50 protein-coding genes (2 of these 50 only partly in view) are annotated in these 57,671 nt (G+C 30.3%); 43 read left to right on the plus strand and 7 right to left on the minus strand.

What is annotated here, in order from left to right; genetic code table 11:
- From BN1865_RS10060 to BN1865_RS10105, 10 genes are all read left to right on the plus strand, one after another.
- Nucleotides 1-335 carry the 3' portion of a YkvA family protein gene (locus BN1865_RS10060; protein ID WP_050637125.1) on the plus strand. The gene continues 34 nt to the left of window position 1, outside the view, so the window shows 335 of its 369 coding nt (coding positions 35-369); the start codon falls outside the window, past its left edge; the stop codon is at nucleotides 333-335.
- A 15-nt stretch (nucleotides 336-350) separates the two neighbouring features.
- Complete coding sequence (locus BN1865_RS10065) at nucleotides 351-1,181, plus strand: histidinol-phosphatase HisJ family protein (protein ID WP_050637126.1); 831 nt, start codon at nucleotides 351-353, stop codon at nucleotides 1,179-1,181.
- Between the two features lie 110 nt (nucleotides 1,182-1,291).
- Complete coding sequence (locus BN1865_RS10070; RefSeq protein ID WP_050637570.1) at nucleotides 1,292-1,780, plus strand: flavodoxin family protein; 489 nt, start codon at nucleotides 1,292-1,294, stop codon at nucleotides 1,778-1,780.
- Nucleotides 1,777-2,412, plus strand: a complete 636-nt coding sequence (locus BN1865_RS10075; protein WP_050637127.1) for an NADPH-dependent FMN reductase family protein — start codon at nucleotides 1,777-1,779, stop codon at nucleotides 2,410-2,412. The genes BN1865_RS10070 and BN1865_RS10075 overlap by 4 nt, the downstream gene beginning before the upstream one ends.
- Nucleotides 2,413-2,430: 18 nt before the next feature.
- Nucleotides 2,431-2,892, plus strand: a complete 462-nt coding sequence (locus BN1865_RS10080; RefSeq protein ID WP_050637128.1) for a hypothetical protein — start codon at nucleotides 2,431-2,433, stop codon at nucleotides 2,890-2,892.
- Nucleotides 2,893-2,989: 97 nt separating this feature from the next.
- On the plus strand, nucleotides 2,990-3,829 hold the full coding sequence (locus BN1865_RS10085; protein ID WP_050637129.1) for a MerR family transcriptional regulator: 840 nt from the start codon (nucleotides 2,990-2,992) through the stop codon (nucleotides 3,827-3,829).
- The gene (locus BN1865_RS10090; protein ID WP_050637130.1) at nucleotides 3,816-4,799 is read left to right on the plus strand and encodes a serine hydrolase domain-containing protein; all 984 of its coding nucleotides are present in this window, start codon (nucleotides 3,816-3,818) and stop codon (nucleotides 4,797-4,799) included. Before BN1865_RS10085 ends, BN1865_RS10090 begins: the two co-directional genes overlap by 14 nt.
- A gap of 280 nt (nucleotides 4,800-5,079) precedes the next feature.
- Nucleotides 5,080-10,842 carry a leucine-rich repeat domain-containing protein gene (locus tag BN1865_RS10095; protein ID WP_050637131.1) on the plus strand — a complete coding sequence of 1,921 codons (5,763 nt, stop codon included), beginning with the start codon at nucleotides 5,080-5,082 and terminating at the stop codon, nucleotides 10,840-10,842.
- A 268-nt stretch (nucleotides 10,843-11,110) separates the two neighbouring features.
- A complete protein-coding gene (locus BN1865_RS10100) occupies nucleotides 11,111-12,961 on the plus strand; it encodes a BspA family leucine-rich repeat surface protein (protein WP_050637132.1) in 1,851 nt (616 codons plus the stop codon).
- A 152-nt stretch (nucleotides 12,962-13,113) separates the two neighbouring features.
- Nucleotides 13,114-13,830, plus strand: coding sequence for a DUF554 domain-containing protein (locus tag BN1865_RS10105; RefSeq protein ID WP_050637133.1), 717 nt, complete (start codon nucleotides 13,114-13,116; stop codon nucleotides 13,828-13,830).
- A 19-nt stretch (nucleotides 13,831-13,849) separates the two neighbouring features.
- Here BN1865_RS10105 and BN1865_RS10110 read toward each other — a convergent pair whose 3' ends face one another.
- A complete protein-coding gene (locus BN1865_RS10110) occupies nucleotides 13,850-14,422 on the minus strand; it encodes a DUF6434 domain-containing protein (protein WP_050637134.1) in 573 nt (190 codons plus the stop codon).
- Nucleotides 14,415-15,383: a Gfo/Idh/MocA family protein gene (locus BN1865_RS18740; RefSeq protein WP_082189965.1), complete on the minus strand. Its 969-nt coding sequence runs from the start codon at nucleotides 15,381-15,383 to the stop codon at nucleotides 14,415-14,417. The genes BN1865_RS10110 and BN1865_RS18740 overlap by 8 nt, the downstream gene beginning before the upstream one ends.
- A 107-nt stretch (nucleotides 15,384-15,490) precedes the next feature.
- Here BN1865_RS18740 and BN1865_RS10120 point away from each other — a divergent pair, with 107 nt between their 5' ends.
- From BN1865_RS10120 to BN1865_RS10210, 19 genes are all read left to right on the plus strand, one after another.
- The gene (locus BN1865_RS10120) at nucleotides 15,491-16,048 is read left to right on the plus strand and encodes a TetR/AcrR family transcriptional regulator (protein WP_050637135.1); all 558 of its coding nucleotides are present in this window, start codon (nucleotides 15,491-15,493) and stop codon (nucleotides 16,046-16,048) included.
- A gap of 60 nt (nucleotides 16,049-16,108) precedes the next feature.
- Entirely contained in the window at nucleotides 16,109-16,537 is a 429-nt protein-coding gene (locus tag BN1865_RS10125) for a hypothetical protein (RefSeq protein ID WP_050637136.1), read from the plus strand.
- Nucleotide 16,538: 1 nt separating this feature from the next.
- The gene (locus tag BN1865_RS10130) at nucleotides 16,539-17,207 is read left to right on the plus strand and encodes a hypothetical protein (RefSeq protein ID WP_050637137.1); all 669 of its coding nucleotides are present in this window, start codon (nucleotides 16,539-16,541) and stop codon (nucleotides 17,205-17,207) included.
- Between the two features lie 102 nt (nucleotides 17,208-17,309).
- Entirely contained in the window at nucleotides 17,310-18,110 is an 801-nt protein-coding gene (locus BN1865_RS10135; RefSeq protein WP_050637138.1) for a Cof-type HAD-IIB family hydrolase, read from the plus strand.
- Nucleotides 18,111-18,176: 66 nt separating this feature from the next.
- Entirely contained in the window at nucleotides 18,177-19,802 is a 1,626-nt protein-coding gene (locus tag BN1865_RS10140; RefSeq protein ID WP_050637139.1) for a bifunctional diguanylate cyclase/phosphodiesterase, read from the plus strand.
- Nucleotides 19,803-19,812: 10 nt separating this feature from the next.
- Nucleotides 19,813-20,640 carry an alpha/beta hydrolase gene (locus BN1865_RS10145; RefSeq protein WP_050637140.1) on the plus strand — a complete coding sequence of 276 codons (828 nt, stop codon included), beginning with the start codon at nucleotides 19,813-19,815 and terminating at the stop codon, nucleotides 20,638-20,640.
- A gap of 135 nt (nucleotides 20,641-20,775) precedes the next feature.
- On the plus strand, nucleotides 20,776-22,032 hold the full coding sequence (locus tag BN1865_RS10150) for an ABC transporter substrate-binding protein (RefSeq protein ID WP_050637141.1): 1,257 nt from the start codon (nucleotides 20,776-20,778) through the stop codon (nucleotides 22,030-22,032).
- 15 nt (nucleotides 22,033-22,047) lie between these two features.
- Complete coding sequence (locus BN1865_RS10155; protein ID WP_050637142.1) at nucleotides 22,048-24,264, plus strand: bifunctional diguanylate cyclase/phosphodiesterase; 2,217 nt, start codon at nucleotides 22,048-22,050, stop codon at nucleotides 24,262-24,264.
- 99 nt (nucleotides 24,265-24,363) lie between these two features.
- On the plus strand, nucleotides 24,364-24,672 hold the full coding sequence (locus BN1865_RS10160) for a PTS lactose/cellobiose transporter subunit IIA (RefSeq protein WP_050637143.1): 309 nt from the start codon (nucleotides 24,364-24,366) through the stop codon (nucleotides 24,670-24,672).
- A 67-nt stretch (nucleotides 24,673-24,739) separates the two neighbouring features.
- Nucleotides 24,740-26,023 carry a PTS sugar transporter subunit IIC gene (locus BN1865_RS10165; RefSeq protein WP_050637144.1) on the plus strand — a complete coding sequence of 428 codons (1,284 nt, stop codon included), beginning with the start codon at nucleotides 24,740-24,742 and terminating at the stop codon, nucleotides 26,021-26,023.
- Between the two features lie 74 nt (nucleotides 26,024-26,097).
- Complete coding sequence (locus tag BN1865_RS10170; protein ID WP_050637145.1) at nucleotides 26,098-27,933, plus strand: BglG family transcription antiterminator; 1,836 nt, start codon at nucleotides 26,098-26,100, stop codon at nucleotides 27,931-27,933.
- 2 nt (nucleotides 27,934-27,935) lie between these two features.
- Nucleotides 27,936-28,577, plus strand: coding sequence for a PTS sugar transporter subunit IIB (locus BN1865_RS10175; protein ID WP_157844116.1), 642 nt, complete (start codon nucleotides 27,936-27,938; stop codon nucleotides 28,575-28,577).
- Nucleotides 28,574-29,329, plus strand: a complete 756-nt coding sequence (locus tag BN1865_RS10180) for a ChbG/HpnK family deacetylase (RefSeq protein WP_050637146.1) — start codon at nucleotides 28,574-28,576, stop codon at nucleotides 29,327-29,329. The genes BN1865_RS10175 and BN1865_RS10180 overlap by 4 nt, the downstream gene beginning before the upstream one ends.
- Before the next feature lie 124 nt (nucleotides 29,330-29,453).
- Nucleotides 29,454-30,320: a GGDEF domain-containing protein gene (locus BN1865_RS10185; protein WP_050637147.1), complete on the plus strand. Its 867-nt coding sequence runs from the start codon at nucleotides 29,454-29,456 to the stop codon at nucleotides 30,318-30,320.
- Between the two features lie 39 nt (nucleotides 30,321-30,359).
- Nucleotides 30,360-31,640: an ABC transporter substrate-binding protein gene (locus BN1865_RS10190; protein ID WP_050637148.1), complete on the plus strand. Its 1,281-nt coding sequence runs from the start codon at nucleotides 30,360-30,362 to the stop codon at nucleotides 31,638-31,640.
- A gap of 19 nt (nucleotides 31,641-31,659) precedes the next feature.
- Nucleotides 31,660-34,122, plus strand: coding sequence for a hybrid sensor histidine kinase/response regulator (locus tag BN1865_RS10195; RefSeq protein WP_050637149.1), 2,463 nt, complete (start codon nucleotides 31,660-31,662; stop codon nucleotides 34,120-34,122).
- Nucleotides 34,123-34,253: 131 nt separating this feature from the next.
- Complete coding sequence (locus BN1865_RS10200) at nucleotides 34,254-34,964, plus strand: gamma-glutamyl-gamma-aminobutyrate hydrolase family protein (protein ID WP_050637150.1); 711 nt, start codon at nucleotides 34,254-34,256, stop codon at nucleotides 34,962-34,964.
- 38 nt (nucleotides 34,965-35,002) lie between these two features.
- Nucleotides 35,003-36,157: a C39 family peptidase gene (locus BN1865_RS10205; protein ID WP_050637151.1), complete on the plus strand. Its 1,155-nt coding sequence runs from the start codon at nucleotides 35,003-35,005 to the stop codon at nucleotides 36,155-36,157.
- A gap of 2 nt (nucleotides 36,158-36,159) precedes the next feature.
- Complete coding sequence (locus tag BN1865_RS10210) at nucleotides 36,160-37,032, plus strand: AraC family transcriptional regulator (RefSeq protein ID WP_050637152.1); 873 nt, start codon at nucleotides 36,160-36,162, stop codon at nucleotides 37,030-37,032.
- 9 nt (nucleotides 37,033-37,041) lie between these two features.
- Here the strand turns inward: BN1865_RS10210 and BN1865_RS10215 are convergent, their stop codons facing one another.
- Nucleotides 37,042-37,941: an ROK family protein gene (locus BN1865_RS10215; protein ID WP_050637153.1), complete on the minus strand. Its 900-nt coding sequence runs from the start codon at nucleotides 37,939-37,941 to the stop codon at nucleotides 37,042-37,044.
- A gap of 76 nt (nucleotides 37,942-38,017) precedes the next feature.
- Nucleotides 38,018-38,746: a copper homeostasis protein CutC gene (locus BN1865_RS10220; protein ID WP_050637154.1), complete on the minus strand. Its 729-nt coding sequence runs from the start codon at nucleotides 38,744-38,746 to the stop codon at nucleotides 38,018-38,020.
- Nucleotides 38,747-38,844: 98 nt separating this feature from the next.
- Here BN1865_RS10220 and BN1865_RS18960 point away from each other — a divergent pair, with 98 nt between their 5' ends.
- Entirely contained in the window at nucleotides 38,845-38,976 is a 132-nt protein-coding gene (locus BN1865_RS18960) for a hypothetical protein (protein WP_255351759.1), read from the plus strand.
- A gap of 47 nt (nucleotides 38,977-39,023) precedes the next feature.
- On the opposite strand, the gene BN1865_RS10225 is transcribed toward BN1865_RS18960, so the two are convergent.
- On the minus strand, nucleotides 39,024-39,767 hold the full coding sequence (locus tag BN1865_RS10225) for a carboxymuconolactone decarboxylase family protein (RefSeq protein WP_050637155.1): 744 nt from the start codon (nucleotides 39,765-39,767) through the stop codon (nucleotides 39,024-39,026).
- Nucleotides 39,768-40,077: 310 nt separating this feature from the next.
- Between BN1865_RS10225 and BN1865_RS10230 the strand changes: the two genes are divergently transcribed.
- The 3 genes from BN1865_RS10230 to BN1865_RS10240 are packed head-to-tail and all read left to right on the plus strand — an operon-like array spanning nucleotide 40,078 to nucleotide 44,196.
- Nucleotides 40,078-40,548 (plus strand): PTS sugar transporter subunit IIA, encoded by a 471-nt coding sequence (locus BN1865_RS10230; RefSeq protein ID WP_050637156.1) that lies wholly within the window; start codon nucleotides 40,078-40,080, stop codon nucleotides 40,546-40,548.
- Between the two features lie 2 nt (nucleotides 40,549-40,550).
- Nucleotides 40,551-42,002 (plus strand): melibiose:sodium transporter MelB, encoded by a 1,452-nt coding sequence (gene melB, locus BN1865_RS10235; RefSeq protein WP_232780369.1) that lies wholly within the window; start codon nucleotides 40,551-40,553, stop codon nucleotides 42,000-42,002.
- Nucleotides 41,983-44,196, plus strand: coding sequence for an alpha-galactosidase (locus BN1865_RS10240; protein ID WP_050637158.1), 2,214 nt, complete (start codon nucleotides 41,983-41,985; stop codon nucleotides 44,194-44,196). The genes melB and BN1865_RS10240 overlap by 20 nt, the downstream gene beginning before the upstream one ends.
- A 29-nt stretch (nucleotides 44,197-44,225) precedes the next feature.
- Here BN1865_RS10240 and BN1865_RS10245 read toward each other — a convergent pair whose 3' ends face one another.
- A complete protein-coding gene (locus BN1865_RS10245; protein ID WP_050637159.1) occupies nucleotides 44,226-44,759 on the minus strand; it encodes a hypothetical protein in 534 nt (177 codons plus the stop codon).
- 145 nt (nucleotides 44,760-44,904) lie between these two features.
- Between BN1865_RS10245 and BN1865_RS10250 the strand changes: the two genes are divergently transcribed.
- The 10 genes from BN1865_RS10250 (at nucleotide 44,905) to treC (ending at nucleotide 57,405) form a co-directional block, all read left to right on the plus strand.
- On the plus strand, nucleotides 44,905-45,336 hold the full coding sequence (locus BN1865_RS10250; RefSeq protein WP_050637160.1) for a MarR family winged helix-turn-helix transcriptional regulator: 432 nt from the start codon (nucleotides 44,905-44,907) through the stop codon (nucleotides 45,334-45,336).
- Nucleotides 45,329-46,669: an MATE family efflux transporter gene (locus BN1865_RS10255; protein WP_050637161.1), complete on the plus strand. Its 1,341-nt coding sequence runs from the start codon at nucleotides 45,329-45,331 to the stop codon at nucleotides 46,667-46,669. The genes BN1865_RS10250 and BN1865_RS10255 overlap by 8 nt, the downstream gene beginning before the upstream one ends.
- A 74-nt stretch (nucleotides 46,670-46,743) precedes the next feature.
- On the plus strand, nucleotides 46,744-47,397 hold the full coding sequence (locus BN1865_RS10260; RefSeq protein WP_050637162.1) for an HAD family hydrolase: 654 nt from the start codon (nucleotides 46,744-46,746) through the stop codon (nucleotides 47,395-47,397).
- A gap of 126 nt (nucleotides 47,398-47,523) precedes the next feature.
- On the plus strand, nucleotides 47,524-48,849 hold the full coding sequence (locus BN1865_RS10265; RefSeq protein WP_050637163.1) for a glycoside hydrolase family 32 protein: 1,326 nt from the start codon (nucleotides 47,524-47,526) through the stop codon (nucleotides 48,847-48,849).
- 42 nt (nucleotides 48,850-48,891) lie between these two features.
- A complete protein-coding gene (locus tag BN1865_RS10270; protein ID WP_082189969.1) occupies nucleotides 48,892-50,400 on the plus strand; it encodes an HD domain-containing phosphohydrolase in 1,509 nt (502 codons plus the stop codon).
- Between the two features lie 85 nt (nucleotides 50,401-50,485).
- Nucleotides 50,486-51,178: an ABC transporter ATP-binding protein gene (locus BN1865_RS10275; RefSeq protein ID WP_050637165.1), complete on the plus strand. Its 693-nt coding sequence runs from the start codon at nucleotides 50,486-50,488 to the stop codon at nucleotides 51,176-51,178.
- Entirely contained in the window at nucleotides 51,179-52,735 is a 1,557-nt protein-coding gene (locus BN1865_RS10280) for a putative ABC exporter domain-containing protein (RefSeq protein WP_050637166.1), read from the plus strand.
- Between the two features lie 77 nt (nucleotides 52,736-52,812).
- Nucleotides 52,813-53,523 (plus strand): trehalose operon repressor, encoded by a 711-nt coding sequence (gene treR / locus BN1865_RS10285; protein ID WP_198527271.1) that lies wholly within the window; start codon nucleotides 52,813-52,815, stop codon nucleotides 53,521-53,523.
- 331 nt (nucleotides 53,524-53,854) lie between these two features.
- Entirely contained in the window at nucleotides 53,855-55,756 is a 1,902-nt protein-coding gene (gene treP, locus BN1865_RS10290) for a PTS system trehalose-specific EIIBC component (RefSeq protein WP_050637168.1), read from the plus strand.
- An 11-nt stretch (nucleotides 55,757-55,767) separates the two neighbouring features.
- Nucleotides 55,768-57,405, plus strand: coding sequence for an alpha,alpha-phosphotrehalase (treC, locus tag BN1865_RS10295; RefSeq protein WP_050637169.1), 1,638 nt, complete (start codon nucleotides 55,768-55,770; stop codon nucleotides 57,403-57,405).
- A gap of 78 nt (nucleotides 57,406-57,483) precedes the next feature.
- Here the strand turns inward: treC and BN1865_RS10300 are convergent, their stop codons facing one another.
- Nucleotides 57,484-57,671, minus strand: partial view of an ABC transporter permease gene (locus BN1865_RS10300; protein WP_050637170.1) — the 3' end only. It continues 574 nt past the right edge of the window; only the last 188 of its 762 coding nucleotides appear in the window; its start codon lies off the right edge, out of view; it ends in the stop codon at nucleotides 57,484-57,486.

Here is a 57,671-nt window from a genome sequence, read left to right on the forward strand (position 1 = left end):
CTGATATTCCGGTTGTCTATCTAGTGCTTAAAGATAAAGAGACGCCATTTTTTGCAAAGTTATTAGCAGGTATAACAGTTGTTTATGCTCTTTCACCTATTGATCTTATTCCTGATTTTATACCTGTTCTTGGATATTTAGATGATGTTATTATCTTACCTTTTTTTATTATTTGTACTATAAAACTGATTCCTAAAGAAATATGGCAAAGAAATCAATTATTAGCTATTGATATGTGGAAAGATGGTAAACCTAAGAAATGGTATTATGCTATTCCAATTATTGTGATATGGTTATTTGTAATAGGATTGATTGTAAAAATAATATGGTTGTAGGAAAAGGAGAATAATATGTATATTGATTATCATGTTCATACTCGTTATAGTGATGATTCTAGCTATATGATGGAGGATGTTATAAAGGATGCTATTGAAAAAGGAATAGAAGAAATTTGTATAACTGATCATGTTGATTATGGAATAAAGTATGATTGGGATGAAGTAGAAACAATGGTTTATCGTGATGGTATGCCCCTTGCGAATGTTGATTATGTTAACTGGGAAAAGGAGTTAAAGTCTCTTCAAGAAAAATATAAGGGACAAATCAATATAAAGATGGGAATGGAGTTTGGTATGCAGGTACATACCATTGATAGATATCAACAATTGTTTCATCGTTATCCATTTGATTTTATTATTTTATCGGTTCATCAGGTTGAAGATCAAGAATTTTGGACTCAAGATTTTCAAAAGGGAAGGACTCAACAAGAATATATAGAAAGATATTATCAGGAATTAGAAAATCTAGTGACTCTATATAAGGATTATAGTGTTTTAGGGCATATGGATTTAATTGTACGCTATGATGAAAATGGTCTTTATCCATTTGATCAAATAAAACCAATGATTCAAAAGATATTAAACATTGTGATTAAAGATGAAAAAGGGATTGAAGTGAATACTTCATATCATCGTTATGGTTTAAATGATATGACACCTAGTCGTGATATTTTAAAATTATATAGAGATCTTGGAGGAAAAATCATAACAATAGGTAGTGATTCTCATAAAAAAGAACATTTAGGGGCATATATTCAAAGTGCAAAAGATGAATTAAAAAAATTAGGATTTGAATATTATTGTACATATGAACAAATGAAACCTATATTTCATCGATTATAGAGACTTTATTTTGATTTGTTTGGCTTTTGACCTATTATTTTATGCATTTGACCTTGTTTTCATAGATAATAAATAGGGGATTGCTTATAATGGTCAAAAGAGGTGTAAAAATGAAATTAATTATTACAGATATCAACGATTTTCATATTCCTATAAAAGGTGAATATGAGATTATAAAACCAAAAGATCATATTCAAAATTGTATTGGTTGTTTTGGATGTTGGGTTAAAACACCAGGAAAATGTGTTATTCATGATGGCTTTGAAAAGACAGGGATTTTCATGAGTCAGTGTACAGAACTGATTTTGATTAGTCAATGTAGTTATGGTTGTGTCAGTCCTTTTGTAAAAATGGTACAAGATAGAGCTATTTCATATATTCATCCAGATTTTGTTATTCGTCAGGGAGAAATGCATCATAAACGTCGATATTCTAATATTATTTCGCTTTCAGCTTATTTTTATGGAGAAAATATGACAGATAGTGAAAAAGAAACTGCTACTCATTATATCAAGGCAAATGCTGTTAATTATGATGGAGTTGTTAAAAATGTATCTTTTTATCAATCAATAAAAGATTTAAAGGAGATTGTTTTATGAAAATAGCACTGATAAATGGAAGCCCTAAGATTAAGGAAAGTACAAGTGGATTGTTGCTTAAAGATGTTAAATCTTATATTGGAGAAAGGGCAGAAGTGTTAGAAATAGCTTTGCATAAACCTATCATATCTGATCAAACTATAGAAGAACTAAAAACGGTAGATGTCTTTATCTTTTCGTGTCCTTTATATGTAGATGGAATTCCAGGACATTTGTTATCATGTCTTTGTCAGTTAGAAAAAGAAGATTGGCAGGATTGTCAAATATCCATTTATGGTATCGTGAATTGCGGTTTCTATGAAGGTGAACAAGCCAAAATTGCATTACAGATTTTAAAGAATTGGACACATAAATTAAATTTTGATTGGGGAGACGGTCTTGGTATTGGAGGCGGTGGTGCACTTATGCAGATGCCAGCGACTCAAAAGAATCATGGACCAAAAGCTCCTGTTGATAAAGCTCTACAAACTTTAGCTGAAACAATCTTTCAAGGGAATAGTCAGGAGAATCAATATGTATCAATTGCTTTTCCAAGATTCTTATATAGAATAGCTGCTCAAACAGGATGGCGACAATTAATCAGAAGTAATGGAGGAAAAATTAAGGATTTAGCTAAACAATGGAATGAATGAGTTATAGGGAGGATGAATATGTTAACAAAACCACTTCATGGTTGGACTGATTTTAGTCTTGAAGGTACAGCATCATATGGATTAAGTTATTTGGATGATATTGCATTTGAATGGGTAGAACAGGCAATACATGGATTAGAAACATTACTGCCGTTTTGTGTAAAAGGTTTTCTTGAACCAGGACGACTTATATGTAATGTAAGTTATTGGAATTGTTATATTATTATTGAAAGTGATGAGAGATATCCTTTACAAAAAGAAAATATTGCTTATATATATTCACATACAAGTATGTTAGAATTTTGTAAGTATCTCTATATGGATATTTCTAATTATATTGATGAGTGGGTATCATTTGTAGATTATTGTGATGATAATCTAGAGGAAAAAAGACAAAAATTAATAAGTCAAATAGAAAAATTAAAAAGATTAATTGATGAAAAAGAAGAATATTTTGATCAAAATCATGGTTTTCTTTAAATGACAACAAGGGTATAAGATATGCATCTTATACTTTTTTGTTGACTTTATCCTAAGGGAAAGGTGTAAGATGTTTATGAAGAAAGGGAGGAACAATATGTTATCAATTGGAGAGTTTTCAAATATATGTAAAGTATCTACAAAAACATTACGTTATTATGCAGATATAGGATTGATATTACCAGTAGAAATTAATCCAGAAAATGGATATCGATATTATTCTATTGATCAGTTAGAGACAATGTTATTCATTAATCGTTTAAAATCATATCATTTTTCATTAACTGAAATTAAAAATATTTTAGAATTAAATGAATCAAAAGAAACAGTTCTTTATATGACTTTAAATCAAAAGAAAAAAGAAATAGAAAAACAATTACAAAAATATGAAACAAACTTAAAACAAATAGAAGAAGATATGTATAATCTAAAAGAAGGAAAAAGTATTATGTCTTTTTTAGAAAAGATAGATGTTCAATGTATAAATGTATCTCCTATATCTATTTTAAGTATCCGTAAAATGGTATCTGAAAATCAATTCCCTCAAGAATATCAACATTGTTTCAATGAACTCTTACAAAGAATGAAAGAAGATAATCTAACAATGGTTGATGCTCCACTTGTTCTTTTTCATAGTGATGAATTTACACCATTAGGATTAGATACTGAATTTGCTATTCCAATTAAAGAAAATGGATCAGGAAGCAGAGTCTTTGAGCCAGGATTATGTTTAAAAACAATTCTCTATGGTTCTTATTTAGGACTGCCAGCAGTTTACACAAGACAAAGAGAATGGGCACAACAACATGGATATGAAAGTAGTAATGCTGTTTTTGAAGTTTATATTAATGATCCTCATGATGTTCAAAATGAAAATGATTTAATTACAGAAATCTATTATCCAATAAGAAAGAGAGAATCCTATGAATCAAGATAAAATAAAAGAATTAGAAGAGAAAATAAATGAAGAATACAATAATACTGTAGGTATTGTTGTACTTAAAGATCATCAATTACAATATGAACATTACTTTCATGAATATGATCAAAATAATTATGTCCATGTTTATTCAGTTACAAAAAGTATTTTATCTATACTTATAGGAATTGCAATTGACAAAGGATATATCCAAAATGTTCATCAAAAAGTTCTAGATTTCTTTCCCAAATATCAAGTCAAAAAGAAAGAATTAACAATTCAAAATATCACAATAGAACATTTATTAACAATGAGTGCTCCATATAAATATAAAGATTCACCTATATCTTATATAAAATACTTTAAAAGCAAAGACTATTTAAAATCAACTTTAGATTTATTAGGCGGTAAAGATGCGATTGGAAAATTCCGTTATACCCCTATAATTGGACCAGATATTTTATCAGGTATTCTTGTAAAAGCAACTGGTCAATCAGTTTTTGATTTTGCAACTGAAAACTTATTGAAACCTTTAGATATAACAGTTGAAAAAAATATTGTTTTAAAGAGTGCTAAAGAACAAATGGCATTCAATGAATCTACAACAATAAGTGGTTGGGTTACTGATTCACAAGGACTTAATACTGGAGCATGGGGATTAACACTTTCACCAATAGATATGGCAAAGATTGGTCAATTGTATTTAAATGATGGACAATGGGAAGGACAACAAATTGTATCGTCAAAATGGTTGACTGAGAGTACTCAAGAACATAGTGAGTGGGAAGAAAACCATTTAAAATATGGATATCTTTGGTGGATTATTAATGAGGATGAAAGAGCTTGTGCAGCTATGGGAGATGGTGGAAATGTTATTTATTTTAATAAACAAAAGAATTTGGTTGTTTCAATAGCTTCTCTATTTATTCCTGAGGCTAAAGATCGTATAACACTTATTCAAGAATATATTGAACCCCTTTTTGAATGATTAATAAAAGATAACAAAAACAAACAAAGAGATGATAGTAGCAATGTCTATGTATCATCTCTTTTTGTCCGTTGAATATCCTATTTATCAGTGTGCTCCCAAAACTCAATTAAAATGCTTTATAATTGAGTTAGTACAATAATGTACACATTAATTAACGGACTTTTATTTAGCATTAATAGAAGGAGCTATCTAAAATATTTAGGTATTTCCTTTTTTTATGCTCAATTCTTTATATTTTCTAATGTGTACTTTAACAAACTTTGAAGGGAGTGAAAGAATGAAGAATTTAGTAAGTAAGATAATCAGGTTTGAAAAGAAGAATCCTCAATATAAGAAAACAATAACTATTATGTATTGTTTATTATATGTCTTACAGAGAGTCACAGATTTTATGGACTCATTTATCAGACAAGTACAAAGGATAATTCTTAAAAAACAAATTGTATCTTTAGTTTTGACACTTATCTTGGTTATCTCAATGATAACTCAACCTATAAGTGTTTATGCAACTGATACAACAACAAGAAATACATCACCAAGCAATGAAACAAATGGTGATATTCCTATTGATGCAGAGCATTTTCCAGATGATGTATTTAGAGAGTATATATTGAATGACGTTTCTATTAATACAAACGGAGATAAAATCCTATCATCAGCAGAAATTAATTCTGCTACTGATATTGAAATTTTGTTTAAAAAAGATATAAAATCGCTGAAAGGATTGGAATATTTTACAGCGCTTAAAACACTTTACTGTGATGGAACAGGGATTACAGAGCTGGATATCAGCAAGAATGTAGCTTTAGAAGAATTAAGTTGTGGCAGCGTAGGAATTAGAGAAGTGGATATCAGTAAAAATACGGCTTTAAAAGTGATAAGCTTTAGTGGTACCCAAATTGAGGAATTAGATATTAGTCAAAATACCAAATTAAAAAAATTGTGGTGCTACAATACAGGCATTTCTCAACTAGATGTTAGTAAAAATTTCGATTTAGAAGCATTATATTGTGATAGGACGAATCTAGAAAGTCTGAACGTCAATAAAAATCAGAATTTAAAAGTATTGACCTGTTATCAAACAGGAATAGAGACACTTGATGTAACACAAAATACAAATTTAAAGCAATTAGATTGTCATAATACAAAAATCAAAAGTTTAGATGTCAGTAAAAACACTGAATTACAAGAGTTATCTTGTTATAGTACAAAAATCGAAAGTTTAGATGTTAGCAAAAATACAGATTTAACGAAATTGAACTGCAGTATGACCGAAATTGAAAATCTAGATATAAGTAAGAACTCAAAGTTAAAAGAACTGGAGTGCTATTCTATAGCAATAGAGAAATTAGATGTAACACAAAATATAAATTTAGAAGATTTGTCTTGCTATAGTACAAAAATCCAAAGTTTGAATGTTACCCATAACTTAAGTTTAAGAGTACTGGACTGCAGTGATACAGCAATAGAGAAATTAGATGTAACAAAAAATACAAATTTAGAGCAATTATGGTGTTCTTCTACAAAAATCCAAAGTTTGAATGTTATCCAGAACTTAATGTTAAAAGTACTGGACTTCAGTGGTACAGCAATAGAGCAATTAGATGTAACACAAAATATAAATTTAGAAAATTTATATTGCTATAATACAAAAATTGAAAGTCTAGATGTTAGCAAGAATTCGAAACTAAGAGAATTATTATGCTATAATACTTCTCTTGTATACTTGGATATAGGAAATATTTCTTCTTTAAAAAAGATACAAATGCCAACACTATCTTCGATAGAGTTAAAAGAGAAAAACAGTACCTTTAATATTGCAGATAAATTTCCAGGAATTGATCCTCAAAAAATAAATGTAACAAAAGGAGCAAAATATGATTCTAATACTGGCATTGTAAGTGAATATCTTGATAGAACACCCATTGAATATTCTTATGATTGTGGAACTGCTGATGGTAAAGCGATAACATTGAATGTCAAATTGACAATTCTCCAAAAAGAGGAGAGTACCATTAAAATCACTACCAATGATTTGAATAAGACATATGATGGAAAGCCAGTAATTACTCCTAATGTTGAAAAGACAGGGAGTAGTAAAGCCATTACTTATATTTGGAAAAAATGGAATGATCAAACATTCGAATGGGATGAAATTCCAAGTGCTCCGACAGAGGCAGGAGAATACGAATTTCACGCCCATGTAGACGCAGATGACAATTATATCGCAGCAGAAGATTACGTATACTTTGATATTGATAAAGCGGATGGTAGCATTGCCATTGAAACGATTGATGGCAAGACATATGACGGAAATGATTTTAATCATGCACCAGCAATCAAAGAGAAGACAGGAACTGGAAATGTTACTTATACATGGGAAATGAAGAAAGGCAATGACTGGGAAGAAATTGAATCTATTCCTAAGAACGCTGGAGAATATCGTGTAACTGCTATATTGGAAGCTGATGATAATTACAAATCTGCAAAGTCTGAACCTGTAGAATTTGAGATTTCACAGGCATCTAATAGTTGGAAAAAGGCTCTTTCAATAGATAATTGGACTTATAAGGAAGAAGCAAAAGAGCCTAGTTCAGAAGCAAAGTTTGGGGAAGTCACATATACCTACAGCAAGAAAGGCTTAAATCAATATTCAACAACAGTTCCAACAACAGCAGGAGATTGGACAGTCAGGGCAACTGTTGTAGGAACTGATAACTACAAGGGAATGGAAGCAACTAAAGACTTTACCATTTACAAAGCTATAGCGCTTGCCATTACTGAACCTCAAAATCTGAGTGGTGTACAGGATGATAAGCTTTCCACAGTGACATTGCCAGAATATTGGTCATGGGTTGATAAGGATACGGTTTTGAAAGCAACCAATAATGGGTATAAAGCTAGATTGACAGTTGATGATGCAAATTATGACTATACAGGTGTTGCAGGCTACAGTGAAGGTAATCATTATGTTGAAAGAACTTTAAAGGTCGTTGTACCAAAGGTTGAGAATGAATGGACAGTCGATCCTTCAATAGAGAACTGGACATACAATGAAACTGCAAGTACACCTGTAGGTACTGCAAAGCATGGAACTGTTATCTTTACCTATAGTTCAAGCAAGGATGTCGAATTCACTAAGAATAAGCCAACAACTGCTGGAACATGGTATATGAAGGCTTATGTGTCAGCAGATGATGAGTATAAGGAACTCATTAAAGTCATAGAATTCAAGATTTTAAAGGCAGAAAACAGCGGTCTTAAAATCATATCAACAAGTGAAGAATTAACAACTGACTATACTGGCAAGACATATGATAAAACTCCTAAGATCAGTAAACCTGATAATTATACAGGAACAGTGACCTTTAAATGGGAGAAGAAGAAAGCTGATGGCAGTTGGGAAGAGTTACTATCTAAACCTACAGATACTGGTACATATCAAGTTAGTGCTATAGCCAGTGAGGATAACAATTATCAAAAAACAGAATCTGAACCAGTGCAGCTTGAAATCAGAAAAGCTGAGAGTACGATTACAGTTAAGGGAACTTTAGATAAAGCCTATGACAGCAATTCAGTCAGCAATCCAACAATTGACAGGACAGGCAGCAGCAAAACACCAGTCTATACATGGGAAAAGAAGAATGGAAATGACTGGGAAAAACTTGAATCTGCACCTAAGGATGTCGGAGAATATCGTGTCAAAATTGATGTGGCTGAGGATGATAACCACAAGTCAGCAACAGCAACAAAGGAATTTACAATATCACAGGCAACTAATAGCTGGAAAGATGAACTTCAGATAGAGAACTGGATATATGGTGAAGAAGCAAAAAAACCAAGTTCAAAAGCAAAATTTGGTGAAGTCACATATACCTACAGCAAGAAAGGATTAAATCAGTATACTACAACAGTTCCAACAACAGCAGGAGATTGGACAGTTAAGGCAACTGTTGAAGAAACTGATAATTATAAAGAAATAGAAGCGACAGTAGATTTCAAAATTAATAAAGTTAATGGAAAGATCAGCATAACTTCTTCACAGCAGGATCTAAAGAGCATCTATAATGGACAGCCATTCAACAAGACAGTGAATGTAGAAAAGCCTGTTAGTTATACAGGAACAGTCACATTTAAATGGGAAAAACAGATGAATAATAGTTGGGAAGTCTTAACAGACAAGCCAAAAGATGCAGGAACATATCGTGTAACTGCAATAGCTAGTGCTGATAACAATTATAAAGAAGCACTGTCAGAACCTGTACAATTCGAAATTGAAAAGGCAGAGGCACCTATTATTACTGAACCAAAAAATCTAAGTGGTGGAGAAGGTCAGAAACTTTCTACAGTTGCCTTATCAAATGGATGGAAATGGCTAAAGGATGATACAGTCTTAACAGCTGATCAGACAAAGTACCAGGCATATTTGGAAGTTGATGACAGCAATTACGATTATGCAAATACAGATGGCTATAATGAGAGTAAGCATTATGTTGTCAGAGCATTAACAATCATAATCAAGGCTCAAAACGAATGGAAAGTCAGTCCATCAATAGAGAACTGGACATATGGTAAAGAAGCAAACAAACCAAATGCAGAAGCAAAATTTGGAGAAGTTAAATATACTTATAGTGACAAAAAAGATGGTGTCTTTACAGATAAAATTCCTACAGATGCAGGAACATGGTATGTCAAGGCACAAATCAATGAAACAAGTAACTATACAGGATTGGAAGAAGTCAGGGGATTCAATATTGATAAGGCAGAACCAGTGTATACATTGCCAGTCAATCTTAATGCAGTCTATGGACAGACACTAGGAGAGATAGCACTTAATGATGGCTTCGAATGGGTAGAGCCACTTAAAAAGGTAGGAGATGCTGGTGATGTCACAGCAATGCTCAGATATACACCAGATGATTCCAATTATAAGACAGTAACAATTCCAGTTGTTATTAAGGTAAATAGGGCAGAGAATGAATGGATTCATCATCCATCAATAGAGAACTGGATATATGGAGAAGAAGCAAAAGAACCAACTTCAGAAGCAAAGTTTGGAGAAGTCGAATATACATATAGTGACAAAAAAGATGGTGTCTTTACAGATAAAGTTCCTACAGATACTGGAACATGGTATGTCAAGGCACAAGTCAATGAAACAGGTAACTATACAGGATTGGAAGAAGTGAAGGAATTCAATATTAATAAAGCAATCCCAACTGTTGAATTGCCTACGAATCTAAAAGGTGTAGAAGAACAGTTGCTTTCAACAGTTGTCCTGCCAAAAGGTTGGACATGGACTGATGGAGATATTATGCTTAGTGTTCAAAACAGTGGATATAAAGCAAGACTTATTGTTGATGATATAAATTATGACTATACTGGTGTAGAAGGATACAATAAAGAGAATCATTATGTGGAAAGAACATTGAATGTTTCCGTTGCAAGTAAAGAAGCAGGAAGCATACAAAAGGAAGTTAAGAAAGGGAATAATGCACCAGATGTAAAGATACCTATGACTGAAAGTCAACTTGCCAATATTGTTTTAACAGATGATGAAAAGAAGGCAGTAGAAAAAGGCAGTGATATAAAGATTGTTCTGACAGTTGATGATGCTTCAGGACAGATCAGTATCAAGGATAAGACAGTTGTAGAATCAGTGCTGGGAGAAATGAAGATAGGACAGTATCTGGATGTCAGTCTGTTAAAGATCATTGATCATGAAGAAAGCAGGATAAGCCAAACAAGAGGCATTATCAGAATCACAATAGAGATACCAGAAAGCCTAAGGAAGGCAAACAGGGAATTTGTGATGATACGCGTCCATGATGGAGTGGCAACAATTCTAAAGGATTTAGATACTGATGCGAATACAATAACGATTGAGACAGATCAATTCTCTACATATGCTATTGCATATCAGGATAAACAAAGCAATATAGCAGAAACGGAAGATAGAACAGTCATAGGAGGATATATAATTCTTGCTGGGCTATCAGGAATGTTATTGTTCATTAACAGAAAACAAAAAAGGATATAAACATTAATAAAGATAATGTTAAAGAAGAGGTTTATACAGATTAAATCTCTTCTTTTATCCGTTGAATATCCTATTTGTTAAAGCACTCCCAAAACTTAATTAAAATGCTTTATAATTGAGTTAGTACAATAATGTACACATTAGAAAATATGAAGAATTAAGCATAAAAAAAGGAAATACCTAAATATTTTAGATAAATCCTTATATTAATGCTAAATAAAAGTCTGTTAATTAATGTGTACCTTTACGAACAAAAGGAGGGAAACAAATGAAGTATCATTTAAAAGGGAAGTACAGATTAAAAGTGAATGCATTTTTAGTTAAACAGTTTAAGGTATGGTGTAGTCTATTTTTAATTATTGGTAGTTCATCATACATTTTAAAAAATGCTTATGCACAAGAAACTACAACTACACATTGGGACATATCAGATGCATCAAATCCAGGAGCGGTTTCAGCTGATTATGCTGATGGAACACTAACGATTAGTGGTAATGGAACAATGAAAGTTATTTTACCTGATGCTATTTTAAATGATATACCGTGGTATGGTTATAAAGATAATATAACGAAAGTGATTATTGAAGGGAATATTACTGCAACTAATTTACATGGAATGTTTCGAGATTTAACAAACCTCAAAACAATTAAAAATTTAGACAAAATCAATACAAGTCATGTGACGAATATGTCTACTATGTTTTATAATTGCAATTCATTAACTAAATTAGATGTATCCAACTTTGATACAAGCAAAGTAAAAGATATGTCTTCTATGTTTTTTAATTGTAAGGCTTTAACTGAATTGGATGTATCCAACTTTAATACAAGCAAAGTAAAAGACATGTCTTCTATGTTTTATAATTGCCAGTCTTTAAATGAATTAGATGTATCTAACTTTAAAACAAGCAACGTAACCGATATGTATTCTATGTTTTCTAATTGTAAGGCTTTAACTGAATTAGATGTATCCAACTTTAATACAGGCAAAGTGACTAGTATGTTTTATATGTTTTGTAATTGTGAGGCTTTAACTGAATTAAATGTATCTAACTTTGATACAAGCCAAGTGACTGATATGGCTGGTATGTTTTATAATTGTCAGGTAATAAAAAAATTAGATATATCCAACTTTGATACAAGTCAAGTGACTAATGCATTCTTTATGTTTTCTAGTTGTCAATCACTTGTTAATGTTCAAGGGTTAGACATCACTAAAGATAACTGCGATGTTGATTTTATTTTTAGCAACACTCCTCATTTATCTCAAGTTCATGTGAAGACAAAAAAACAGTTAGAAATTCCTTATACTGATAGTAATCATAGATGGTATGATGAAGATGATAAAATCTTAAATGATAATGATAGTGGTACTGCAGCGATTATTCCTATATCTGATGACTATGTGACTTATACATTATCACCAGCTATTACTCATGATATTATGTATGAATTAGATGGTGGAACTTTAGAAAGTAAACAAGATAAATTTGAAATTCTAGAAGGATATGAATTACCTATACCTACAAAGAGTGAATATTTCTTTGATGGATGGTATGACAGTGCAGACTTTGATAGGAAGATTACGAAGATAGAGAAATATACATTAGAAGATAAGACAGTCTATGCTAAATGGACTAAGAAAGCAGAACTACAAGCAAATAACTTTAGTGTGAAGTTATCAAATGAAACCTATACAGGAGTTGAAATAACATATACCATAACATCTTCACTTGAAGGCGTTGGTATACCTCAAGTTAAAAAACTTGAAAAAGATGGTATTGAAATAAATGAAGTTAGAGAAGCAGGTACATATAAAATCACATTTGATGTTGATGAGGGCGAGAAATATCTGGGTGCTACAGGTTTAACTATTGTGTTTACAATAGAAAATAAACCAGTTGTAGAACCTGAGGATCCAACACGACCAAATGATAAACCAATACCACCAGTTAATAAACCAACTATCCCAATTGAAAACTCAACACCATCAACTGATAATTCTCAGAAGATAACAAATGTTGAAACAGGAGATAATAGTTTTATAATATTATATGGTGGGATGGTATTAGTTGGATTAGGAGTAATGATTTATTTAAGAAGAAAAGAGAATGAATAAAAATGTAAAAATAAGGAGTTGCAGCGTATAAATAGTTTTTTAGCTATTGAGAGCGTTGAACTTCTTTTTTTCTTATTGAAAAAAATAAACAAGTATTGATTTGAGTGTTCAGATAACTTATGATGAATAAAAGATTTGAGGAGTTGATAGATATGATTGGATTAGGAACATTGATTAATACAGGTGCTATTCTATTAGGTGGTATAGGTGGTTTGCTTTTTGGATCACATATTGAAAAAAGATATCAAGAGACATTAATGAGTGCTATTGGTATTTGTGTTTTGTTTTTAGGAATAATAGGGACTATTGAAAAAGTATTTGTTGTGAATAGTGGAGAATTAGTGAGTGGACATACAATGATGATGATTGCAAGTTTAGCAATTGGAGCATTGATAGGAGAGTTTTTGAATATTGAAGGTCATTTAGAGCATTTTGGGGAATGGTTAAAAAAAGTAACAAAAAGTCAGGAGGATAATGCTTTTGTCGAGGCTTTTGTGACAACAACTTTAACGATTTGTATTGGTGCTATGGCTATTGTTGGAGCCATTCAAGATGGATTGACAGGGGATATTTCAACATTGCAGGCTAAAGCAATATTAGATGCAATTATTGTTTTGATTATGAGTGCATCTCAAGGAAAAGGATGTTTGTTTGCAGCTATTCCAGTTTTTATATTTCAAGGCAGTATGACACTTCTGGCTAAAGTTATTGAACCTATTTTAACACCAGCAGCATTTACGAATCTTTCTTTAGTGGGTTCTGTGCTTATCTTTTGTATAGGTGTTAATCTTGTGTGGGGAAAGAAAGTCAAAACTGCTAATTTATTACCTGCTATTGTTATTGCTGTTATTTGTTCTTATATAATATAAAAAAACACCATTGGTGTTTTCATTGTAAGGAAATAAGATCATCTTTTTCATAACGATTATGACCAGGTAAAGCTTTTTTGTATTTCCAACAAATAATGGCTTGGTCTAATGACTTTCCCGGATTATCATCAAAGAAATCACGAATATAAGTGTTGTATTCAAATTGTTTATCAATTTGGCTACGACCTTTTTTCTTATCTTCTAATATCTGATAATAAGCATTAATTGCATCTTGATATGTTTTTCCAGTATTTGTTTTTAACCATTTTTGAAAAGCTACAGGGAAAGAAAAACTAGGGCCTATCTTTTCTTTGAAAAAGGCACGATGTTTTTCTGAACAAACAAAATTAGGTTCGATTAATGTGTCTTCTGTAATAACTGAAATATTTGATTTATGTGAACGAACTGATTTAACTGATAAAATTTCACCTGTTTTTAAATAATGAGCAATTCTATTGGTAATGTCTATTTTTCCTCCAGATGAAGGAATACCATGTTCTTTACAAAATGAAACAAGTTCTTCTTTTAAATAATAATAATTTAAAAAAGTATCAGCATCTAAATTTTTATCTAATATTGGTCTTTCATTCATTAGTATCTTCCTGCCATTTCTGATAAAGTGTTTCTACAAGATGTGTTGCTTCCATTGTTCTTGCAGGTGTCATTATAGGACTTGTCAGTAACTGTTGCTTTAAACATTCATGAATATGATTGATTTCATATACGAATTCACTTTGATAAGGAAAATCATAATGTTTTGTTTCACCATTATGAAAATAAATATCCAAATGATTAGATTTCCAATAATTTGGAATCACAATATAACCTTTATCTCCATAGAAAACAGCTTCATTTTTGAGCGGAACATTCATAGCTATCGTTGAAGAAACCAAAATTTGATGATTCATTTTTAATTGGAAATTACAGATTTCATCAGACCCTGTAGGACATTTTATACAACTACCATCAATTTGAAAATGTGGATTATCAAATAGAAACTGCATCAATTCAATAGTATATGTAGCACTTCCATATAATGCACCACCGCCCATAGATAAATCATACATCCAATGATCATAATCAAAGCGACCTGGAAAACCAGCTTTTAATTCAATGTATCGAATATCACCAATAACATTTTGTTCAATTAGTTTTTTTAATTGAAGTGTTGTTGGTAAAAAAACACATTTTTGTGCTTCCATTAAAAAACATTGATTCTGTTTTGCTAAATCAAAAAGTTTTTGAGCTTCAATAGAAGTTAAAGTAAATGGTTTCTCTACAATCACATGTTTATGATGCAATAGTGCATTTTGACAATCACGATAATGCAATCCATTTACAGTTGGAATATAGATAACATCTATATTTTCATCCTCATATAATTCTTCATAACTTCCATAATAATTCTTAATATCATATTGTAACGCCGCCTCTTTGGCTTTAGCCACAGTTCGAGATGCAATAGCATAAACTTCTCCTGCCTGACTCTCTTTAATACCTGCTATAAATCTTCCTACAATGGAAGCCGTACTTAATATTCCATAACGTATCATTTTTATCACCATCCTCATTATAAAGAAATCAAAAGAATAAAGCAATCTTATTGACAAAGCAAACAAAATAGTTTAATATGAACGCTGTTCAGTTTGGCGGTGAGAAGATGAATAAAGTTGTAACATCAAGAGAAGCAATTTTAAAAGTGAGTCAAAAAATTGCCTCAGAAAAAGGTTTACAGTCTATTAATATCAGAGCAGTTGCAAAAGAATGTCAGGTCTCAATAGGATCAATTTATAACTATTTTCCTTCTAAAGCAGATCTCATTATAGCAACCATTGAGGAAATATGGAAATCATTCTTTCATATGCGTAGTGACTATCATCAATTTGATAACTTTCTTCATTGTACTGAATGGGTTTTTGAAACAATTCAACAAGGAACAAAGGAATATCCAGGTTTTTTCTTAGCTCATGCGCAGGGGCTAGATGATGAAAGTCTTTATCAAGGTAAAGATATGATGGAAAAGTATTTTCAGCATATTCAAGAAGGAATGCTTTGGGTATTACATCAAGATCAACAAGTGAAAAAGAATATCTTTGATGATGATTTGACAGAAGAACAATTCATTCAATTTGTTTTTTCAAACATGTTGCAATTGTTATCACAAAATCAAGAGTCTTGCCATATTTTAAAAGAGGTTATCAGAAGAATAATTTATTAACCCACATCAGTGGGTTTATTAATGAACGAAATTGAACGATGTTCATTTTGGAGGTGGAAAATGATTCAGAAAAAATATTTATTAGTGATTGGTGGTTGTGTTTGGGGTATTGCAGGTTTTAATATTTTAAGAATTGGGATTGAAACATATTCATCATATATCAGTTTTATTCATATCTTATTATCAGTTATTGTGTATGGAATGTTTCAATATTTTGTATTTCAAAAAATGGTTAAAAAGCATACACAAAGAATATTAGGTTATCAGGAAGATAAACAATACTTTTTTAAGTTTTTTGATAAAAAGGCTTTTTGTATTATGGCATTTATGATGACTTTTGGTATTGGAATAAGAGTATTAGGGATTTTTCCAGATGTCTTTATTGCCGTTTTTTATACCGGCTTAGGTGTATCGTTGTGTCATGCGGGAATTTTATTTATGGTGAATTATTTTAAACATGTAAACTATAGAAAGGTGGAGGAAATATAGTATGCAAGCAATTGTAGAGACTTTATTTGATATTGTTTATTTAGTAACAGTCATTACATTAGGAATTTTGATGATAAGAAATGGAAAAGAAAATAAGCAGTATTTATTATTTGGGATAATGGCAGTGACTTTAGGCTTAGGTGATTCTTTTCATCTTGTTCCAAGAGCTTATGCGTTATGTACAACAGGATTGCAAGATTATACTGTTGCATTAGGAATTGGTAAGTGGATTACATCCATAACAATGACAGTATTTTATGTTATTCTTTATTATGTATGGAGATTACGTTATCAGATTCAAGGAAAACAACTTTATACAATCATAGTTTATGGATTGGCAGTTATTCGTATTGTTTTATGTATGTTTCCACAGAATGGATGGACAAGTGCCAATGCACCTATTTCCTGGGGAATAATGAGAAATATTCCATTTGCTTTATTAGGATTGTTAATCATTGTTCTGTTTTATCAACAGACAAGACATGATCATGATCCATCATTTCAATATATGTGGTTAACAATTGTCTTGAGTTTTGGTTTTTATATTCCTGTTGTTTTATGGGCAGATGCGATTCCAATGGTAGGAATGTTAATGATTCCTAAGACTTGTGCTTATGTATGGACAGTATGGATTGGTTATAGTGATATGAAGAAGAAATTGGTTGATTAAGACCAATTTTTTTGTTTTATGAAAAGATTTAAGTGAATGAATGATATTCTTTCTATTGGATTATAAATCATATATAATAAAACTTAGAGTAGGAGGAGTATTATGGAGACGAAAATAGCTTTTTTTGATATTGATGGAACATTAGTCAATGTTCCTCATGGATTAATGCAACCAACGAAAGAAACAATTCAGGCCTTAACAAAATTCAAAGAAATGGGGCATAAGATTGTTATTGCAACAGCAAGAGGAGAAGTTCCTCAAAGTGTTCAAGAAATTTCGTTTGATGGTTATATATGCAATGATGGACATTATATTCGTTATAATAATGAAACATGGATTGATGAATTATTTAGTGTAGAACAAATAGAAAAGCAATTAAATGTTTATCAGAAATATCATGGGCGCTGTATGTTTAATAGTCGATTTGGGCAATGGTGTTCATTTGTAGATGATGATTTGGTGATTCAACATCGTCAAATGTTCCAAGGCACAAGTGAAAGACCAACAGACATTCATGAAGAATTTTTACCAGAAGATGTTAAAGCGATTAGCTGTTGTGTATTGTTTGAGAATACAGATGATTTATGGGCTGCTTATCATGAATTAGAAGATGAATTGACAATGGTTCCATATGATACAGGCTTAGTCAGAATGGATGTTTATTGCAAAGGATTTACTAAAGGGACTGCTTGTCAATATGTTTATCAGAAATTAGGAATTAACTATGAGAATACATATGCTTTTGGTGATGGTGTGAATGATGTTGAAATGTTAGCATTGGTGAAACATGGAATTGCAATGGGAAATGCTGTTGATGTTTTAAAAGAAACAGCAAGTGAAATAACTGAGACAGTTGATAATAATGGAATCGCTTTGGCATTTCATAAACACTTTGGTATATAGGCTATTGCATTTGAATGACAACTGGCAAAGTGATAAAATAAGGATATAAAGAAATAAGGTGAGAAGATGAATGTCTTAAATGATGTCTTGTTTGAAGCGTTTGCCAATGCTTCTGATAATGTTTATATTTATGTATGTGATATGCGTGATGATGAATCAAGATGGTCAAAAAACGCTATTGATTATTTTGACATGCCCTCAGAATACATGAAAAATGCAGGAATGATTTGGTTAGATAAAATTCATCCACAAGATCGAGATATTTATTTAAAAGATATAGATGCAGTCTTTTCTGGGAAAACAAATCAGCACAATTGTCAATATCGTGCCTTAAATAAATATGGTGATTATATTTGGTTAGAATGTCGCGGCTCAGTTATTCAGGATGATGATGGTCAGCCCCTTTATTTTGCTGGAATGATGACACGTATTTCAGCTCAAAACAAATATGATCCACTTACTAATCTTTTAACGGTGCATGAACTTTATAAAAGTGATTTTGGTAAAGAAGGAATTATATTGTTGTTAGGGTTTGATGCATTTAGAAAGATAATTAATAATTATGGGTATACATTTGGTGATATGATTTTAAAAGAATTTGCTTTGCAAATTATAAAAATGATTTCAAGTGAAAAAGTTTTTAGATTTAATGGTGATCAGTTTATCATTATTTGTGAAGATTATACTCAACAACAAGCAAAAGAAATCTTTTATCAAATTAAAAAAATGGTTAAGAATATTGGAAAACATATGGAACCTGCTGTGACATTAAATATAACTGCTGGAGCAGTTAGGTATCCAGATAATGGTTCAACAAAAGAAGAATTATTAAGTAATTTGGAACATTCATTAGAACATGCGAAAACCAAACATCGTGGAGAAATTATCTTCTTTTCTCAAGATATTGCGAGATTACATCTACGTACTTTAAATATTAAAGAAGCTTTAACAAAGAGTATCCAAAGAAATTTTGAAAACTTTGAATTATATTATCAGCCAATTGTCAATCAATATGATAAAACAATTGTTGGTTGTGAAGCCTTATTAAGATGGCATACAGCAACCAAACAAGTTTCACCTATCGAATTTATCAAATTATTAGAGGAAAGTGGAGAAATCCGTTTAGTTGGTAATTGGGTTATGGAACAAGTGATGAAACAGGCACAGATTTTCCAAAAACAATATCCAACATTAAAAATCAATTTTAATGTCTCTTATATGCAGTTTGAAGATCGACAATTTATTAAGAATATAATTGAAAAAGCGAATGAATATCAAGTGGATAAATCACTGATAGTTATTGAATTAACAGAAAGCTGTCATGTTGAAAATATCCCAAGATTATCAAAAATATTTGAATATTTAAGAGAAGAAGGTTTCAAGATTGCATTAGATGATTTTGGAACAGCATATGCATCACTCAATCTTCTCAAAAATTTACCTGCTGATTATATTAAAATAGATCAATCTTTAGTCAAAGAAATATCTTTAACACATAATCAAAAGGATATGATTATTATTGATAGTTTGACTGAATTGAGTCATCGTTTAGACTTTGAATGTATTATTGAAGGGGTTGAAAATCAAGAGGTAGAACAAGCACTTTTACATGTGAATGCACCTTATTTTCAAGGCTATTGTTATGCAAAACCTCTTCCATGTGAAGAATTTGAAAAATTATTAAAAAAATAAGGAGAATATGATGGCACTTATAAAAGTAGATTTTTTTTCACAATCACTGATGCGTACAGTGACAATACAGGCAATTTTACCAGTTGATAAAATTTTAGAGGTAGGAGAGGAATTACCATCACCGAAACCTTTTAAAACACTTTATTTGTTACATGGCATATTTGGTAATGATATGGATTGGGTGAGTGGAACCCGTATTCAAAGATGGGCTCAAGATTATAATGTAGCCGTCATTATGCCTGCTGGTGAGAATAAATTTTATGTTGATAATGAAAGATCACATGAATATTATTCGCGTTTTATTGGCGAGGAATTAGTAGATATGACAAGACGATTATTTCCTTTATCTCATCAGCGTGAAGACACATTTATTGCAGGCTTATCAATGGGTGGTTATGGAGCAATTGTGAATGGACTTAAATATCATCAAACATTTGGTTATATTGCCGGGTTGTCGTCAGCTTTAATATTGAATATGATAGTCAAATCAAAAGATGGAGACAATATTCCTTATATGAATAAGCGTAGCTATTTAGAAAGTGTATTTGGACCCATTGATCAATTGATAGGCAGTGATAAAGATTACAAAGCATTGATAGAACAGATTTCACAAAAAGATATTCCACATATTTATATGGCTTGTGGCAGTGAGGACTTTTTATTAAAAGAAAATAGAGATTATGTTAAGTATTTAAAAGCACATCATATAGCAGTGACTTATGAAGAGGGACCAGGTGGTCATGAGTGGGATTTTTGGGATAAATATATCTTAAAAGTTCTTGAGTGGTTACCACTAACAGATAAAAAAGAAGGATTAAGTAGTGGTCATGTGCAATAATGTCTATAGGAAACATATGTATCATTTGTTTCCTATTCTTTTTTTGGTCTTCTTTAAACAATTTGCTTTCTCATCATTGGAATGATAAAATAAAAATGTGACACATTTGTGATATTCTTGAGAGGAATGGAAAATATGAAATTAAGGCGATTGATAAAGGGATTTTTAACTATAAATTTATTTTTGATGTGTATTGGGTGTCAGGATAAATCTAAAAATATAATTGTAAATAATGAGGATCAGGAAACCATTAATTTAAGGTTCTATGGTTATAAAAGTGAAGCAATTAATGTTGTTGCAATTGAAGATAGTTTACAGGATTATATGAAAGAGAATCCTCATATAAAGATCACATATGAAAGTGTTAAAGGAATTGAATATTATAATGTCTTAGAGAAAAGATTAAAGAGTGGTCATTATGATGATATCTTTATGATAGATGAAGATCATTTACAAGAATTAAAAAGTAGTGGCTATTTTGCTGATTTATCAGATTTATCGACAATTTCTCATTTTAGTCAAAAATCAATAGATCAAATGAAAGAAAATGATGGTAAAATCTATTATGTTCCTTCAACCATATCTGCCTTTGGACTTTACTGTAATATGGATTTATTAAATAAATATCATCAAAAAGTTCCAACAAATGAAAAGGAATTTATGGATGTCTGTCAGTATTTTGTTAATCAGGGAATTGTTCCTATTATTGCTAATAATGATATATCACTCAAAACAATCGCAATCGCAAAAGCTCTCTATCCTGTTTATCAATCATCAAACAGTGAAGAGCTGATTCATCAAATGAATGCTAATCCGCAAGTTCTAGCAGATTATATGAAAACAGGATATGAATTTGTAGAGAAGATTATAAAAAATAAATATGTTGATTCAGCACAAACATTAAAAACAGAAAAGACAAAAGATGATTTGACACAATTTGAAGAGGGCAAGAACCCATTTATGTTAACAGGTGCATGGGCATCTGTTAGAGTTCAGGATGCAAATCCAGAATTGAATTTTGAAGTTCATCCATATCCTATCTTAGAAAATGATTCAGTTTTGGTAACAAATATAGATACAAGATTATGTGCAAATGCTAAAGGGAAGCACGTGGAGGAAGCCAAAAAATTTATTGAATATTTAACACAAACTGATGTTATGTGGAAATTTGTAAATAGTCAATCATCATTTAGTCCTTTAATAGAATCACGTTTAGCAGATGATCAAACTATTCAGCCATTAAATGTATATCTTAATGATAAGAATTCTATACTTGGAACAGATTCTCGTATCAAATATCCTATTTGGACATTAACACGTGATGGAATACAAAAATTATTGAAAGGCGAAAGTATTGAGTCAGCATTAAATAATATTAAAGATTCAAAATAATAGAAGGAGATTAACATGAAGAAGAAAGAGATACCAATTATTATCATATGCAGTCTTTTAGCAATTGGAATAGTCAGTGCAACAATGTTAACGTATATTAATTATGTACGTGATTCTTTATGGGATCAATCTGTTAATGATATATTAGACTCAACAACCCAAGTACAGGAAGCCTTTCAGTCATATATGGATAAAGATGTAGAGAATTTAAGTATTATTTTAAGAGGTGTTTCATCAGAAAAAGAAGATATCATATCTTCAATTATACAACGTTCTGAAATAGAAGGACATAATCTCGTTTACATTAATCTTACTGATTATACTTATTTTAATCGTAGTGGTAAAGAAAAATTATTACCTGAAGAAATAGAACAAATAAAAACTTTCTCTTCTTCAAAAGGAGTAACAAAGCCATATTATAATACAATAACTGGTATAAAAACTATAGCAACCTATATTAAATCAGAAAATCAATTATTAATTAAAGAAACTCAAATAGATGATTTAGCTGAACAGTTTTCTTTATCGTTTTATAATGATTTAGGATTTTCTTATATTGTTGATGATACTGGTAATGTGCTTGTAAGAACAAATCATAAAAATGCTAATAGAACAATGCAGAATTTGTTTGATATTATTGATTTAGAAGGTAATGATAAAGGAACAATTCAATCATTTGAAGATGCTTTTTCTCATCATCAAAAAGGTTATGCATTGTTTAACTATCATGATGATAAAAATGTCTTTTGTTATGTTCCATTAACAGGAATGAATGATTGGTATATTGTTTCTATTATTCCTAATAATGTCATTATGACACAAGCAAATAATATTATATTATTTACAATTACTTTATCTTTAATTATTATTGGAGCTATTGGATTTGTATTGTTATTGTATCGATATAATAATAAAAAACATAAAAATGAAATGCTTCATTTGGCTTATTATGATCATCTAACAAATTTATATAATTATCAAAAATTTAAAGAAGAAGGTCAAAAGAAATTAAAGGATAAACATTTAAATTGGGCAGTGATTTATAGTGATATTGCAGGTTTTAAAATTATTAATGATTTAAATGGATATGAATTTGGGGATAAAGTTTTAAAAGAGTTAGCGAATATTCTGAAAGATGAAGAGACATCAAATGACTTAACATGTCATATGACAGCTGATAAATTTTTGATGATGCGTGAATATCGTGATAAACAGGAGTTGATAGACTGTTGTCAGAGAATTTATCAGAAACTTTCACTTTTATTAAAGGAGTATGGATTAGAGAAAGAAATTGTTATTAAATTTGGAATTTGTTGTTTGGAAGATGATGATAAAATAGAAAATATTGATGGATTGATAGATCGTAGTCATCTGGCATTAAATGAAATAGATGCTAATCATAAAGACTATTATTGTTTTTATAATTATTCTATGCGTGAAAGAATGATGAAAGAAGCAGATATTGAGTCTAAAATGGAAAAAGCTTTAGAAAATAGAGAATTTATTTTCTATCTACAACCTAAATATGATGTTTATGGAAATGCAATATTAGGAGCGGAAGCATTAGTAAGATGGGTAGATAAGAGTGGTCAGATGATTATGCCAGGAGAGTTTATACCTATTTTTGAAAAAAATGGCTTTTTGTTAAAATTAGATGAATATATTTATGAAAGTGTTTGTCAATATTTAGCTGATCGTATTCAAAAACAACGTCCGGTTGTTTGTATCTCTGTTAATATTTCACGTTTACATTTCTATCAGTCAGATTTCGTAGAACGATATGTTAATATCAAAAAGAAATATAATATTCCAGATCATTTATTAGAATTAGAAATAACAGAGAATATTTTATTGGAAGATATGAAAACAATAGAAAGAACAATTTCTCAACTACAGAGTTATGGCTTTAGTTGTTCAATTGATGATTTTGGTAGTGGTTATTCATCACTTAATTCATTAAAAGATTTACCATTTGATGTGATTAAATTAGACAAAGTTTTCTTGGATAATAGTGTGAATACGAAACGTAGTGAAGAAATTATTAAATCAATTATTGATATGGCAAAACATATTGAAATTATAACTGTTGCTGAAGGTGTAGAAACATATGAGCAACTGGATTTTCTCAAAAAGACAGATTGTGATATGATTCAGGGATATATTTTCTCTAAACCATTACCAATAAGAGAGTTTGAAGAAGTATTAAGAGAAAATAAATCGATTGTGTCTTAAAAGCTATCTTGTGATAGCTTTTTATTTCCTCTTTCTAGGAAAAAAAGTGTCTTTAGAATCATTGTTAAATAAGATATGATGCTTGTAGGAGTTGATGATATGAATAATATCAGAGAAAATACAATATCAATTATAGAATTGACGCAAAGAAGTTATGATGCATACAAGCAAGCACTTTATTTTGTCAAACTAGGGAAACCAAAAGAATCCCAATATTACTTTCAACAGGGCGATGAATTATTGTTGCAGATGAGTCGGATACATGCACAGATGTTATCACAAGATGTTGAAGTGAACTTGCTTATGGTTCATATTGAAGACTTGTTAATTTCTGTTCAATTGTATAAATCAATGATTAAAGAATTATTAGTGTTCTATACAAAATTTCCTACCTTAAAAGGAAATTAACAGTCTTTTTGTTTTTGTAGACGATTATATAATGATATTGTCAAGCATGTCGAAAGGGGAAAAAACAATGCAAAAAATGATGGAAAAAATGGAGTCAGTATTGGCACCACTTGCTACTAAGATTGGTAGCAACAAAATTTTAAAAGCTATTTCAACTGCTTTTAATCTTATTATGCCTGTGATTATTCTAGGCGCTATTTTCACACTTTTAAGTACCTTATCAATTGGTGGTTATCAGGATTTCTTAGCGAGTTCAGGAATTGGTCAAGTTCTCGCATTAGTTGGTCGTTTTACAACGGATATGTTAGCTGTCTATGTTGCATTTACTGCAGCTTATGCTTTTGTTAGAAATGAGGGAATGAATGCAGATGCAGTTCCAGCGGGATTGTTATCTATATTGGCATTCTTTATTATGACACCCTTAGCAAACATTGTTGTTAATGAAACACCAACAACTTTTATTAGTTTTGATTATTTAGGATCAAAAGGTTTATTTACCGCATTAATTGTTGGTGTTTTGGTTGGTTTTATTTATACTTTTGTTGTGAATCGTGGCTGGGTGATTAAAATGCCAGAAGGTGTTCCACCAACAGTGGCTAAATCTTTTAGTGCATTAATTCCAGGGTTTGTTGTAACTGCTATCTTTTTAATTATTAATGGTGCTTTTGCAGCAATGGTTGGACAAACGTTTAGTGAATGGTTCTATGGTATTATTGCTGCACCGTTATCAGCTTTATCTGGAAGTCTTGTTACTTTTATGATTTTAATGTTGCTGGCATCTGTTTTCTGGTTTTTTGGTATTCATGGTGGGCAAGTGACAATACCATTTTTAATGATGATATTTATGCAGGCAGGTGTTGAAAATCAGACGGCTTTCGCATCTGGAGGAGAAATGCAAAATATTATCACAGTTGGGTTATTATTTTTCTTAATGTTAGGTGGAATTGGACATACCATTGGATTATCAATTGATATGTTATTCGCTAAAAGTAATCGTTATAAGACTTTGGGAAAGTTGGCGATTTTACCATCTTGTTGTGGTATTAATGAACCAATTGTCTTTGGATTGCCAATAATTTTAAATCCAATTATGGCTTTACCTTATTTCATAGTTCCGCAGATTAATATTTTAATTACTTATTTTGCAATGAACAGTGGACTTGTTTCATTACCAAGAATTGCTATGGGAGCGGGAGGAACACCTATCTTATTAGATGGATGGCTAATCTGTGGTTTATCAGGAGTTGTTTTAGAGATTATCTTGATTGCACTTTCAGCATTATTATATTATCCTTTCTTTAAAATGCAGGATAATCTTGCAGTGAAAGAAGAACAGGCACTTGACTCATAGTCATTATAGGCTGATATTCAGCCTTTTTAACCTATATCAAAAGTGTTAAAATAGAATTATGGAGGTGCATGCTTATGGATAAAAATCAAAAAGCCATACTTATGGAATTGATGAATCATGAGACAATGTCTGGCAATGATTTGTCTCATTTTATTCAAATGAGCACCAGAACAGTCCGTACAATTATTAAAACAATTAATGAAGATATTGTAGGTGCAAAGATTATATCAGGAACATTTGGCTATAAACTGAGTATTGATGATCCAGAGATCTTTTTACAGTATCTCCAACAAGACAATGTTACACAAGATGCACAATCACGTTTTGATTATTTGTTTCAAAGATTTATTGATAATCAAAATTATATAAAAATAGATGATTTATGTGAAGAATTGTATCTATCAAGAACACAATTAAAACAATCATTAAAAGAACTAAGAAGTTATTTCAATGATTATGATTTGATTATTGAAACCAAACCACATTATGGAATGTATCTAAATGGAACAGAATTAAATAAAAGACGAGCAATTGCTCATTTTCAACAATATCAAAAAGATTTAGCTATTTATCAACAAATTAAAAAAATCATCATGTCATGCATTGCTAATGCTGATTATGTGATTAGTGATGATAATTTAGATAATCTTGTTTCCCATCTCTATATTGCTTATATGCGTGTTTGTCAACATGAATATGCTCTATTAGATCATGCCTGGCTTGAATCTATTCAAAGTGAAAAAGAGTATGAACTTGCAAGTGCCATCATGTCTTTAATGAGCCAAATATTAAATATGGAATATCGTGAAGAAGAAGTTGCCTATTTAACGATGCATCTTTGTGGTAAAAATTGTAAACAACAGACACATCTTTATATTGATCAAACAATTTTAACATTGGTAAATCATATTTTACAGGTATTAGAAAACGAGTCACATATTGCTTTTACATCTGATCTTAATCTCCAATTGGCTTTATCACTTCATATTATTCCACTGATGAAGAGAATTCAATATTCAACATATATGAATAATCCCTTATTACAGGATATAAAAAGAAACTTAATTGTGGCTTATGAATTAGCAATTAAAGTAGGAGAAATAATAAATAGTCAATATCATTGTTTTCTACCAGAAGATGAAATTGCTTATTTTGCATTACATATTAATCTATCATTAGAACAAAAGAAAACCAATATTCATCAAAAGAACATCTTATTAATATGTTCAAGTGGTGTGGGAAGTGCACGTTTATTAGAATATTTTTTTAGAGAAAATTTCAGTCGTTACATTCAGCATTTAAAAGTCTGTTCATTACATGAACTCTCAATTCAGGATATTTCCTCATATGATTGTATTTTCACAACAGTTCCCATTAGCCAAACTTTAGATATTCCAATATTTATGATTAGTCATCTCATGAATACAAAAGATACTATTCATATTACACACAATCTCCAAAATCTTAATCGTCCAGATATTATGCAATATTTTCCACCACAATTGTTTTTTACATATGAAAGTTTTGCAACTAAAGAAGAGGCTATTCATGAAATTATTCAACAATGTCGCCATGACTATGACTTACCAGATTCATTTGAAGAACTTGTTTTAGAAAGAGAACAACTAGCCACAACAGAATTCAATGATTTAGTAGCATTCCCACACTCACATAAACCCGTTTCTTCATCAACATTTGTATCAGTCACTATACTGAAAAAACCATTACTTTGGAAAAATCATAAAATTAGAATCATCTTATTATCTTCAATAGAAAATAATAAGATGAAAGATTTAGATGATTTTTATGAAGTGATTTCAACAATCATGAGTGATCAATCCTTGCAATGGCAATTACTCAATCAGCCAACATATGAGACTCTAAAAAGCATCATAGAAAGGTTGGTGTGATGATGAAAAATATCTTATTGGTCTGTGGTGCGGGTATGTCAACAAGTCTAATGGTGAAAAAGATGCAGGAAGCTGATTTCAATCATCAGTACCATATTCAATGTAGTGATACTGTAAGTGCCCAGCTGACTATTATGAAAAGTGATATCTTCTTATTAGCTCCTCATATTAGTTATATGAAAGACGAGTTTTTGCCATTATGTCAAAAACAGCATATTCCTTTTATGGTGATTGATTCATTGGACTATACCAAAATGGATGGTTATAGTGTTCTTGAAAAAGTAACAAATATTTTTAATCAATATGAAAAGACACATGCCTTTCGAATTATTTTACTGCATTCTAGTGGAGGCACAATGTCTGATTTATTGGTTATGGATATGAATAAGAAGAAAAATGAAGCAGAAAAAGAGTGGATTATTGAATCGAAAGATATTGAAAGATTTGAAGATTATGAAAATGTAGATGTTATTTTATTGGCTCCACAGATATGTTATGAGAAAAATATGATTCAAAAAAAATTAAGTCGTACTGATACGATTTTAGATATTCCATCAAGGAATTTATATGGAACTTTTGATGGAAGAAAGATATTAAATTATATACATCAAATATTAAAAGAAAGAGGGTTTGAAAAGATATGAAATTAATTATGCGTGCTGATGATCTTGGATTTAGTGAAGCAGTGAATTATGGAATTTTAAAATCAATTGTTGATGGGGTAATTACCAGTACTGGAATGATGCCAAATATGGAAAGTGCTAAACATGGATATGAACTGGTTAAAAATTTAGATATTGCATTAGGGCAACATACAAATATTTGTGTTGGGAAACCACTTAGTGATCCCGCTCTTATTCCTTCATTAGTTCAAAAAAATGGTGAATTTTGTTCCAGTAAAGAAATACGAGCAAGAAAGGAAGATAGTATTGTTGTTGAGGAAGCGGAAATAGAAATAGAAGCACAACTGCAAAGATTTATTGAGATAACTGGTAGAAAGCCAGATTATTTTGAAGGACATGCAGTGTTTTCTGAGAACTTTTTTAAAGCTTTAAAGAATGTTGCTGATAAACATGGTTTATTTTTCTGTAATCCTTCTATTGATAAAGAATGGGAAAAAGAAAATCATCTTTATGGTTTACCATTTTTCAAGTTGGATAGTGATGGTTTATATGATCCAAAGGAATATATGCAAGACAATTTTCAATTGATTAAGGAGAATGAATGTAGTGTCGCTATTTTTCATCCAGGGTATTTAGATCAATATATTTTGACACATTCCTCTTTTACAAAAATTAGAGCAATGGAATGTGATTTCTTATGTAGTGAATGGTTAAAACAGTGGATTTGTGATCATCAAATTGAACTTGTTAACTTTAAAAATTATCAAAAATAGTAGATATGAGAGCAACTTTTGATTGAAGTTGCTCTTTAATTTTTTTTAACATCAATGGTTTTTCTTTCCAGTTATCAGAATATTGAATATAATAAAGATAGGAGTTATGAAATGAGGAATTGTTATGTATGCATTAGAAAGTATCGATCAAGAATTAAAAGAAATTATTAATCGCTTTGAATTATTTGATAATTATCGTTTAGTTGATTATAAATCATATGAAGTTTATGATTATCAAAAAGGAGAATTTGTTAAAAATAATCAATATTGCTATGAAATATGGAATCGTGGTGGTCCATGTGAAAACTGTACTTCACGTCAGGCTGGGATCAATCAATGCGAAATGTTTAAATTAGAGTTTTTAGATGGGAAATTATATTTAATTATTTCTTATCCTATTCAGATATCATCAAGGAATTTTATATTAGAACTGATAAAGGATGTCACACAAAGTTTAACAATAAGAAGTATAGATGAAGGTGGTAAAAAAATTGCTGAACTGATTAATAGTTTAAATGATTATGTCATTCATGATACATTTACAGGTCTTTATAATAAAAAATATGCAATCCAGGAAATAGATAAAAAACTAAGTTTGCAAAAGAAGCTGACACTGGCAATGATAGATTTAGATCAGTTTAAAAATATTAATGATACATATGGACATGTTAAAGGTGATGAAGTCATCTTATATTTAGCTGATATATTAAAAAAATATTTAGTCAATACACATGTTTTGGCAAGTCGTATTGGTGGCGATGAATTTATGATTGTTTTAGATGATGTAAGTGAACATGATGTACTGATTATTTGTCATGAAATAAAAGAAGCTGTTTTAAAACATCCATTTTATAAAAGTAATCAGAAATTTTATGTTGATATTAGTATTGGAATTGCCTATAGTCAAGATGGTGATACAGCCATGACACTTATAGATAAAGCAGATGTGGCAATGTATAAAATAAAAAGACAAAAAGCGAGTCAAAAATAAGAATGAATATGTTAAAAGATAATAATGGAGATGATTTTTATGAAAAAGATACCTGGTGTTATCAGTGTTCTCATATTTTGCTTGCTCATCACAGCATGTCAGAGTCAAGAAGCCAAGCGTCAGGTTTTTACCGAGCCACAATATGATTGGGGGAAAATAAGTGGTGAAACTTTAACTGTTTGGGGAAGTGCACCTGATTTAGAGAGAACATATATTCAAAAAGCATTTCAACGTTATGAAGAATTAACTCATAATCAATTGGAAGTAGTTCAATATTCTAAAGATGAAATTGTTGAAAAAATGACAACAGCATTAAATCAGGGCGAGGCACCAGATATATTTGTGAGTTATGGTGGAACAAATATTGATGTCTATAATCCAGATGATAATTTTTATGATTTTTCTCAGGCAAAATGGATCAATGATTTAACAGATACATCTATTAATCAAACAGTATATCATGGAAAAATTATTGGACTTCCTCATTGGGAAGCATCTGTTTCAGGAACGCTTTATAATAAAGATATTTTTAAAAAATACAATATTGAAGTTCCTAAAACACAGGAAGAGTTTATGTCAGTTTGTGAGGAACTGTTATCTCATGGCATAACACCTCTGTATATGCCGGCTAAAGAAATATCTATGCTTTTATACCAATTTCCATTAGATAGTATAGTTGAAGATAGTGATATTTTAAATCAATTGAACCAATTTGAAATTGGTTATGAGGATATTCCTGAAATGCTAAAAATTGTTGAGTGGTATAAAGAGATGGCAACCAAAGGATATTTTGGTGATCATTATCTTGAAGATGATTGGAATGGCATGAGTCCAGCTTTAGAAAGTCAAAAATATGCAATGTTATTATGTTGGGATACATGGTTATATACTGATTTTAAAGGAGATGCATCACAATTTGGATTAATGCCAGCATTTCTAGGGGTTCCTTATAATGGAACTTTTGAAGGACCTAATTTAAATTTATTTATGGTTAATAAAAAGAGTAAAAAATTAGATGTAGCTTTAGATTTTATTACTTTTTTAGCAGATCCATATAACTATAATGTGGCTTTTGAAAATATTCCTACAGCTTCAGTTTTTAAAAATCAAGTTGGAAGTATCACCACTTATCAATATTTAGAAAACGAACGTTTAATTGAAAAAAACTATCGTGATTCTATAGCGTGGCTAAGAATTAAAGAATTTTCACAAATGGATGCAATATGTATATATGAATATATTCATCCAGATAGCCAAATGAGTGCAAAAGAGTGTTTAGAAAAGATGACTGCACTACGAAAATCAAGAATAAATCAATAAGAAAATTGGAGGTCTTGTCATGAAAAAAATAAAAAAGAATATTCATGAACATCTTCAAATATGGATTATTTGTGTTGTTTCTATTGTTTTTATAGGGATTTTTGTGTGGATTTCATTTATGTATATACATAAATTTGATGAAACATTAATAGAAGAGAATAAAGCCCATTTATCAGAAATTGCTAATCATATTACAATTTATACAGAAGCAGCAATAGAAAACACAAAAAATTCTTTACAGGATGCTGCAAATTCATTATTGGTTATTCCAGAAAATAAAAAATTAGATTATCTAAATAGTATTGCGAAAAGACAAAAATTTGCATATATAGGATATGCTTATAAGAATGGTGATTTTTATGCAACTGAATCAACACAAAGTGGTTATATCAAAAATGAATCTTATTTTCAAAAAGCACTTTTAGGTCAAACATCAATCAGTGATTTAGAACATAAAATCTTTTATGACCATGTTGTTTCAGGAATAATACTGACAGTTCCATTATTTGATGAAAATAGGGAACCTACAGGTGCTATATCAGCGATGATAGATTCCGCCCAACTTGATGATGCTTTAGAGGTGGAAAGTTTTCAAGGTGAAGGTTACTCTTATATTATAGATCAAAAGGGAGATTTGATTTTACATAATAAAAGTATGGATTATGGTAATTTTTATAGGATTCTTGAAAATGCTACACTTGCAGATGATATGAATTTAAATGATATAAAAAGCCATATTCAAAATGGTGATTCAGGAATGATTCATTATACACAAATGGGTGAAGAAAGATATGCCTACTATACTTCACTAGCTATTAATTCATGGAGAATTATTAATATTGTTGATAAAGATGTGGTAACAGCGAAAACAGATGTTTTGATGAGAGAATTAATTTTAATGACAAGTTGTATTGTTATTGTCTTTTTTGGTTTATTTATCTTTGCAGGTATTTCATGGATTATATCTGAAAAACAAAAACATATATCAGCTGCTAAATCTATTTTCTTAGCCAATATGAGTCATGAAATTAGAACACCTATGAATGCAATTATTGGAACTGGAGAAATATTGTTAAGAAGTGATTTGAAATATAATCAAAGAAATTATGTTCAAAATATTTTGAGTTCAAGCAAAAGCTTATTATCAATTATTAATGATATTTTAGATTTTTCAAAGATTGAATCAGGTAAATTTTCAATTGTAAATGAACCTTATGAATTAGAAGCGCTATTATATGATATAACAGCATTAGCGGCTATAAAATTAGAAAATAGAGATATCTATTTTCTTGTTGATATAGATGAAAATGTTCCAAGTCAACTTATTGGTGATATGATAAGGATCAAACAAATTCTTGTTAATATTGTTGGTAATGCTATTAAATTTACAGAAAGAGGATATATTAAGGTGAGGATTTCACTGTTGCATAAAGATAATCATGATTATTTAAAAATGCAGGTGGAAGATACAGGAATTGGTATTAAAAAACAGAATTTAGAAAAATTGTTTGAAAGTTTTAGTCAAGTAGATAGCCATTATAATCATTCACAGGAAGGTACAGGATTAGGACTCGCTATTTGTCAATCGTTATGTGAACTGATGGGTGGATATATAAGTGTGGAGAGTGAATTTGGAGTTGGTTCAACTTTTACAGCAGTTGTTAGACAAGAGATTCAAAATCAGGAGAGGTTACTAGATTGTCCAGCGTGTTTAGAACATTTTTGTATTGTAGAAGAATCTGATATATTAAGAGAGTTCTATCAGAGATATTTAGATCAATTGAAGATATCTTATACAATGTGTCAAAATGAAACAGAATTTTTAAATCAAATATCAAATCATCACTTTGATTATATTTTAGTTAATCAAAGTTTACGAGATATAATTCCAAAAGACATAGATTTAGACAAGATTATTATTTTGTTAAAACAAAATAATACATCACTGTTATCAGTTCAACAAACAGAATTAACAATCTATACTCCTTTATTTGGTTTACAGCTTGTCTCACTTCTTTCAAAACATAAAAATCATTCTCATCAATATCTTGTTGAAAATGAAGATATTGCTCCATTATCATATATGCGTGTTTTAGTTGTTGATGATAATCAAATTAATCGAGAAATTGCCGAGGAAATTATTGGCTTTTATGGTATTGAAACAGAAGGGGCACAATCTGGTCTAGCAGCAATAGACATGATCAAAGAAAAAGATTTTGATTTAATTTTTATGGATCACATGATGCCTATTATGGATGGTGTCGAAACTTTGCATACAATAAGAAGTTTACCAGATAAAAAATATCACGATATTCCGATTGTTGTTTTAACTGCTAATGCAACAGAAGAAGCGAGGCAAATGTTTTTAAAAGAAGGATTTGATGATTATATCTCTAAACCAATTGATATGAAGAAATTAGAAAAGATATTAGAAAAATGGTTACGAACACAAAATAATAATCGAATGAATCATAGCCAATAAAATATATAAAAGTTGATTGATATCAAGAGTTGTTATTGAATTGTGATTTAGAGCTTTAAAGCCATTGCTTTGTGATAGGGGCAATGATAAAATAGAAACAAAGATAAAAATATTTTAAGAGAGTGAGATATATGAAAGCGATTATTGGAATAACATGTAGCGAAAGATGTGTTGAGGGAAGATATGAACAATATGTGCAACAAGAGTATATTGCAGCAATAGAGCGAGCAGGTGGTATTCCTTTGCTGTTATCGGTGACAGGGCAATCTGATATTTTAGAAGAACAGATTCAGCGTATTGATGGTTTATTGGTAACTGGTGGGGTAGATGTTAATCCTTTGTTTTATCATGAAAACTGGCAATTTGAACAAAGGACATCTGATTCACATCGTGACCAATATGAGATTCAAGTCATTAAGCAATGTGCTGAAAAAAATATTCCTATTTTAGGAATATGTCGAGGGTTACAAATCATTAATGTGACTTTCGGTGGAACACTATTTCAGGATAATCGTAATGCTAATGAATATGTTTTTCAACATGAACAACAAGAAAGACGTGATTACCCAACTCATGTTATTAGAATAAAAAAAGATAGTTTCTTATTTCCGATTTTTGGAGATAAAGCTTATGTTAATAGTTTTCATCATCAGTCAATTAAAAAAATTGCTGATGACTTTAGAATTGTTGCGAGAAGTGAAGATAGTATTGTTGAAGCTATTCAGCATCATATTCTCAATATTGTTGGTGTTCAATTTCATCCTGAATGTATGTGTGAAAAAAATGAACAAATGCAAAAGTTATTTGATGTTTTTGTTTATCAATGTAACTATCAGAAATAAGAGTCTTTGGACTCTTTTCTTTTAAAGGGAGTAATAAAATGAGAAAATTAATAAAAATATGGATCTCTATGTGTTTTGTTGTGGGATTATTGTATGGTTGTCATCAGGAAAAGACATATTTAAAATTAAAATATGATGTTTTTCATGTGGAATTAGGGAATGCTATTGTAAAAGAACCATTATGTTATTTAGATTTAGATGGATTAACGGATGATAATATCAATAGTATTAGAGAAAATGCAAAAATGGAAGTCACCAAAAGACCACTTGAATTATCAAATGAAAGAAGAGCGATAGCTTTTTGTGAGAGTGAAGGAACTTATGACTGTTCAATTAAGTATTTTGATGAAACCGTTGATTTTACTATTTGTGTGGTAGTCACTCGTTCTCCAACCGTCTTAGGACCTAATATCATTGCAGTCAAAAAAGATGATGTTGATTTTGATTTCTACCAGCATTATTCAGTTGAAGCTCCTTATAGAATGTATTTAACAAATATTGATACTTCACAAGTGAATTTCCACAAAGTCGGGGATTATCCTGCAAAAATATTAATATCTGAAAATTCATACGGTGACATAGGATATGAAGCACGTCAAATCACTGTGAAAATCCAAGATAAAATAACTTATCATATCCCATCAAAAAAGATTTTAGATGTTCCATATTATAATCAAATGGATGTCGATGCTCCAAATGGTTGTGAAGCAACCTCACTTTATATGGCATTGAAATATAAAAATAAAATAAATACTGATTTACACTCATTTATTGGTGTCGTTCCTCAGTCAGAAACTCCTTATGAAGGATTTTCTGGTGACCCTTTTTCAAGAGCCACACATCTTGGCGATTATTATACAGTTTTTCCTCAAGCCTTGATTAAAGCCACTTATAAATATGCTCAAATGAGAGATATATCTGGCAGTGATTTGGATCAGATTATGGATGAATTAGCTAATGATCATCCAGTTATTGCCTGGGTTACTGGTAAGTTTACAAAACCTGTTATGGAAAATTATTATTTTGGCAAAGTCACAAGTAATTTACATATTGTATTGGTTAATGGTTATGACAAGGAAAAGAAAATCTTTTATATTAAAGATCCGGCTGATAGAAAATTGACAGAAGTTTCTTTTCAGACATTTCAAACGGCATATGATGCGATGAAATTCGCAATCGTTGTGGAGGGATAATTATGTATTCATCTTTAGAAATAACAAATAAATCATTTGAAGATCTCTATGTTAAATTCTGTGGTATGCAGGCATGTACACCAGGGTATTCCTATGGACCGGCAGTTCGACAGCATTATCTTATTCATTATTGTTTGTCTGGTAAGGGCGAATATCATGTTCATAATAAAATATATCATATCAAAGCAGGTGATGCATTTTTAATCACACCTCAAAATGTAACGTTTTATCGTGCTGATATGGAAGATCCATGGACATATGCATGGGTGGGATTTGATGGACAGAAAGCAAAACTATATTTAGAACGTTGTCGTTTGAATGAACAGAATTTAGTTGTTCATTGTGAATATATTGATGAAATACGAGAAACGATGATCTCGATGTTGGCTCATTATAAATTAAGTTATAGTAATGAAATGTTTATTCAAGGAGAGTTTTTTCACTTTTTATCTTATTTAATGAAAAGTGCCAATTTAACATATAAAGAAGATACGCATCAGAGTGATAATTCTTATATCCAAAAAGCATTAGAATACATTCAAAATAATTATCAAAATGTGATTACAGTTCAGGAAATTGCAGATTATTTATCTTTAAATAGAAGTTATCTAACAACACTTTTTAAACAGCATTTGCATTTATCAGCACAAGAATTTATCAAAAGATATCGCATGAATCAGGCTGAAGAACTTCTTGTAACTACAGATTTAACAATTAATCAAATATCTTTCTCATGTGGCTATGGGAATCAATTATCATTTTCTAAAGCCTTTAAACAATATCATCAAATATCACCTAAAGAATATAGAAAACAATATCGTTTAGATCACGAAAAAACACGAATGGAAGATCCTCATGAAATTAAAGAAAAATAGGCATAACGCCTATTTTTTATTATATATTTTTTGATAATTAACAAGTGCCCCAATAAGATTTGAATCATTATAATAAGTACAAGGAACAATTTGTACTTGAGGTATTGGAATTGGCATTTTTTCATAAAGTTCATCCAATGATTTTTGAGTGTATTCATGTAATATAGCTTGTTGGCTAATTCCACCACCAATAGCAATCTTATCTGGATCAACAGTTGCCTGAATATTAAACAATCCCATAGCAATCGTATCACAAAAAGCTTTTAATGCTGATAAAGCACGTTCATCACCTTGATTACAATACTCAAAAGCTTGTAAACCATCTATTTCCTTTGGTTCTTTTCCAACAGCCTTCGCAATCATAGCTACCAATTTAAGGGCACTACCATCATATCCCCATTTTCCATCAAAACCTTCTTTTTTTGTCCAATCATCAGACAAATAACTAAATTCACCTGCAAAACCATGAGTTCCAGTAAAGACTTTATCTCCAATAGTAATACCACCACCGATACCACTTCCAATAATGCAGACTGCACCAACATCTGTTCCTTTTAGACTTCCATGTTCAACTTCACATAAAGCCGCACATTTGGCATCATTTTCAATTGTTAATCTAGAAGTAGTGACTGCTTGTAACTCTTTGACAATATCAACATCTAAGTTATATGTCAGTGCACCAGGAACTTGTACCTTTTTGGTATGTTTATTAATCAACCCAGGTAAAGACATAGCAACACCATCTACTCTTTCTTTGTATTGGTTGTATATATTGTGTACTGCATTTTTAAAGTTGTCTAAAGTATCATGGGGTGTTGGAACTTTTCCCTTTTCTAACATTTCTAATTCATCATTCATAAGTGCATACTTAATAGCACTTCCTCCTACATCTAAAACAAGATATTCCATTCATTTTGCCTCCTTTTTTAAATATTATACTATAAATTAATCAGAGGAGATATAACATTCATAATATGAAAATGAATTATATAATTTCAAAATCATAAACATCTTCTTCAACTTCTTCAATTATTGCTTCCACCATTTCCCAATCAATACTTGCATATGAATGAGTCGTTGGTTCAATACTTTGTTTTAAACAAATACATTGAATTCTATAAATACCTGTTTCTTTTATAAATTGATTAATCTTTTCTTTTTGATTATCATCCCATACAGCAGTTATTTCTAAATGTTCACCATAAGCACTTTGCAAATAACTTATCATTTCTTTACCTGAATATATATCATTTTGTAATCCTTTGGTATAAATGCCATCTATACCCATCGTAATTAAAATATTCATGCTCGAATCAATATCATCTACATAGTCTATAGCCTGATTAAAGATAGCTTTTTTATGATAAGAGTGAATGAGTTCAATCATTTTTCTTGTTTGACTGATATTGATATCTCTATCAATATCTAAAAAACCAAAAGCAATACCATCAGCACCATTATCCAATAAAACCTCAGCATCTAAAAACATTGTTTCTATATCTTCATCATTATAATAATATCCAGATAATCTAGGTCTTAATATACAGATAACTTCTAAACTTGTATTTTCTTTAACTTTTAAAAGTTCTCCAATACTTGGTGTTAATCCTTGCTGATACTGATAATGACTTAAAGCAATACAAGTTGCACCACCATATTCTGCTTGTTTTGCATCATAATAACTGCCACAAAAAACTTCTACTTGATGTTTCATCACGTTCACCTCGACATTATTATAACGCATAATATCATAAAATAATAAGTATATTTTCAATGATTACCACACATAATAATGGAAAAGGAGTGAAGAATATGTCGCAAGATAAAGAAAAAAACAAACAATCAGAATCTAAGAAAACAGCATATAACAATCAATGGACCAATAACAATCTTAAGTATTATCCAGATGAAAGAAAAAGACAAGATGGTCCAGGCGGAAACTAAATGAAAAGCTATGATAGACTTTGAGCACCTCTATCATAGCTTTTTTCTTATAAAGTGATTTCATTGATAATAGTAATTGCATTGAGTGTACGTGGGAAACCAATGTATGGCTGACATTGTGTAATTGTTTCAATCAGTATTTCTCTTGTATTCCCAACCCTTATATTAGCTTTGGTATGAGCTCTTAACTGATTTTCACATCCACCCAAACTTGCCAGCATAACAAAGGTAAGTAATTCACGTGTTTTTAAATCAAGGCCTTTACGTGTATAAAAATCACCAAAACAATGGGCTGATAAATAATTTTGGATATGCTTTAATTCTTGAGGCGCCTGATCATGACCGGCTTGAATACGTTCTTGACCAAAAGCTGCTGACTGCACTGCAAAGCCTTTATCAAAACGTGTTTCTTCATGCGTTGTACTTTGTGATTCTAATGATAAAGAGATACCTTCTTGCTGGAAAACTTCATTCATAGCATCTAATGCTTCATCAACTTTTCCATAACCTATATAAGGGCTGCATTGATAAAGTGCCTCCTTCATAGCAATCTGTGATAAACCAACACGAATACCTGCAAGGGTATGTTTTTTTAATGCTTTTAAAGTATGATTTGTTGCTTGTACAACAATTAAAATCAACTCTCTTAATTGGTCATTTAAATGACCATGTTGATACACATCACCATAGATATAACGTTTCATGATTTCTTGATATTCTTGATCATTGGCTTGTTGGGTTTCACCATATAATTTTTGATAAAGTTCATTGGCTAATATTTCTCTACTCATATTTGTCTCTCCTTCATTTCTTTATATTTATATTGTATGTTTTGTTGCTTGGGATGTCTAATACTTGTTTGGAATGAATAACTATGTATTTTAAGCATAATTGATTTTTATTCTTAATGTTATATGAATATGTCCATATGTTATTTCGACTATATTATTATCTAACATAAAGGTGGATATATTTATGATGTAAGCGTATTATTCTAACATTTGGACATATTTTATAAACATCTGATACTTTCTTTCATATGTCTTAATGTTATAATTCAACTATAAAAAGCGCTTTCAATATAAAAAAGGAGATTGATTTATGGGATTGTTTACAAAGGAATTAACTGTTTGTTGTCCAATTGAAGGAAAAGTTAGCCCCTTGGAATATTGTCCGGATGAAGTTTTTTCAAAAGGATTAACTGGTGAGGGAGTTGTTATTTTTCCAACTGGAGATACTGTTTATGCTCCAATTGATGGAAAAGTGGAGTTTATTTTTGAAGCAAAACATGCGATTGCTTTAAAGAGTCAGGGTGTTGAGTATTTGATTCATGTAGGATTAGATACGAATAAGTTAAATGGACATGGATTTGAGGTTTTTGTTTCATCTGGGGATGAAGTTAAACAAGGTGATATATTATTGAAGTTTGATTCACAGATATTAAATGCACATCATTGTATTAATGTGACACCATTTGTTTTTACGAATTTGAATCGTAAAAATATAACAGTAACACAATATGGTATGGTGAATGCTAATGAACCATTTATATTAATTGAAAGGAAGGCTTAATGATGAATGATCAATTATCTTTTAAAGAAAAGTATTCTTATGGAATAGGAGCTATTGGTAAGGATATGTGCTGTGGTATTATCTTTACTTATTGTATGTTATATTTTACAGATGTTTTGAAGTTATCAGCAGCATTTGTAGGAACGTTATTTTTCTTGGCAAAATTTTGGGATGCTGTGAATGATTTAGGAATGGGAATGGTTGTAGATAATACCCATACAAGATGGGGAAAGTTTAGACCTTGGTTAGCTATTGGAACAATTATAAATGCAATAGTTTTGGTTTGTTTATTTACTGATTGGGGATTGTCTGGAACTTCATTATATGTCTTTGCAACAGTGATGTATATTTTATGGGGAATGACTTATACCATTATGGATATTCCTTATTGGTCAATGTTACCAAATTTAACATCTGATCCTAAAGAACGTGATAAAGTCGCAGTTATTCCAAGAATTTTTGCTTCAATTGGTGGTTCTTTATTGGTTGGTGGATTTGGTTTACAGATTATGGATTTTATTGGGCATGGAAATGCTCAAGCAGGATTTACAAATTTTGCATGGTTAATCGCAATTATCTTTATTGTAACAGTTGGAATTACTGTCGTAAATGTGAAATCGGCAGATCGTATTGAAACAAAGAAAACTGAGAAAACATCATTTAAACAAGTGCTTCAAGTTATTAAACAAAATGATCAGTTATTAGTTGCTATTGGTGTTATTTTGACTTTTAATTTTGCTATGAACTGTATAAGTGGTGTTCAAACATATTACTTTATATATGTTGTAGGAAACAAAGCATTATTCTCTATCTTTACAATGTTTGCCGGATTTGCAGAAATCTTTGGATTATTGATTTTTCCAAGATTAGCTCAATATATGACTAAAAAACAAGTTTATGCTTTAGCAAGTGGAATCCCAGTTATTGGTTTAATAGTCTTATTTTTAACAGGTGTATTTATGCCACAAAATTATCTTTTGACTGCTTTAGCAGGAATTTGTGTGAAGTTAGGTTCTGGTTTACAACTAGGAACAGTGACAGTTGTATTAGCAGATGTCGTAGATTACGGAGAATATAAATTAGGGACACGTAATGAGTCTGTTATCTTTTCCATTCAAACTTTGTTAGTGAAATTTGCTTCTGCGATGGGAGCCTTATTTACAGGATTTGCTTTAGATGCTACTGGATATATTCCTGATGCAATTCAATCAGCAACAACTTTAAATGGAATGCGTATTATCATGATTGCTTTACCAATGGTGTTTGTGGTTGTTAGTTTTATTATCTATAAAAAATACTATAAGTTAAATGGTGAATATCTTACAAGAATTATGACTATTTTAAATCTAAGAAAACAGGAAAATGGAGAAATGTTAATCGTTAATGAAGAAGATGATAATGAACAATTAACTTTGAAATTACAGGAGGATCAATATGCCAATTCAATATCATAAATCAAGTCAAACTTTTCATTTATATAATCAAAAAATCAGTTATATCTTTAAAGTTTTAAAAAATCAGCAATTAGGTCAATTGTATTATGGAAAAAGAGTGAATGATCGTGAAGATTTTGATCATCTTTTTGAAACAATCCAAAGACCAATGGCACCTTGTGCATTTGAAGGAGATTTGACATTTTCTTTAGAACATATTAAACAAGAGTATCCTGCTTATGGTTCGGGAGATATGCGTCATCCAGCAATGGATATTATTCAGGAGAATGGAAGTCATATTGTCCATTTCACATATCAGCAACATCAAATCATTGCAGGTAAACCATCATTGGAAAATCTTCCTGCTACTTATGTAGAAAACAATCAAGAAGCAACAACATTGCTTATTACATTATTTGATGAAGTTATTCAAACAAAAATTATTTTAAGTTATACAATATATGAAGATTTAGCAGTTATTACAAGAAATGCTTATTGTCAAAATTGTGGCAGTCAAAACTTAATTTTAAATCAAATGATGAGTATGTCCTTAGATTTACCTGATAAAGATTATGAAATGATTGAATTAACAGGAGCTTGGTCACGTGAACGTCATATTCAAAATCGAAAATTAGAACATGGGATTCAGTCTATTTATTCATTAAGAGGTTGTTCAAGCAATAATTTTAATCCTTTTATAGCTTTAAAAAGACCAATGTGTAATGAATACGAAGGTGAAGTTTTAGGATTCAGTTTGGTATATAGTGGCAATTTCTTAGCACAGGTAGAAGTAGATACTTATAATGTATCTAGAGTCACTATGGGAATTCATCCTCATGCTTTTACGTGGCCATTAAATCCAGGAGAGTCATTCCAAACACCTGAAGTTGTTATGGTGTATAGTAATTGTGGATTGAATCAGATGTCGCAGACTTATCATGAACTTTATCAAAAACGTTTGGCTAGAGGTCAATATAGAGACCAGGTGAGACCAATTCTTGTGAACAATTGGGAAGGAACTTATTTTGATTTTAACGAGGAAAAGATTTTAGGTATTGCTAAAACAGCTCAAAAGCTTGGTATTGAGTTATTTGTTTTAGATGATGGCTGGTTTGGTCAAAGAAATAGTGATAATGCTGGTCTAGGAGACTGGTATCCTAATTTAGAAAAATTACCTGAAGGAATCAGTGGTTTATCACAAAAGATAGTTGATTTAGGTATGAGGTTTGGAATTTGGTTTGAACCAGAGATGGTCAATAAAGATTCTGACTTGTATCGCACACATCCAGAATGGACATTAGAAACACCAAATCGACATACATCTCATGGTCGTAATCAATATGTATTAGATTTTTCTAATCCTGAGGTTGTTGAATATATTTATAATATGATGGCAAAAGTGATTGAAGAATCACATATCACTTATATCAAATGGGATATGAATAGATGTATGAGTGAAGTGTACTCTTATGTGCATAGTGCTCAAGATCAGGGGAAAGTAATGCATGAATATATCTTAGGTGTTTATCATCTGTATGATAAGTTAACAACGAAGTTCCCAGAAATTCTATTTGAATCTTGTGCAAGTGGTGGTGCACGTTTTGATCCAGGTATGCTATATTATGCACCACAGTGCTGGACAAGTGATGATACAGATGCTATTGAACGTTTAAAAATTCAATATGGAACATCTTTGGTTTATCCAATCTCAAGTATGGGAGCCCATGTTTCAGCAGTTCCTAATCATCAGGTTTTTAGAAAAACACCTTTACAAACACGTGCTAATGTTGCCTATTTTGGGACTTTTGGATATGAACTAGATTTAAATAAATTATCTTGTGAAGAACAAAATGAAATTAAAGAACAAGTACAATTTATGAAAACTTATCGTGAAGTTATTCAATTTGGAACATTCTATCGTTTAAAGAGTCCTTTTGAAGGTAATGAAACAGTTTGGATGGTTGTTTCTAAAGATCAAAATACAGCCATTGTAGGATATTATCGGCCATTACAAGAAGTCAATCAAGGATATCGAAGAGTGAAATTAATGGGATTAGATCCTGATAAGGAATATCATGTTTCTATCCATGATATAGATTGTTATGGTGATGAATTAATGAATGCAGGGTTAATCACAAGTGATAGTTCTTGTGGAGAAAATAAAGATGGTGATGGTGATTACTTATCACGTTTATATCTTTTAAAAGCGAAATAAAAGGAGTCAATTTTGACTCCTTTTTAGCATTATTGATTATGATATTCTTGATTCAATGCAACATATTCTTTGGCTTTTTCAATAATATAAGTATCATCAAGATGATTTGTATTATGAAAAGAAAATTCATACTTTAACTGATTGAAAACAACAATGAAATATCTTTTTGTATTATCATCTTGAGTAAAAGTATATAAGGTAGAATCACCAATCTGTTCAACTTGATTATAATGATTTGGTATAGTGTTGATAAAGTGAAAATCAACACTATATGAGTTATTCTCATTAACATTAGAAATATATGAATAACTTGAAGGATTCTCCTCATCATAATGGAGAATAAAATCACTTTCATCACGAAGTAATTGTTTTTGATGATTTTGAACAAAATGCTCAAAATCATATAAATCATAAAAACTTAACTGTGTTTCTTTTTCAAATTCATCAATAGAATGATATTCATGAATAGAATTCACATTGATAAACCTTGGAGCACATATGAGTATTATTGCAAGGAGTAAAAGAGAAATAATTAATAAAATTCTTTTTTTGTTTATTGTCATAGTACCATCCCCTTCTTAATTTTAGTATAACATATTATTTTTGTGTATGTGAAATCATCTTTTCATATTATAAATTATTATTGACATATATTCATTATTTGTTTATTATATAACTGTTCAAAAATAAACAGTTAGGAGAAAGAATATGAAAACTTTTACATTTGCTATTCATCCATATATCATTAAAAAATATAATTCATTATTTGATGAGCTTATTCAAGAAGAACAAATAACACAAATAGAAATAGATGTTTTGGCTTTTTTATCTAATAATCCAGAATATAATCATGCACAAGATATTGTGAATAGGAGAGGAATATCAAAAGGACATGTTTCTATTGCGATTGAAAAACTTGTTTCAAAGCACTATGTTGAAAGACAATGTGATTTAAAAAATCGTCGTTGTAATACTTTAAAAGTAACAGAAAATGCTAAAGATTTAGTTAAAAAAATACAGGCTATTCAAAGAGAATTTGAAGCGATGGCTTATCAGGGGATGAGTCAAGAGGAGATAGAGAAATATCATTATTGGTTAAGAAGGGTTTATCAGAATTTAGGAGGTGGAGAGGATGAATGAAAGACTTGAAAATGAGAAAATATCAAAATTATTATGGTCACTTGCTTTGCCTTCTATTTTAGCACAATTAACTACTCTTATTTATAATATGGTTGACCGTATTTTTATTGGACGATTACCTGATGGTGCATTAGCAATTGCAGGGATTGGATTATGTGCATCAATTATTACAATCATTACAGCTTTTACAAATTTATTTGGTCGTGGTGGAGCACCACTTGCTTCAATTAAGTTAGGAGAAAAAAGAATAGATGTTGCTGAAAAGATTTTAGGGAATTGTTTGGTAAGTTTACTTATATCTTCTATTTTGATTATGGGAGTATTATTTTTATTTGGTGAAGATATTTTATTGTTATTTGGAGCAAGTCAAAATACTTTACCTTATGCGATGGATTATATGAGTATTTATTTAATTGGAACAATTTTTGTTCAGTTAAGTGTAGGATTAAATTATTTCATAAATGCACAGGGATTTGCAAAATATGGAATGATGACATTATTGATTGGTGGTATTTTAAATATTGTTTTAGATCCAATCTTTATTTTTGTTTTTAAAATGGATGTTGCAGGTGCAGCAGTAGCAACAGTATTGTCACAATTTGTCTCATGTATTTGGGTTATGAAGTTTTTACTAGGACCAAAGTCAACAATACAAATCAAAAAAGAACATTTAAAATTAGACTTATCAATTATGAAAAAAGTATTAGGCTTAGGGTTTTCACCATTCTTTATGAGTTCAACAGAAGGTATCTTACAAGTCTCTTTTAATCGTCAATTGTTATTTTTTGGTGGTGATTTAGCTGTAAGTTCTATGACAATCCTTATGTCTATGTCACAAATATTACTTTTACCAATGGAAGGAATTGCTCAGGGAACACAACCGATTATTAGTTACAATTATGGTGCTAAGCATTATCATCGTGTGAAAGAAACTGTTTCCTTAGCCATTAAAGTTTCACTGGCATATTCAATAATTGGTGTTTTGGCTATGGAAATATTCCCTAATGTATTTGTAAGTTTGTTTGCGAAAGATAGTGCACTCATTCAATTAAGTAGTGAGATGTTAAGAGTCTATGTATTTGGAATGATTATCTTAGGAGCCAATTCAACATATCAGCAAACATATACATCTTTAGGATTTGGTAAACGATCTTTTTTCTTTGCATTTTATCGTAAGATTATTTTATTAATCCCACTTATCTATATCTTACCTTATTTATTACCATATGGATTATATGCTGTTATTTTAGCTGAACCTATTTCAGATTTATTAACAACTATAACCAATACTTTCTCATTTAAATCGTTTATGAAAAAACATTTACCTTCCTAAATTAATTTCATATTTTGAATGAAAATAGATTTTCATCATAGAAATTGTTATGATAGAAAAAAAGGAGGTCAATTATGAAAAAAGCAATAATATTTGATATGGATGGATTAATGATAGATAGTGAAAGAGTGACATATCAAGAATATGTGAAGAAATTACATATGTTAGGACATGATGATTTTACAGAAGATTTATATAAACATTGTTTAGGTAAAAATAAAGCAGGTATTTGTAAAGTTTTTACTGATCACTATGGAGATAATTTTCCAATGAAAGAAGTTTGGGATGATGTTCATGTTTGGATAGATGAAAGTCTTAGAAATCATGTTCCTAAGAAAGATGGGTTAGATGAGCTTTTACAATATTTAAAGACTCATGGATATAAAACAATAGTCGCTACCTCTAGTGCTCGTGTACGTGTTGATGAAATTTTAAAGAATGCTGAAATTGTTGATTATTTTGATGATAGTATTTGTGGCGATGAAGTTAAACATGGGAAACCTGATCCAGAAATCTTTTTAACAGCATGTCAAAAATTAGGTGTAACTCCTGATGAAGCATTGGTTTTAGAAGATAGTGAAGCAGGAATTTTAGCTGCCTATAATGGTCGTATAGATGTGATTTGTGTTCCTGATATGAAGTATCCAGAGCCTGATTATGCTTCAAAAGCCACAAAGATCGTTGATTCTTTAAAGGATGTTATTGACTATCTGGAGTCATCATTTTAAAAGTGAATATGATATAAATAATGAAACATCTTTTATCTGTTTTTATGAGATAAAGATGTTTTTGTTATTGGAAATTTATTTTTAAAATGATAACATAAAAGGAGAATAATAAGGAGGAATGAATTGATGAGACCTCAATTACATTTGACAGCACCACAAAATTGGATGAATGATCCTAATGGACTGATTTATTATCAAGGAATGTATCATATTTTTTATCAGCATTTCCCATACACTTGTGAGTGGGGAACAATGCATTGGGGACATGCTGTGAGTCGTGATCTTATCCACTATGAACATTTACCTATTGCTTTATATCCTTCTAAATATTACGACCGTAATGGCTGTTTTTCAGGTTCTGCTATAGAATATCAAGGGAAGATGTATCTCTATTATACAGCAATACGTTATGCCAAAGAAAATCCAGAATATATACATGTTCAATATAGCGATGATGATTTAATAGCAAGTCAGGCAGTTGTTATATCAGAAGATGGTTATCATTTTGACAATCGAGATTGTAAACATTTGGTTGTAGATGTTATCAAAGATCAAAATTTAGGGGATGTACGACATACAAGAGACCCTAAGGTATGGATTGGACATGATGGGTATATTTATATGGTTGTTGGTAGTAAAGTCTCAAATGGGTGTGGATATGATGGAGAAGTTTTATTTTATAAGAGTGAAGATGGTGTGCATTTTACATATCAAAATAGATTTATAGATTCTTCCATTGGGGATATGTGGGAATGTCCAGATATTTTGACGATTGATAAACAGGATTATATGATTTTTTCACCTGAAAATATCGATGTTGCTCCACGTCCTAATAGTAACGCTGTGATTATGCCTGTCGCTTTTGATGAAAAAACTTGTTCACTCACTAAATTAGATACGTATATGTATCTTGATTATGGATTGGATTTTTATGCACCGCAAACATTTGTTGATGAATATAAAAATCGAGTGATGTTTGGCTGGTTACGTATGCGTAAACCAGTGGAAGGTGAAAATTGGTGTGGTATGCTGACAATGCCACGTGTCTTAACACAAAAGGGTGGTCATATTTATCAGCAGGTACATCCACATATTCAAAAATTATTTAATCAAAAAACAAATACAATTGATTTTGATGAACCATTTTTAATGCGTATATCAATGTTAGAAAATGAGGATGTTTTTTTAGGTGGACTTCATTTATATATTCAAGATGATTGTTTATGGTGCAATCGAGAAGCTATATCTATTCATGAGGATAAAGTTTGTAATTTAACACATACACCACCATTAAATCAGCGTTATGATTTAGAGATTTATTATGATGGTCAAGTTTTTGAAATATTTATTAATGATGGATATTATGTCTTAAGTCAGATTGTTTATAAGATTATAAAAGAACAAACGAAAATAAAGAATATAGAACTTTATAAGTTATCTAAAATTCAATAATTGACTCGCATACTTCCATAAAATGGAATATAATAAATAAGAATGGAAGGTGAAATCATGCCAACAAAACATAATTATATTGTTATGGTGGGGAAAGATGAACAAATTAACCAAGAAGTAACGGGAATACTTCTTGATTATTATAAGCCAATCATTGAAACAGAAATAACAAAAGCACTTCAAAATCTTTGTGTCTATAAAGATCAGATAGCGGCTATTGTTATTGATGATAGTATGGGACAAAAGGATATTAGAAACTTTTTAAGTTTTTGTATAATGGAACAACTTGATACCCAAATGCCAATGTTTTTATTAGATGGAACAGAAGATGATGAATTGTATAATGAAGCTGTTTCGTTAAAGATTGATGAGGTTATTCGTAAACCTTATCGAATTGATATTTTAAAAACACGTGTTCTTAATTTAACAGAACTATTTAGGCATAAGTATCGCTTACAATGGCTGGTTGATACGCAAACCAAAGAGTTACGTGAAAGTATTGAAATTCTTAATCATATGAGAATGGAAGTGCTTGAATCTTTGGGAACATTAGTAGAGTTTAGAAGTTTTGAATCAGGTGAACATATTTATCGAGTCCATTTTATAACAGAGTTATTAATGCGAGAATTTCAAAAATGTTATCCAGAGTATAATATTTCTGATGAAATGATTCCAGAAATATGTATGGCTTCTATTCTTCATGATATAGGGAAAATATCAGTGAGCGATACCATTTTAAATAAGCCAGGACGTTTAACTGATGATGAGTTTGAACAGATGAAAAAGCATACTGAATATGGTTGTGAGATTCTTAAACATTTTAAAGGGTTGTATACTGATGATACGTATAGCTTTTATTATGATGTGATTCGATATCATCATGAAAAATGGGATGGCAAAGGTTATCCTGATGGCTTAAAAGGAAATGAAATTCCAATTTGGGCACAAATTGTTTCAGTGGCTGATATTTATGATGCCTTAACAAGTACTCGTGTTTATAAACCGCCTTATGATCATCAAACTGCTGTTCAAATGATGTTTAATGGAGAATGTGGAGTTATTAATCCTGATGTTTTAGAATGCTTTTTACATATTGAAGATAAAATTATGATGACTTCTCAAAAAAATCAAAAAATAAGTAATAAAACAATTTCAAATATACAAGATAATAATCTGGTTTTGCATAATTTAGAAAGAGAACGTGCTTATCATCGTGCTTATACAGAATTATTATCACAGTCTTTTTTTGAATTTGATTCTGAGTATCGAACATTAGAACATTTCAATGTGTTAGGACGCACAGGGACAGAACATTTTAAACCGAATATGTTTAGTGAAGTTCATCCTGATGATATTGAAAAATTAAAAAAGGCTTTAAAATTTGCATCAGCTAAAGATCCTATCATTAAAATTGAAATCAGAGTTTCTGATGAATTGACAATGGGAGAATATGTTCGTTATTTAGTAACAATTCGCACAACTTGGGATATTTATACAAACAAACGTTTAGGTGGCGTTGGAAAAATGGAAAAAATACTTGATAGATTTTAGTTATTGGCTAAAATCTTTTTTCTTTGTCCAAAAGTAAGTGAACAATAAAGTGATATCAAGTATAATGAACATAGGAGGGATTATTATGATAGAAGTGAATCATTTAACTAAAAGATATGGAGATTTTAAGGCAGTCGAAGATATTAATTTAATTGCTGATACAGGAAAAATAACAATTTTATTAGGACCAAATGGTGCTGGAAAATCAACAACTATTAAAAGTATTGCAAATTTATTAAAATTTGAAGGGGAAATTAAAATTTGTAGTCATCCTAATGAAACAATTGAAGCAAAACGTTGTTTTGGCTATGTTCCAGAAACACCTGTTTTATATGATTTATTGACAGTTGAAGAACATATTGATTTTATTGGTCATGCTTATCAGATTGAAGATTATAAACAAAAAGCAGAAAAATATTTAGATCTTTTTAAATTAACAGAAAAAAGAAAGAAAATGGCTAAAGAATTAAGTAAAGGAATGACTCAGAAGTTAAGTATGTTGTTGGCTATTATGATAGAACCAACAGCTTTATTAATAGATGAACCAATGGTTGGATTAGACCCAGCGAGTATTGAAGAAACTTTGCACATATTTAGACGTTTGGCTGATGAAGGATGTGCGATTTTGATTAGTACACATATTATTGATATTGTGAGTGAAATATTTGATGAAGCTTATATTATGAATAAAGGGCATATTATTAAACATGTTATGAAAGATGAGTTGCAGGGTGAGTCTTTAAAAGAGTATTTCTTTGAATTAACGGATGGTGAATAAATGAAAACACTTATTTATCTCTGGTTTTTAAAATCAAAAGCAAATATCAGAAATCTTTTTAAAAAACCTGCCAGTGCTATTTTTACTGTTTTGATGATATTGCTTTATGGATTTATTTTTGTTGCTTTATTTTTAGGAAATGAGCAAACGAATATGAGTGTAAGTTATGATTTACATTCATCTATTTTATTGATTATTGCTTTTTTAGCAATGATGTTATTTTCAACAATGATGTCTTCAAAGAAAGCTTTGTTTTTTGGAGAGGATGCTTTTTATTTATTTGGTGGTCCTTTTACAAGAAAACAAATTATGGCTTATTTAACATTGCAGACAATTGTCCAATCTTTATTTATTAGTTTATTTGCTTTGGTTTTCTTTGCTGGATTTAGTAGTGGAGTAGCTTTTAATGGTACTTTTATTGGATTATTGTTGTTGGGTGTTTTTGTGACTATTATGATATTTTTAGTATTAACGGATTATCTTTATGTTGTTTCTATTAGTGATGAGAAATTGAAAATATTACCTAAAGTGATTATTGGTGTTTTTATAGTTGCTGTTATTGGAGTGTTAATTGGAACATATTTAGAAACAGGACGTTTAACAACATTAATGGTTGATTTTATTCAATCATCATTATTTTACTATATACCTGTTTTTGGTTGGTTAAAGTTAGCATTAATTGGCTTTGCGATGGGAAATAATATAATGATAGCAATTGGTATGGGATTATTGATTGTAGGTTTTATTTTAATATATGTTTTATTTATTAATTATAAAGGTGATTTTTATGAGCAGGCTATTCAAGATTCATTGGATTATTCTAAACGTTATAAGTCTTTAAAACAAGGAAATCAAAATGCAATGAAAGATCTTAAAGTAAAAGATGTTCATTCTCATTTTTATAATGGTGCTTATGCTATTATGTCAAAAAATTTCTTACTTATGAAAAAAACTGGGCATCTGATTTCTTTAAGTGATATTGTTTCGATTGGGATTTATATTGCAGTGACTATTTTTAGTGGTTTAGGATTTGGATTTTTTGTATATATGATGGTTATTTGGGTTTTTTCTTCATTACAGAATAGTGAATTAGCAACTGAATTAAAGAATTATCAAGTTTATTTAATTCCTGATAAACCATTAAAAAAATTAATAGCTGTCATTCTTCCTACATTTTTAAAAGTCTGTGCAGTTTCAATAATTTCATTTATAATTATAGGAATCTATTATCAAACAGATATTTTGACATTAATTATGTACATTATTAATTTAATAGGATATATTTGTGTCTTTATGAGTGCAAGTATTCTCACTTTAAGAATCTTAAAAAGTCGTTCTTCACAATTATTTGAAAATATGATGAGAATGTTTATTATGATTGTTTGTGCTTTACCAAGTATTATTCTTACAGTCTATTTTATATTGAATGGAAACTACGATATGACAATACTTAGTATCATTTCTTATTCATCATTAGTATTAAATTTTGTTATTTCAGGAATTATTTTATTTACATGTCAGGATATGATGAATGGTCGTGAGTTAAAGAGTGAATAATTCACTCTTTTCTTGTACGGACATCTATTGATAAAAAGAAAAGAGTTGTGTATACTAGATATAAAGGATGTGGAATGATGAGTAAATATCAGATGATTTATCAGGATTTATTAAATAAAATTAAACATAAAGATATAAAACCAGGGAGTTATTTACCTAGTGAAAATGAATTAATGAAACAATATGATGCTTCTAGAGATACAATTAGAAAAGCGTTAAATTTATTGTTACAGAATGGTTATATTCAAAAAAATAAAGGAAAGGGATCTCTTGTTTTAGATGTTGATAGAATTGCTTTTCCAGTTTCAGGAGTTACAAGTTTTAAAGAATTACAAAAGACTATGCAGACAGATGTTGAAACAATTGTTCATCTCTTTTTAAAAGAAGAAGTACCTGATGAGTTAAAAGAAGATTTATATATGGAGGAAGGCATGGTCTATCATGTTGAAAGAATTAGAAAAATTGATGGACAAAAAGTTATTTTAGATTTGGATTATCTAAATGCAAATATTATTACAGGATTAGAGAGAAAACATGCTGAAAATTCTTTATATGAATATATTGAAAAACAGTTAGGACTAAAGATTAGTTTTGCTAGAAAAGAAATTACTGTAGTGAAAGCAAGTAAGCATGAAAAAGAATTATTGGATATGCAGGATTATGATTTGCTGGTATGTGTGAAATCTTATACATATTTAGAAGATGCGACATTATTCCAATATACTATTTCTAAACATCGTCCTGATAAGTTTAGATTTGTAGATTTTGCCCGTAGAACTGAATTATAAAGTGGTAAAAGTCATTCAAACTCAAAAAAGTTTTGGATGAAATATGAATTGAACAGATTATAAATTCATAACTAAAAATAGTTACATATGTGAAAAAGCGCTAAATTTCTTAGATAGCCCTAAAGAAGAACGCTCAATATATAGAAAAATATGATATTCTTAAGAAAGATGGAATGCATTTTCTATATATTTTGGTAATGAGAAGTCGTATTTATTGAAGATAAGTAAAAAACTTATCTTTTTTTATTTTGTTGTTGACATACATGTACGTACATGTTAAGATGAGAGTGTAAAAGATGTACGTACAAGTTTAAAAGAGGAGAGAAGAAAGATGGGAAAGTTTAGTCAAGATGCACAAGAACTTTTAAAACAGGTTGGTGGTAAAGAAAACATTCAGGCTGTTTCACATTGTGTCACAAGAATGCGTTTTGTATTGGTTGATGCGAAGTTAGCAAATGTTCAGGCGATTGAAAAGATACCTTCAGCAAAAGGAACATTTACACAATCAGGACAATTTCAGGTGATTATTGGTAATGAAGTTCAAGAATTTTATAATGATTTTATTGCTGTGAGTGGAATTGAAGGTGTGAGTAAAGATCAAGTGAAAAAATCAGCCCAAGGGCAACAAACACGATTACAAAAATTAATGGGGGATTTAGGTGAAATATTTGCCCCAATTATTCCTGCTTTAATTTGTGGAGGTTTGATTTTAGGTTTTAGAAATTGTATTGATGCTATTCAGTTTTTTGAAAATGGAACTAAGACATTGGTTGAAGTTTCGCAGTTTTGGAGTGGGGTAGATAGTTTTTTATGGTTGATTGGTGAGGCGGTTTTTCATTTCTTGCCAGTTGGAATTGTTTGGTCAATAACTAAAAAAATGGGAACAACCCAAATTCTAGGAATTGTATTAGGAATTACGTTAGTTTCTCCACAGTTATTAAATGCCTATTCAGTTGCAAGTACAGCAGCAGGCGATATTCCAACATGGAACTTTGGATTTGCTCAGGTACAGATGATTGGCTATCAGGCGCAAGTTATTCCCGCTATCTTAGCAGGTTTTGCATTGGTTTATTTTGAGAAATTCTTTAGAAAGATATCTCCAGCTGCGATTAGTATGATTATTGTTCCATTTTGTTCATTATTATTAGCAGTATTAGTTGCACATACTATTTTAGGACCAATTGGTTGGGTTGTTGGTGATTGGATTTCTAGTGTTGTGTGGGCTGGTTTAACATCTTCATTGAATTGGTTATTTGCTGGCGTATTTGGTCTTTTATATGCACCACTTGTTATTACAGGATTGCATCATATGACAAATGCTATTGATACACAATTAGTGAGTTCATTTGGTGGGACTATTCTTTGGCCAATGATTGCTTTATCTAATATTGCTCAAGGTTCTGCTGTTTTGGCAATGATCATCTTACAAAAGAAAAATGAACGTGCACAACAAATTTCTATTCCTGCTTGTATTTCTTGTTATTTAGGAGTCACGGAACCAGCTTTATTTGGTGTGAATTTGAAATACATGTTTCCATTTGTATGTGGAATGATTGGTTCATCATTGGCAGCGATTTTCTCAGTAGCAACTGGAACAATGGCAGCTTCTATTGGAGTCGGTGGAATTCCAGGCATCCTATCTATTTTACCTCAGTATATGATAAATTTTGCAATTGCTATGATCATTGCAATAACTGTTCCATTTGTTTTGACTTTCATTGTTGGAAAGAAGAAGTTAACACTTTCTGATTTAAATGGTGAAGTTGATAATGATTCAATCATTGATGTTGAAAATATGACATTTGTATCACCATTACAAGGAACGGTTATTCCTTTATCAGAAGTAGAAGATAAAGTTTTTTCTGAAGGCTTAATGGGTGACGGATATGCTGTAGAATTAAAAAGTGGAGAAGTTGTTGCTCCATTTGATGGTGAAGTGATGATGACTTTTCCAACCAAACATGCCTATGGAATCAAACGCAGTGATGGTGTAGAAGTCCTTATTCATTTAGGAATGGATACAGTTGAGTTAAATGGTGAAGGTTTTGAATGTTTGGTAAAAGTAGGAGATAAAGTTAAGCAAGGAGCTATAATTGCAAGAGTTGATCTTGATTATGTACGAAAACATGGCAAGTCATTGGTTTCTCCAATTATCTTTACAAGTGGTCAACATATTACATTGCAGGATAAAAAAGAAGTTCTTTCCAATCAGGAAATTCTTCAAATTGTATAGGAGGATCTCATATGTCAGATTTTAAAAATAAAGTTATTTATCAAATATATCCTAAGTCATTTTGTGATACGAATCATGATGGAATCGGAGATATCCAAGGAATTATCAAAAAACTTGATTACTTAAAAGAACTTGGTATTGATATGATTTGGATGTGTCCAATCTTTGCATCACCACAAAGAGATAGTGGCTATGATATTAAAGATTATTATCAGATTGATCCTATATTTGGGACAATGAAAGATTTAGATGAGTTGATTGCTGAAGCTAAAAAAAGAGATATTTCCTTGATGTTTGATATGGTCTTTAATCATACTTCTACTGAACATCAATGGTTTCAGGAAGCTTTAAAAGGCAATGAAAAATATAAAAATTATTATTTCTTTAAAAAGGGAAAAGATGGAAATCTTCCAACAAACTGGGATTCTAAATTTGGTGGAAAAGCATGGAAATATGTTCCTGAATTTGATGAGTATTATCTTCATTTATATGATGATAAACAAGCTGATTTAAATTGGAAAAATGAAGAAGTCAGAAATGAATTGATTAAAATTATTAATTTTTGGTTAAAAAAAGGAATTCGTGGATTCCGTTTCGATGTTATTAATAATATTGATAAGCGTGTTTTTGCAGATAGTCCAGATGGTTTAGGAAAACAATTCTATTGTGACCAGCCTAAGGTTCATGATTATCTTCATGAAATGAATATACATTCATATGGAAATATTAATGATTGTATTACGGTCGGTGAAATGTCTGCAACTAGTGTAGATAACTGTATTGGCTATACAAATCCAAATAATCATGAATTAGATATGGTCTTTAGTTTTCATCATTTAAAAGTTGACTATGTCAATAAAGAAAAGTGGACATCAATGCCATTTGATTTTCAAGAATTAAAAGATTTATTAAATACTTGGCAAGTCAGAATGCAGCAGGGAAATGGCTGGAATGCTTTGTTTTGGAACTGCCATGATCAGCCACGTAGTGTTTCTCGTTTTGGTGATGATAAAAAATATCGTAAAGAATCAGCAAAAATGTTAGCAACTGTGATGCATATGATGCGAGGAACTCCATACATTTATCAAGGTGAAGAAATAGGAATGACCAATCACTATTTCACAGATATTAAGCAATATTGTGATGTTGAAAGCATTAATGCTTATCATATCTTAAAAGAACAAGGCATAGAAGAAAAACAAATTCATAAGATATTACAAGAAAAATCACGTGATAATGCACGTACGCCAATGCAGTGGGACAATAGTCAATATAGTGGTTTCTCTGATACTAAGCCATGGTTACAGGTCAATAATAATTATCAGGACATTAATGTTGAAAATGATTTAAAAGATCCAGATTCTATTTTTAAGTATTATCAGCAGTTAATTCAGTTAAGAAAAACACATAAGATTATCAGTGATGGAACATATACTCCCTTATTAGAAGACCATCCACAAATCTTTGCATTTCAAAGAAACTATAATAATGAAGAACTCATCGTTCTTAATAATTTCTATGAAAAAGAAGTCACAATTGATATAGAAAATATATCTGATTATAAAGTTCTTATTTCTAATTATGCAGACCATGAGTTATCTAAAGGTGTTACTTTAAGACCTTATGAAACAATCGTTTTATTAAAATAAGAGTGGTCTACTATAGATGTAAAAGCACTTATCTTTTTACGATAAGTGCTTTTGTCTGACATCAAATAGGTGCTTATTCTATAACTGTTTTTTATTGAAAAGACTTATACTTAAAATGATATTCATAACAATTATAACAATTGATACAATGAGTGATGGAATAAAATCAGTTACAGAAAGAGAATGTGTTAAAAGAGCCAAATTCTCAGTCATTAAATAAATGGGACTATATTTAGAAAGTGTTTCAAAAATAGAAATGATCATAC

Origin of the sequence: Candidatus Stoquefichus sp. SB1, from assembly GCF_001244545.1 — a bacterium.
In the GTDB taxonomy this organism is placed as follows: Bacteria; Bacillota_I; Bacilli_A; order Erysipelotrichales; family Coprobacillaceae; genus Stoquefichus.

What these genes read in the sequence shown, in the direction of transcription:
- BN1865_RS10100 (WP_050637132.1), top strand. Translation starts at nt 11,111, where the DNA reads ATGAAGTATCATTTAAAAGGGAAGTACAGATTAAAAGTGAATGCATTT.
- BN1865_RS10145 (WP_050637140.1), top strand. Translation starts at nt 19,813, where the DNA reads ATGGCACTTATAAAAGTAGATTTTTTTTCACAATCACTGATGCGTACA.
- melB (WP_232780369.1), top strand. Translation starts at nt 40,551, where the DNA reads ATGAATGATCAATTATCTTTTAAAGAAAAGTATTCTTATGGAATAGGA.
- BN1865_RS10200 (WP_050637150.1), top strand. Translation starts at nt 34,254, where the DNA reads ATGAAAGCGATTATTGGAATAACATGTAGCGAAAGATGTGTTGAGGGA.
- BN1865_RS10080 (WP_050637128.1), top strand. Translation starts at nt 2,431, where the DNA reads ATGTTAACAAAACCACTTCATGGTTGGACTGATTTTAGTCTTGAAGGT.
- BN1865_RS10190 (WP_050637148.1), top strand. Translation starts at nt 30,360, where the DNA reads ATGAAAAAGATACCTGGTGTTATCAGTGTTCTCATATTTTGCTTGCTC.
- BN1865_RS10105 (WP_050637133.1), top strand. Translation starts at nt 13,114, where the DNA reads ATGATTGGATTAGGAACATTGATTAATACAGGTGCTATTCTATTAGGT.
- BN1865_RS10225 (WP_050637155.1), bottom strand. Translation starts at nt 39,767, where the DNA reads ATGAGTAGAGAAATATTAGCCAATGAACTTTATCAAAAATTATATGGT.
- BN1865_RS10275 (WP_050637165.1), top strand. Translation starts at nt 50,486, where the DNA reads ATGATAGAAGTGAATCATTTAACTAAAAGATATGGAGATTTTAAGGCA.
- BN1865_RS10245 (WP_050637159.1), bottom strand. Translation starts at nt 44,759, where the DNA reads ATGACAATAAACAAAAAAAGAATTTTATTAATTATTTCTCTTTTACTC.
- BN1865_RS10155 (WP_050637142.1), top strand. Translation starts at nt 22,048, where the DNA reads ATGAAGAAGAAAGAGATACCAATTATTATCATATGCAGTCTTTTAGCA.
- treR (WP_198527271.1), top strand. Translation starts at nt 52,813, where the DNA reads ATGAGTAAATATCAGATGATTTATCAGGATTTATTAAATAAAATTAAA.
- BN1865_RS10265 (WP_050637163.1), top strand. Translation starts at nt 47,524, where the DNA reads ATGAGACCTCAATTACATTTGACAGCACCACAAAATTGGATGAATGAT.
- BN1865_RS10070 (WP_050637570.1), top strand. Translation starts at nt 1,292, where the DNA reads ATGAAATTAATTATTACAGATATCAACGATTTTCATATTCCTATAAAA.
- BN1865_RS10260 (WP_050637162.1), top strand. Translation starts at nt 46,744, where the DNA reads ATGAAAAAAGCAATAATATTTGATATGGATGGATTAATGATAGATAGT.
- BN1865_RS10075 (WP_050637127.1), top strand. Translation starts at nt 1,777, where the DNA reads ATGAAAATAGCACTGATAAATGGAAGCCCTAAGATTAAGGAAAGTACA.
- BN1865_RS10270 (WP_082189969.1), top strand. Translation starts at nt 48,892, where the DNA reads ATGGAAGGTGAAATCATGCCAACAAAACATAATTATATTGTTATGGTG.
- BN1865_RS10085 (WP_050637129.1), top strand. Translation starts at nt 2,990, where the DNA reads ATGTTATCAATTGGAGAGTTTTCAAATATATGTAAAGTATCTACAAAA.
- BN1865_RS10240 (WP_050637158.1), top strand. Translation starts at nt 41,983, where the DNA reads ATGCCAATTCAATATCATAAATCAAGTCAAACTTTTCATTTATATAAT.
- BN1865_RS10125 (WP_050637136.1), top strand. Translation starts at nt 16,109, where the DNA reads ATGATTCAGAAAAAATATTTATTAGTGATTGGTGGTTGTGTTTGGGGT.
- BN1865_RS10230 (WP_050637156.1), top strand. Translation starts at nt 40,078, where the DNA reads ATGGGATTGTTTACAAAGGAATTAACTGTTTGTTGTCCAATTGAAGGA.
- BN1865_RS10135 (WP_050637138.1), top strand. Translation starts at nt 17,310, where the DNA reads ATGGAGACGAAAATAGCTTTTTTTGATATTGATGGAACATTAGTCAAT.
- BN1865_RS10160 (WP_050637143.1), top strand. Translation starts at nt 24,364, where the DNA reads ATGAATAATATCAGAGAAAATACAATATCAATTATAGAATTGACGCAA.
- BN1865_RS10210 (WP_050637152.1), top strand. Translation starts at nt 36,160, where the DNA reads ATGTATTCATCTTTAGAAATAACAAATAAATCATTTGAAGATCTCTAT.
- BN1865_RS10065 (WP_050637126.1), top strand. Translation starts at nt 351, where the DNA reads ATGTATATTGATTATCATGTTCATACTCGTTATAGTGATGATTCTAGC.
- BN1865_RS10175 (WP_157844116.1), top strand. Translation starts at nt 27,936, where the DNA reads ATGAAAAATATCTTATTGGTCTGTGGTGCGGGTATGTCAACAAGTCTA.
- BN1865_RS10280 (WP_050637166.1), top strand. Translation starts at nt 51,179, where the DNA reads ATGAAAACACTTATTTATCTCTGGTTTTTAAAATCAAAAGCAAATATC.
- BN1865_RS10215 (WP_050637153.1), bottom strand. Translation starts at nt 37,941, where the DNA reads ATGGAATATCTTGTTTTAGATGTAGGAGGAAGTGCTATTAAGTATGCA.
- BN1865_RS10180 (WP_050637146.1), top strand. Translation starts at nt 28,574, where the DNA reads ATGAAATTAATTATGCGTGCTGATGATCTTGGATTTAGTGAAGCAGTG.
- BN1865_RS10250 (WP_050637160.1), top strand. Translation starts at nt 44,905, where the DNA reads ATGAAAACTTTTACATTTGCTATTCATCCATATATCATTAAAAAATAT.
- BN1865_RS10120 (WP_050637135.1), top strand. Translation starts at nt 15,491, where the DNA reads ATGAATAAAGTTGTAACATCAAGAGAAGCAATTTTAAAAGTGAGTCAA.
- BN1865_RS10170 (WP_050637145.1), top strand. Translation starts at nt 26,098, where the DNA reads ATGGATAAAAATCAAAAAGCCATACTTATGGAATTGATGAATCATGAG.
- BN1865_RS18960 (WP_255351759.1), top strand. Translation starts at nt 38,845, where the DNA reads ATGTCGCAAGATAAAGAAAAAAACAAACAATCAGAATCTAAGAAAACA.
- treC (WP_050637169.1), top strand. Translation starts at nt 55,768, where the DNA reads ATGTCAGATTTTAAAAATAAAGTTATTTATCAAATATATCCTAAGTCA.
- treP (WP_050637168.1), top strand. Translation starts at nt 53,855, where the DNA reads ATGGGAAAGTTTAGTCAAGATGCACAAGAACTTTTAAAACAGGTTGGT.
- BN1865_RS10130 (WP_050637137.1), top strand. Translation starts at nt 16,539, where the DNA reads ATGCAAGCAATTGTAGAGACTTTATTTGATATTGTTTATTTAGTAACA.
- BN1865_RS10165 (WP_050637144.1), top strand. Translation starts at nt 24,740, where the DNA reads ATGCAAAAAATGATGGAAAAAATGGAGTCAGTATTGGCACCACTTGCT.
- BN1865_RS10110 (WP_050637134.1), bottom strand. Translation starts at nt 14,422, where the DNA reads ATGAATGAAAGACCAATATTAGATAAAAATTTAGATGCTGATACTTTT.
- BN1865_RS10140 (WP_050637139.1), top strand. Translation starts at nt 18,177, where the DNA reads ATGAATGTCTTAAATGATGTCTTGTTTGAAGCGTTTGCCAATGCTTCT.
- BN1865_RS10205 (WP_050637151.1), top strand. Translation starts at nt 35,003, where the DNA reads ATGAGAAAATTAATAAAAATATGGATCTCTATGTGTTTTGTTGTGGGA.
- BN1865_RS10255 (WP_050637161.1), top strand. Translation starts at nt 45,329, where the DNA reads ATGAATGAAAGACTTGAAAATGAGAAAATATCAAAATTATTATGGTCA.
- BN1865_RS10090 (WP_050637130.1), top strand. Translation starts at nt 3,816, where the DNA reads ATGAATCAAGATAAAATAAAAGAATTAGAAGAGAAAATAAATGAAGAA.
- BN1865_RS10095 (WP_050637131.1), top strand. Translation starts at nt 5,080, where the DNA reads ATGAAGAATTTAGTAAGTAAGATAATCAGGTTTGAAAAGAAGAATCCT.
- BN1865_RS10185 (WP_050637147.1), top strand. Translation starts at nt 29,454, where the DNA reads ATGTATGCATTAGAAAGTATCGATCAAGAATTAAAAGAAATTATTAAT.
- BN1865_RS10150 (WP_050637141.1), top strand. Translation starts at nt 20,776, where the DNA reads ATGAAATTAAGGCGATTGATAAAGGGATTTTTAACTATAAATTTATTT.
- BN1865_RS18740 (WP_082189965.1), bottom strand. Translation starts at nt 15,383, where the DNA reads ATGATACGTTATGGAATATTAAGTACGGCTTCCATTGTAGGAAGATTT.
- BN1865_RS10220 (WP_050637154.1), bottom strand. Translation starts at nt 38,746, where the DNA reads ATGAAACATCAAGTAGAAGTTTTTTGTGGCAGTTATTATGATGCAAAA.
- BN1865_RS10195 (WP_050637149.1), top strand. Translation starts at nt 31,660, where the DNA reads ATGAAAAAAATAAAAAAGAATATTCATGAACATCTTCAAATATGGATT.